Here is a 57671-nt window from a genome sequence, read left to right as displayed (position 1 = left end):
GCGGCTCACAGAGCCTCTGCGGGAACTGGCCGTCCTGTCAGCCAGAATGGCGGACCTTGACTTTGAAGCGAAATACACCAGCGGCGGCGAGGGCGAGATAGGGGTCCTGGGCGAGAATTTCAACAGTATGTCCGAGAAGCTGCAGAGCACCATCTCCGAGCTTAAGAACGCAAATTTCCGCCTGCAGCAGGATATCGAGCAGAAGGAAAAAATGGAGAAGATGCGGACGGATTTTATGGGGAACGTGTCTCATGAGCTGAAGACCCCCATCGCTCTCATCCAGGGATACGCGGAGGGACTCAGGGAGGGAGTCAGCGACGATGCGGAAAGCCGGGAGTTTTACTGTGATGTCATTATGGACGAGGCTGCCAAGATGAACCAGATGGTGAAAAACCTCATGACCCTGAACCAGCTGGAATTCGGGGACGAAAATGTGGAGTTCCAGCGCTTTGACCTGACAGAGCTGATACGGGGCGTTCTCCAGAGTATGGAGATCGTGGCCCAGCAGAAGGAGGCCAGGGTCCAGTTCCGGCAGAAGGAGCCGGTCTATGTGTGGGCAGACGAGTTTAAGGCGGAGCAGGTGGTGAGGAACTATGTGAGCAATGCCTTCAATCACCTGGACGGAGACCGGGTGGTGGACGTGAAGCTCATTCCCACCGGCGAGAAGGTGAAGGTGACGGTGTTCAACACGGGCGCCCCCATCCCGGAGGAGGATGTGCCCCATATCTGGGAAAAGTTCTACAAGGTGGACAAGGCCCACACGAGGGAGTACGGAGGCAACGGGATCGGTCTGTCCATCGTGAAGGCCATCATGGACTCCTTCCACCAGGAATACGGTGTGAAAAACTACGATAACGGCGTTGAATTCTGGTTTGAACTGGATGTGAAATAGAAAATATGGTAGACTAAAACTGTATATACACTGTGAGACATTCAGAAAGGAACCGGGAAAACGGATGATAGCGATTATTGATTATGATGCGGGAAATATAAAAAGTGTGGAGAAGGCCATGCACTACCTGGGCCAGGAGGTGGAGATCACCAGGGACCGGGAGCGCATCCTGGAGGCGGACAAGGTGATCCTGCCCGGGGTGGGAGCTTTCGGCGACGCCATGGGGAAGATACGGCGGTACGGCCTGGAGGAGGTGATACGCCAGGTGGCGGAGCGGGGTACCCCCTTTCTGGGTATCTGCCTGGGCCTGCAGCTCCTCTTTGAGGAGAGCGAGGAGAGTCCGGGTGTGAAGGGACTCGGCATACTGAAAGGGAAGATACGCAGGCTCCCCGGGGGTGAGGGGCTGAAGATCCCCCACATGGGATGGAATACCCTGGAGCTTGCGGGAGAGGGAAGACTGTTTAAGGGAGTCCCGGAGGAGCCCTTTGTGTATTTCGTGCACTCCTATTACCTGGAGGCGCAGGAGGAGGAGATCGTGAAGGCAGTCACCTGGTACGGGACAAAGATACACGCCTCGGTGGAGAAGGGCAATGTGTTTGCCTGTCAGTTCCATCCGGAGAAGAGCAGCTCCACGGGGCTTCTCATGCTGGAGAATTTTGTAGGACTATAGACGGAGGTACAGAGAAGATGCATACAAAACGGATCATTCCCTGTCTGGACGTGAACGGCGGAAGGGTTGTCAAGGGTGTGAATTTTGTGGATCTCAGGGATGCGGGAGATCCGGTGGAGATTGGAAAGGCCTACGACGAGGCCGGGGCGGACGAGCTGGTGTTCCTGGACATCACAGCCTCCTCTGACGCCAGAGCCACGGTAGTGGACATGGTCCGCAAGGTGGCGGAGACTGTGTTTATCCCCTTTACGGTGGGGGGAGGCATCCGCACAGTGGAGGATTTCCGGGCGCTCCTTCGGGAGGGGGCGGACAAGATCTCCATCAACTCCTCGGCCATCCAGACGCCGGAGCTTATTTCCGCGGCGGCGGACAAGTTTGGCAGCCAGTGTGTGGTGGTGGCCATCGATGCCAAGAGACGTCCCGACGGGACAGGCTGGAACATCTATAAAAACGGCGGCCGGGTCGACGTGGGGATCGATGCCCTGGAGTGGGCGGCAAAGGTGGAGAAGCTGGGGGCGGGGGAGATACTCCTCACCAGCATGGACTGCGACGGCACCAAGGCGGGCTACGACCTGGAGCTGACAAGGGCTGTGGCGGACGCGGTCTCCATCCCTGTCATCGCCTCAGGGGGAGCCGGAAGGCTGGAGCATTTCAAGGATGCCCTGACTGTGGGCGGCGCGGACGCGGCCCTGGCGGCTTCTCTTTTCCACTACAAGGAGCTGGAGATACGGGAAGTGAAGGAATACTTAAGAGGTGAGGGGATTTCCGTCCGCCTGTGATGCGTCCAGAAAAGAAAAAGGAGATAAGACAGACCATGGCAGCGATTTCCAATGACTGGCTGGAGGCTCTCCAGGGAGAGTTTAAAAAGCCTTATTATAAGCAACTGTTTGAGACGGTGAAGAAGGAGTATGAGACCCACCTGGTCTTTCCGCCGTCGGATGATATTTTTAACGCGTTCCACCTGACACCTTTAAAGGATGTGAAGGTGGTCATACTGGGGCAGGACCCTTACCACAATGTGGGGCAGGCCCACGGCCTGTGCTTTTCGGTCCGGAAGGGGGTGGCCATCCCGCCCTCTCTTGTCAACATCTACCAGGAGCTCTACGATGACCTGGGCTGTGCCATCCCGGACCACGGATATCTGGAAAAATGGGCCAGGCAGGGCGTGCTGATGCTCAATACCGTGCTGACGGTGCGGGCCCACCAGGCCAACTCCCACAGGGGGATCGGCTGGGAGGAGTTCACGGATGCGGCCATCCGTGCCCTGGACGGACAGGACCGCCCTATCGTGTTCATTCTGTGGGGAGCGCCGGCGCAGAGGAAGAAGGCTATGCTCCACAATCCAAAGCACCTCATACTGGAGGCGCCTCACCCGAGTCCGCTGTCCGCGTTCAGGGGCTTTTTCGGCAGCAGGCCCTTCAGCAAGACGAACGCATTCCTTGAGGAGCACGGTGTGGAGCCTGTTGACTGGCAGATTGATTAGGGAATGATCAGGGGGTGGATTTTATGAGAGATACATATGACCTTGTGATCGTGGGAGCGGGGCCTGGCGGCTATGTGGCTGCCAGGAAGGCGGCCAGAATGGGAATGACGGTGGCCCTCATCGACAGGGGGCCTGTGGGAGGTACCTGTATCAACCGGGGCTGTATCCCGGCCAAGGCCCTGCTCCACGCAGCCACCCTGTACAGGGAGATGGAGGGCTGCGAGAGGTTTGGCCTGCATGCGGATGGTGTGTCCTTTGACCTCCAGAAGATCTACAGGTACAAGGATATGGCGGCGGACCGCATGCGCCGGGAGCTGGAGGAGGAGTTTTGCCGGCTTGGGGTGGACCTCATCCGGGGCAGTGCGGTGATCTGCAGGGACCGGATGGTGCGCGTGACGGACGAGGAGGGAAAGGTTTCCGTGTGCCAGGGGAAGAACATCCTGGTGGCCGCGGGGGCAAAGGCCAACCTGGCGGACATTCCCGGCATGGAGCTGCCCGGTGTCATGACAAGCGAGGAGCTCCTCACCGCGGATGCCCACAGGTATGACCGGATGCTGATCCTGGGAGGCGGCGTCATAGGTCTGGAGCTGGCTACAGTCTTCCAGTCTCTGGGCACGGAGGTGACGGTGGTGGAGATCTCGGACCGCCTTCTGCCGAACATGGACCGGGAATTTTCTGATGCGCTTGAGCGTATCTTAACAGGCAGAGGCATCCGGATCTGCAAGGAGAGCATCCTGGAGCGGATCGAGCGGGAAAAAGAGAGCGGCCGCCTGGCGTGCCGGTTTGTCTGTGACGGCAGGAACAATAAAGAGATCGTGGACGCAGTGCTGGTGTCAGTGGGGCGAAGCTCCGCCACAGAAGGATTGTTTGAGAGCGATGTGCCGGTGAAGCTGGAGAGAGGCCGGATCGTGGTGGACGATTTCTTCCGCACCAACATCCCGGGAGTCTATGCGGTGGGGGACGTGACAGGCGGTATACAGCTGGCCCATGTGGCCTCCGCCCAGGCCGCCTATGTGGTGGAGCGGATGAACGGCAGGCAGCCCTCAGTCATCATCTCCATGGTACCCGGGGGACTTTTTACTCCCGTCTCCATTATCCCCAGCTGTATCTACACGGACCCGGAGATCGCTTCCGTGGGGCTGACAGAAGAGGAGGCCCGCAGGAAGGGCGTGCCGGTGCGGTGCGGAAAGTACGTGATGCAGGGGAACGGACAGTCCATCATCACAGGCGAGGAAGAGGGATTTATCAAGGTGCTGTTTGCCCCGGACAGCGATGAGCTGCTGGGGGCGCAGCTCATGTGTCCCAGGGCCACGGACATGATCGGCGAGCTGGCTACGGCTCTTGCCAATGGCCTTACATCCACCCAGCTCCTCTACGCCATGAGGGCCCATCCCACCTTCAATGAGGCCATCTCCTGCGCGGTGGAGGACAGCCGAAGGGATTTCCCGGTATAGACAGAGCGGCAAAAGAGAGCTTCGGCTCTCTTTTTTCTGTTTTGATAAAATTTTATCGGCTATCCTATTGACAGTGTTGTGGATTTGTGATTATATTAAAGCATGAACATATGAACAATTATTCATATATAACCATGCAGGGAGGAAACGCTATGATTGCTGAAAAAAGAGAACCGGGACAGGGTCACGACCACATACATGAGGCCTGCGGCTACGGCCATGATCATCATCACGGCCACGAGGCCTGCGGCTGCGGCCACGAGCACCATCACGAACACGAGTCCGATGGCCACGAGCATCACCATGAGCATGAGCACGGACACGACCACGGGCACCACCATGAGGAGATACACCACACAGGCCGGGAATTTGACGGCATACCCGCCGGAGTAGAGCAGAAGGTCTACATTCTGGAGGGACTCGGATGCGCCAACTGCGCGGCCAGGATGGAGAGGCAGATCCGGGAGCTGCCGGGGGTGGAGATGGCCACCATTACCTTTGCCACAAAGCAGCTCCGGGTGGCGGCGGACCATCAGGAGGAGCTCCTGCCCAAATTCCGGGAAATCTGCGCCTCCATAGAGGAGCAGGTGACAGTCACCCCCAGGGAGGAGCTGCAGCCTGCCGGAAAGCCGGAGAAGGAGGGGATTTTTCGGGAGAACAAAAAGGAAATCCTCATCATTGCGGCTGGAGCAGTCCTCTTTGCCGCGGGGGAGATCGCGGAGCACATGGGAGCGGCGGTCCTTTGGCCCTCTGCGGGCTATGTCATCGCCTATGTACTGCTGGGCTGGGAGATTGTCTGGACCGCCTTCAGGAACCTGGGGAAGGGCCATGTGTTTGACGAGAACTTCCTCATGAGCGTGGCCACCCTGGCCGCCTTCGCCATCGGCGATTTCGCGGAGGCTGTGGGAGTCATGCTGTTCTACAGAGTGGGTGAGCTCTTTGAGGACGTGGCCGTGGCCAGGAGCCGTTCCCAGATCATGGAGGCCGTGGATATGCGCCCCGAGGTAGTGGGGCGCCTGGAAGGCGGGGAGGTGCATGAAATCCCGGCAAAGGACGCGGCGGTGGGAGATATCCTCCTTGTGCGGCCGGGAGACCGCATCCCGCTGGACGGCATTGTGACTGAGGGGGAGAGCCGCATCGACACCTCCCCTGTGACGGGGGAGCCGGTCCCTGTGACGGTGCGCCAAGGCTCCAGGCTCATGTCCGGCTGTGTCAACGAGCAGGGCGTGCTGCAGATGAAGGTGGAAAAACCCCTCTCGGAGTCCATGGTGACCAAGATACTGGACTCCGTGGAAAACGCCGCTGCCAGCAAGCCGAAGCTGGACCGTTTCATCACAAGATTTGCCAGGATCTACACCCCCATCGTGGTGCTGGCTGCTGTGGCCACGGCCATCATACCCTCCCTCATGACCGGAAACTGGCGGGAGTGGATCTACACGGCCATCACCTTCCTTGTCATCAGCTGTCCCTGCGCCCTCGTGCTGAGCGTGCCCCTGGCCTTCTTCTCCGGCATCGGCGCCGGCTCCAAAAGGGGCATCCTCTTTAAGGGCGGTGTTGCCATTGAAGCCCTGAAAAATGTGAAGGCAGTGGTGATGGATAAGACCGGCACCATCACCAGGGGGGAATTCCAGGTACAGAGTGTCATTCCCTTTGGGAGAGAGAGCATGGACGCGCTCCTTGAGATGGCGGCGCGGTGCGAGCTGGGCTCCACCCACCCCATCGGCACCAGTATCGTGGAGGCTGCCAGGGAGAGGGGCATGACTCTGGAACGTCCGGAAAAGGTGGAGGAAATCTCCGGAAAGGGCATCCACGCAGTCACGGAGAGCGGAGAGATCCTCTGCGGGAACAGGGCTCTCATGGAGATGTTCCATGTCAGTATGGACCGGTACGAGGGCGGCCAGTACGGCACGGAGGTGCTCCTCGCCCTTGACGGGGAGCTGGCCGGCTGCATCGTCATCGCGGACTCCCTGAAAAAAGAGGCGAAGGACGCCATAGCTATGATGAAAAAGCAGGGCCTTGTGACTGCCATGTTCACAGGAGACGGACAGGAGAGCGCCCGGGCGGTGGCCGGCGAGGCAGGCATCGACAGGGTATTTGCCCAGCTCCTGCCCCAGGATAAGCTGACCCGTCTGCAGGAGATGCGCCGGGAGAGCGGAGCGGTCATGTTTGTGGGCGACGGCATCAACGATGCTCCGGTGCTGGCCGGAGCGGATGTGGGGGCGGCTATGGGAAGCGGAGCGGACGCGGCCATTGAGGCGGCGGACGTGGTCTTCATGACCTCCCAGGTGACGGCGGTCCCGGAGTCCGTTGCCATCGCCAGGAAGACCGGGCGGATCGCCATGCAGAACGTGGTCTTTGCCCTGACTGTGAAGGCCCTTGTCATGATCCTCGGCTTTGCGGGCATGGCAAACATGTGGATGGCCGTGTTCGCCGACACGGGCGTAGCCATGCTCTGTGTGCTGAACTCCATCCGCGCCCTGTACGGGAAGGCCGTGTTACAAAAGTATTAAGTTTCCTTGATTTTCTGCGAAAAGGTTGAAATGCAGGGCCTGTTTTGGCATAATTAACAGATGAACTGATATTCATATGAACAGAGTCTGGCGGAAGGCTGGCTTCAGAAAGGGTGACTGACGATGAAAAAGACAGAGGCAGAGTGCTGTGACGTGGTGGCGGCTCATACAGATATCATCCGGGAAGTGCGCGGCAGGATGCCCGGAGAGGTGACGATCCAGGAACTTGCGGACTTCTACAAGGTGTTCGGCGACGCCACCCGCATCCGCATCCTCTGCGCCCTTCTGCAGGCCGAAGTGTGTGTCTGCGACCTGGCGGAACTGCTTGGAATGAGCCAGTCGGCCATCTCTCACCAGCTCCGGGTCCTGAAGCAGATGAAGCTGGTAAAGAACAGGAGAGAGGGAAAGACTGTCTTCTACTCGCTGGCTGACGGCCACATCCAGACCATAATCAGCCAGGGCATGGAGCATATCAGCGAGTAAACTATGAGGAAATAAGAGGGGCAAGGCGATGGCGAAGGAAATCAAGATGCAGGCAGGTATATTGACGGCAGGCGCGGTTCTGTTTATTGCTGCTGTCATTGTGTCAGGACGGGCGATGCTGGAAAACGAGGTGCGCTTTTTCCTGTTTCTCGCTGTGTATCTTGTTGTCTCGTTCCACTCCTTTTACAGTATCAGCAGCAGTCTTGTCCAGAAGAAGCTGGAGAAGGAGCATCTGCTCATGGTGATCGCCACGGTGGGGGCGCTTGCCGTGGGGCACTACATGGAGGCTGTGGCCGCCATGCTCCTGTTCCAGATGGGATGCATCCTTGAGGCTGTGTCTGTGGACAGGACCAGGAGGACGATTGAGAAATTTATAGATATACGCCCTGCCTTTGCCACCAGGAAAGAGGAGAGCGGTGAGGTGCAGGTGGAGCCCTCCCAGCTGGAACCGGGGGACGTGATCATCATCAAGCCGGGCGAGCGCGTGCCGGTGGACGCTGTCATCCTAAACGGAAATACCAGCCTTGACACAAAGGCCCTGACCGGGGAGGCCATGCCTGACAGCGTGGGCCCAGGCAGCCGGATCTACAGCGGCAGCATCAATATGACCGGTGTGGTGGAGGCCCAGGTGAAAAGGCTCTACAAGGACTCCACTGTGTCCCGCATCATGGAGCTGGTGGAGGGAGCCCAGAAGCAGAAGGCGGAGAGCGAAGGGTTTGTGAGAAAATTTACCCGGATCTACACGCCTGTGGCTGTGCTGGCGGCTCTCCTCATCATGGTCTGTCCGCCTCTCTTTATCACGGGGAGCGGATGGGAGACATGGATATACCGGGGCATGATCGTGCTCATCGCGGCCTGTCCCACCGGACTCATCCTGTCCGTGCCCATCGCCTTTCTGGGAGGGATCGCTTCGGCGGCCCGCCAGGGGATCGTTGTGAAGGGCGGAAACTACCTGGAGATGCTGGCAAAGGTGGATACATTTGTCTTTGATAAAACGGGTACACTGACAGAGGGTACCTTTACCGTGACCCGGGTGCGCCCGGAGGGTATCACAAGGGAGGAGCTGCTGGAGATAACGGCCCATGTGGAGAGCTATTCCAACCATCCCATCGCCCAGTCCCTCATGAGCGCCTACGGCGGAGAGTACGACCCGGAGAGGGTGACGGACGTGGAGGAGATGCCGGGCTATGGGATCAGCGCCAGCTACAACGGCAGCAGGGTACATATCGGAAATCTCCGGATGATGGAGGAGCAGGGGCTCGCGGTGGAGCAGGTAAGGACCATCGGGACCGTCATCTACGTGGCCCGGGAGGACCAGTATGCCGGCTATATCGTCATAGAAGACCAGATCCGGGAAAATGCCAGATGGACCATGAAGATGCTGAGGGAGAAATACAATGCAGTCCTTGTCATGCTCACTGGAGACAGCCGGGCGGCAGGAAACGCGGTGGCAAAGGAGCTGCAGCTGGACTATGCCTACACAGAGCTGATGCCGGAGGATAAGCTGGAGCAGATGGAGGAATTCATGCAGTACCAGTACGAGGCGGAGAGAGTAGCCTGCGTGGGAGATGGCATCAACGACGCCCCGGTGCTTGCCAGGGCGGACGTGGGCATCGCCATGGGCGCTCTGGGGTCGGACGCGGCCATAGAGGCGGCGGATATCATCCTCCTTGAGGATGAGCTTCCCAAGGTGGTGGACGCGGTCCGCATCGCAAAGGAGACAGTCCGGGTAGTGAGCCAGAATATCAATTTTGCGCTGATCATGAAATTTGTGGTCCTTCTCCTTGCGGCGGCGGGCTACATCACCATGTGGGAGTCTGTGTTCACGGATGTGGGCGTGATGATCATCTCCATCATCAACGCGGCGGGAGTTGTCAAATATTCTGCGTGATGGCGGGGGAGAGTATAGACGAAGGGAGCTTGAAGATGAAGAGAAAGGCAGGAAAATATGCGGCGGTCCTTCTGGCCGCCCTGATGCTGACAGGCTGCGGTTCCAACCTGCTGGAGGAGGGGACCGCGCTTTTGGAAGAGGGAAATTACGAGGAGGCGGCATCCACATTCCAGGAGGCTGTAGACGAGGACGGCCAGGATCCGGAAGGCTGGAGAGGACTTGGCCTTGCCAAATGGGAGCAGCAGGACTACGAGGGAGCCCTGGAGGCCTTTCAGTCTGTGCTGGACAACGGAGGAGACAAGACCGGGGAGCTCTACAATCTCATGGGCTGCTGCGCCATGCAGCTGGGGAAGCCCACGGAGGCGCTGAACTATTTCCGGCTGGGCATGGAGGCCGAGGATGTCAGCGATGAGATGATGCAGGAGATGCGCTTTAACGAGATCGCGGCCTATGAGCAGTCCGGTGATATGGAGAGCGCAAAGTCCAAGCTTAAGGACTACACAGCCGACTACCCGGATGACGAGAAGGCGGCAAAAGAGGCGGAATTTCTTGAGACCAGATAAGGAGTCCTGTGTATATGTATGAGACAGCGGAGAAAAAAGAGAGGGTCATCCTGGTGGGTGTGAGCCTGGCAGACAGCGATGACGCGGAGCAGTCCCTCAATGAGCTGGAGGAGCTGGCCGACACCGCCGGGGCCCTCTGTGTGGGGCGCATCCTGCAGAAGCGGGAGCAGATGCACCCGGCTACCTATCTTGGGAGGGGAAAGACAGAAGAGCTGAAGGATTTGATATGGGAGACCCGGGCCGACGGCATCATCTGCGACGACGAGCTGTCACCGTCCCAGATAGGCAACCTGAGGGATGGGCTGGACGTGAAGATCATGGACAGGACGCTTCTCATCCTGGATATCTTTGCGGCCAGAGCCTCCACCAGCGAGGGCAAGATACAGGTGGAGCTGGCCCAGCTCAGATACAGACAGTCCAGGCTCACCGGCCTTGGCACATCCCTGTCCAGGCTGGGAGGAGGCATCGGCACGAGAGGGCCCGGGGAGAAGAAGCTGGAGATGGACCGCCGTCTCATCAAGGGGCGGATCTCCCAGCTCGCAAAGGAGCTGAAGGAGGTAAAGAGGCACCGGCAGCTCACAAGGGAGTCCAGGGCGAAGAGCCGCGTTCCGGTGATCGCCATCGTGGGCTACACCAACGCGGGAAAGTCCACTCTCCTAAATCACCTCACCGGAGCCGGCATCCTGGCCGAGGACAAGCTCTTTGCCACGCTGGACCCGACCACCAGGAACCTGAAGCTGCCGGGAGGACAGGAGGTGCTCCTGACAGACACAGTGGGCTTTATCCGCAAGCTGCCCCACCACCTCATCGAGGCTTTTAAGAGTACCCTGGAGGAGGCAAAGTACGCGGATATCCTGCTCCACGTGGTGGACGCGTCCAATCCACGGATGGACCAGCAGATGCACGTGGTCTACGAGACCCTGCGGGAGCTGGAGGCATCGGACAAGCCGGTGATCACGGCCTTCAACAAGAAGGACAGGTTTGAGGGAGAGTATGCGCCCCGGGATTTTCAGGCGGAGAGGACAGCCTTCATCTCGGCAAAGACGGGAGAGGGCGTGGAGGAGCTCCTCTCCTGTGTGGAGGACGTGCTGCGGGAGCAGAAGGTGGAGATCGAGCAGATCTACCCCTACAGCGATGCGGGGAAAATACAGCTTATCCGGAAATACGGGGAGCTGGAAAAAGAGGAGTACACCCAGGAGGGCATCTATGTCAGGGCCTATGTGCCTGTGGATGTCTACGGGAAGCTCACCCATGAGCCGTCGGGAGGAAGATGATATGGCGTTGAAATTTATTTTTGGGGGTTCCGGTTCCGGGAAGTCCCATTATCTATATGAGAGGATCATAGAGGAGGCCGGGGAAAATCCCGGCCTTTCCTATCTGGTCCTTGTGCCGGAGCAGTTTACCATGCAGACCCAGAAGGACCTTGTGATGATGAGCCCCGCGAAGGGGATCATGAACATCGATGTCCTCAGTTTCGTGCGCCTGGCCCACCGGATTTTTGAGGAGACAGGGAAGGGGGGCTTTCCCGTGCTGGACGACGAGGGAAAGAACCTGGTGCTGCGAAAGATTGGCGGGGACCTGGAGGGGGAGCTGACCGTGCTGAAGGGCAACATGCGAAGGCTGGGCTATGTCAGCGAGGTGAAGTCCGTCCTCTCCGAGTTCATGCAGTACGATGTGGGGGAGGAGCAGCTGGACCAGGTCATAGCAGGGGAGCAGGAGGGCTCCTACCTGTCCTTTAAGCTGCAGGACCTAAAGCGCCTGTACAGAAGCTTCCAGGACTACCTGAAGGAGAGATACACCACAAAGGAGGAGCTCCTGGATGTGCTGGCAAAGGTGGCGGGGGAGTCTGCCCTTCTAAAGAAGAGCACAGTGGTGCTGGACGGCTACACCGGGTTCACGCCGGTCCAGAACCGCCTCCTGGGAGAGCTCATGACGATCTGCCGGGACGTGGTGGTCACGGTGACGATCGACGAGAGGGAAAATCCCTACGCCTGCGAGCATCCCTGTCAGCTCTTTGCCATGAGCAAGAAGACGGTCACATCGCTGGTGGAGATCGCGCGGGAGCGCCGGGTGCCGGTGGAGGAGCTGAAATTCCTGCGGCCCCAGGTGCCCCCCAGATTCCAGGAGAGCCCTGCCCTGGCCTTTGTGGAACGCCAGCTTTTCCGGTACGGGAGCAGCTCCTTTGAGGGTGAGCAGGATGGGGTGGAGATCCACGTGGCATCCAGCCCGGACGAGGAGGCGGAGGCAGCCGCCCGGAAGGTGCGGTCCCTTGTGAGAAAGGAGGGGTACCGGTACCGGGAAATCGGCGTGATCGCCAGCGACATGGAGGTGTACGGCAATTATCTCAGGAAGGCCTTTGCCCGCTATGAGATACCGGTCTTTATGGACCAGAAGAGGAGCATCCTCCTCAACTCCTTTGTGGAGTACGTCCGCAGTCTCCTTGCTATGTCCAGGGAGGGCTTTACCTGCGACAGCGTGTTCCGCTTTCTGCGGACCGGCTACACCTCCTTTTCCAGGGGTGAGCTGGACGACCTGGAGAACTACTGCCTGGCTCTGGGTATCCGGGGATGGAAAAAATGGCAGCAGCGCTGGGTGCGCCGGACAGAGGGCATGGACGCCGGGGAGCTGGACCGGCTCAACCACATGCGGGTCCTCTTTGTGGAGAAGATGGAGCCCCTCCTTTTCGTGCTCCGCCAGAGACGGAAGACCGTCCGGGACATCACGGAGGCCCTCTATGATTTCCTGGCAGGGGAGGAGATGCAGCTTGCCCTGAAACGGCAGGAGGAGGCCTTCCAGGAGAGGGGCGAGAACGCTCTGGCCCGGGAGTATGCCCAGATCTACGGCATCGTCATCGGCCTTTTTGACAAATTTGTGGAGCTTCTGGGGGAGGAGCAGGTCTCCCTCCAGGAGTACTGCGACCTGCTGGACGCAGGGCTTGCGGAGGCCAGGGTGGGGGTCATCCCGCCAGGCATCGACCAGGTGGTGGCCGGAGACATGGAGCGGACCCGTCTGAAGGGGGTGAAGGCCCTGCTGTTCGTGGGGGCCAATGACACCTTCCTTCCGGGCTCCCTTGTGCGGACAGGGCTCCTCTCCGAGCGGGACGTGAGGGCCTTTGAGAAGGAGAGGATCGCCCTGACGCCGGGCAGCCGGGAGCAGGCCTATGTGCAGAAGTACTATCTCTATCTGAACCTGACCAAGCCCTCCAGGAAACTCTGCGTCTTCTACAGCAGGGTGTCCGCCGACGGTAAGACGATACGGCCCTCCTACCTTGTGCAGGAGCTGGAGAAGCTCTTCCCGGACCTGGAGGTCACCCACGAGGACGCCCTTCTTTTAAAAGACCGGGAGCTCTCCCCAAGGACCGGGCTCTCCCAGCTCATCGAGGGCCTGCGGATGAAGAGCGAGAAGGCGGGGGGCGCCTGGATGGAGCTCTACACCTGGTATAAGAAAAACCGGGAGTGGGGGGACCGGATCGGCGCCATCCTGGAGGCGGGATTTTACCGGAGACCCCAGGACGCCATCACCCGTGCCGCGGCAGAGAGGCTGTACGGGGACCGGCCTCTGGAGAGCATCTCCCGGATGGAGAGATTTTCCGCCTGCGCCTTTGCCCATTTCCTGGATTACGGGCTGCGGCTGAAGGAGAGGGAGACCTTTGAGTTCCAGGCTGTGGATATGGGCAATGTGTTCCATGGTGCCATTGAGCGGTACTCCCGGAAGGCCTCCGCCAGCCAGGGGGGCTGGACCGGTCTGGACCGGGAGGCCCAGGAGCGGCTCTGCAAGGAGAGCGTGGAGGAGGCGGTGACAGACTACGGCAACTCCGTCCTCTACAGCTCCTCCAGGAACACCTGGCTCATCACCCGCATCGAGCGCATGATGGAGCGGACCGTGTGGGCTCTCACGGAGCAGCTGAAGGCCGGGGACTTCCGGCCTGAAGCCTATGAGCTGAAGTTCGGCGCGGGCAAGATCGACCGGGTGGATACCTGCGTGGAGGAGGACCGGGTCTATGTCAAGATCCTGGACTACAAGACCGGGCAGACTGCCTTTGACCTGTCCCTTGTCTATGGGGGACTGCAGATGCAGCTCCTTGTCTACATGGAGGAGGCGCTGAAGATCACCGGGAAAAGATATCCGGGCAGGGAGCCTGTCCCTGCCGGGGTGTTCTACTACCATATCCAGGACCCCTTCACAGAGCCCGGGGGAGAGGAGAGCCAGATTGAGGAGAGGCTTCTTAAGAAGCTCCGGCCGGACGGCCTGGTGAGCCTGGAGGGGGACGCTCTCTGGCATCTGGAGCACAGGACCCAGGGGGAATCTCTGGCTATCCCTGTCTCCTTCAAAAAGGACGGGGCTCTCTCCGCCAGGTCCAAGGCTCTCTCGGGGGAGCGCTTCCGTACGCTGGGGGCATTTGCCAGGGCAAAGGCAGGGGAGCTGCACAGCCGCATCGCCTCCGGGGAGGCGAAGGCAGAGCCCTACAGGTACGGGGACCGGACTGGCTGCGACTTCTGCGGATACCGGCATATCTGCGGCTTTGACAGCTCCCTGCCGGGCTACGGCTACCGGGATATCACCAGGATGGGGCAGGAGGAGGCGCTGCTGCGCATCCAGGCCTACAGCGGAGGGGCCGGCAGCGCCGGAGCGGAGGAGGATGAAACGGCGGCCGGCCATGATACAGAGGAAGGAAGACAGGAGGGACAGCCATGGGCGTAAAGTGGACAAAAGAACAGCAGAGCGTCATTGACTTAAGGGACCGCAGCATCCTTGTGTCCGCGGCGGCGGGCTCAGGAAAGACGGCTGTGCTGGTGGAGCGCATCATCACCATGCTCACCAGAAAGGAGGACCCTCTCTCCGTGGACGAGCTCCTCATCGTCACCTTCACGGAGGCGGCCGCGGCAGAGATGAAGGAGAGGATACGGACAGCCATCGAAAAGAAGGCCCAGGAGGACCCCTTTAACGAGCACCTGCGGCAGCAGGCCACCCTCATCCACAGCGCTTCCATCACCACTATCCACAGCTTCTGTCTCTCTGTGATCCGGGAGAATTTTCATGTCATTGACCTGGACCCTTCCTTCCGCATCGGTGAGGAAGGAGAGTTGAAGCTGCTGGAAAGAGACGTGCTGCAGGAGCTCCTGGAGGAAAAGTACGGGGAGGGGCAGGAGCGCTTTCTGGACTTCACGGAGAGCTATGCGGCGGGAAAGAGCGACCGGAGGCTGGAGGACATCATCCTGAAGCTGTACGAGTTTTCCAGGAGCTGTCCGGACCCGGAGGGGTGGCTTGCGGACTGCGTCCGGGCCTGCCGGGTACAGACAGGCGAGGAGCTGGGGAAGACGCCCTTCTTTGCCTTTGTCCGGGAGGAGGTGGACCACGCCATGGAGACGGCGGTCCGCCTGAAGGACCAGGCCCTGGCCCTCTGTCTGGAGCTGGACGGCCCCTACATGTACGAGGAGATGCTGGAGAGCGATATGAAGAACGTGGAGCGGTTCCGGCAGGCCGCTACCTACGCCCAGTACCGCCGGGCGTCGGAGCAGATTGCCTGGAAAAAGCTGGCTCCAAACAGGGACAAGGCTGTGTCCAAAGAAAAGGCGGACCGGGTGAAAAAGCTCCGGGATGAGCTGAAAAAGGCGGTGGTTTTTCCGGCAGAGCAGTATTTTTCTCAGACAGAAGAAGAGCTCCTTGCGGGGCTGGCGGTCTGCGCTCCCATGATGGAGGAGCTTAAGGACTTGACTGAGGCCTTTGCCGCCCGGTTTGAGGAGAAGAAGAGGAGCCGCGGCATGATCGACTACTCGGATATGGAGCAGTACGCTCTGCGCATCCTCACGGAGAAGACGGAGGACGGGCTTCGGCCCTCCCCCTGCGTCCGGGTGTACCAGGAGCAGTTCCGGGAGGTGATGATCGACGAGTACCAGGACAGCAACCTGATCCAGGAGGCCATCCTGACAAGTGTGTCCCGCACCTGGCAGGGGAGGAACAACATTTTCATGGTGGGGGATGTGAAGCAGAGCATCTACCGGTTCCGCCTCTCCAGGCCGGAGCTTTTTATGGAGAAATTTGACACCTACCGGATCTACGAGGGGGAGGGGACGGACAGCCGGACCCAGCGGATCGACCTGTTCAAGAATTTCCGGAGCCGCCCGGAGGTCCTTGAAAGCGTCAACGCCCTCTTCCGGCAGATCATGATACCGGAGCTTGGGGGCATCACCTACGGCGACAGGGCCGCCCTCTGGCCCGGCGCCTCCTACCCGGAGAGCCGGGGCAATGACACAGAGCTTCTCCTCATCGACGGCAGCCCGGACGAGGAGCTGGAGGAGGCGGCAGGAGAAAAGCTCTCCGCCAGAAAGCTGGAGGCAAGGGCCGTGGCGGACTGCATCCGCAGGCTCCTAAAGGAGCAGCTGGTGACGGACAAGGAGACAGGAAAGCTGCGGCCGGTGCGCTATGGGGATATCGTCATCCTGACCAGGAGCATCAAGGGCTGGAGCGATGTGTTCATGGAGGTGCTCCTGGAGGAGGGCATCCCCGCCTGCGCAGGGACTAAGGAAGGGTACTTTGAGACGCGGGAGATCGGCGTGCTGCTGGATTACTTCCGGGTGCTGCAGAACGAAAAGCAGGACATCCCCCTGACAGCTGTCCTCTCCTCCTGGTTTGGACAGCTCACCGGCGAGGAGCTGGCCCGGATTCGTATCGCCTGCCCCGACCGGCGCTTCTGCGAGGCGGTGGAGCAGTACAGAAGCCAGGGGGAGGACCCGGCTCTTCGTAAGAAGCTGTCTGCCTGCCTGGACAAGATGGACTATTTCCGTGAGAAGGCCTCCTACACGGCCATCCACGAGCTCCTGTGGGAGATCCTGGACGACACTGGATACGGGGACTATGTGGCGGCTCTTCCCGGCGGCGAGCAGAGGAGAGCCAACGTGGACATGCTGGCCCAGAAGGCCATGGCCTTTGAGAGCACCAGCTACCAGGGGCTTTTCAATTTTATCCGCTATATTGAGCAGCTGCAGAAGTACAACGTGGACTACGGGGAGGCCTCTGTCAGCGACGAGAACGCGGACACAGTGCGCATCATGAGCATCCATAAGAGCAAGGGCCTGGAGTTCCCCGTGGTGATCGCGGCGGGAATGGGGAAAGGCTTCAACACCCAGGACACAAAGGGGAATATCCTCATCCACTCCTCTCTGGGAGTGGGCATGGACGTGGTGGACCTTGAGCGCCGCACAAAGGCGCCGTCCTTCTACAAGCAGGTCATCCAGAGAAAGGAGAAGCTGGAGAACCTGGGGGAGGAGCTGCGCGTCCTCTACGTGGCACTGACCCGGGCCAGGGAGAAGCTGATTCTGGTGGGGACCATGAAGGACCCGGCAGGGAGGCTGGAGGAGCTGCGGGCTCTGAAGAGTACAGCTGGGGAGAGCACAGCCGGGGAAGCGGAAAAAGCCCCGGAGCACCCGGAGATTGTCCGCCCCCTCTCTTTTGGCGAGCTGTCCCGGGCTTCCCGTTATCTGGACTGGATCTTGCCGGCTGTGGCCGCCGCAGACGGGAAGGCCCCTGTCCATGTGGAGCTCCTGAACCTGGAGGAGCTTGTCAAAAGACAGGTGCAGGAGGAGGCAGAGGGCATCTTTACCAAGAAGGCCCTGGAGGACTGGGATACAGAGAAAATCTATGATGAGGAGATGAAGGAGAGACTGGAGGAGCAGTTCTCCTACAGATATCCCCACCCGGACCTGGAGGGGCGGAAGCTGAAATTCACGGTCTCTGAGCTGAAAAAACGGGAGTATCTAAGAGAGCTGTCCCTGGAGGAGCCGGGGAACGCAGGAGAGATGCTCTTTGAGGAGCCGGATGTGGTGCCCCTGATCCCCAGGTTCCGGGCCGGGCAGGAGGAGCTCACCGGCGCCTCCAGGGGAAGCGCCTACCACCGGGTGATGGAGCTTCTGGACTTTACAGAAGAGTACACCCAGGAGAGCCTGTCCCAGGCGGTCCGCTCTATGGAGGAGAGCGGCCGCATCGCCCCGGACATGGCCCGGTGCGTCCGCCCCGGGGATATCCTGAGGTTCACCCGCTGCGAGAGCGGCAGAAGGATGCGGGAGGCGGACAGGAGAGGACAGCTCTTCCGGGAGCAGCCCTTTGTCATCGGGGTGGACATGGCGGAGGTATATCCTGACAGCGCCGGGGAGGAGGAAGACAAAATCCTCGTGCAGGGGATCATCGACGCCTGGTTCCAGGAGGAGGACGGCCTTGTGGTGCTGGACTACAAGACAGACCAGGTGAAGACCGCAGACCAGCTTGTGGAAAAGTACCACGCCCAGCTTGACTACTATGCAAGAGCCCTGGAACAGCTTCTGGGCAGGCCGGTCAGGGAGAAGATCATCTACTCGTTTACTTTGGGGGAAGAAATCATCCTGCCGGGGTAAGGCCCGGCAGAAACAGAGCAGCCCCGCTCTGACAGCAGGACACCTGGTCCCTGTCAGGGCGGGGCTGTGTTTTACATCTGGGAAATAAAGCTCTCTATACCTTCTGCCCTGGCGGCAGCCTTCAGCCATTTCTTTAAAAGCTCCAGGTCAGTGGTCTGGGCAATCTGTTTTTCTATGTCTTCCGGCACAGGGCCCAGATCTCTCAGGAGGTCAAGTATTGCTTCGGCTTTGCCCTCTATCTTGCCTTCGGCCTTGCTGACCCTGCGGGTCTCCTGGACATCGTATGCCTCAAAATGTTCAAACAGCACTGAAAAATCTCTCCTTTCGATGCGGTCGGTGAACTCAGCCACCTCTTCTTTTGGAACATTCAGCTTGAGGAGCAGGACGGATATGACTGTTCTCATCAGCTTCAGCACAGACTCCGGTGAATTCCGGCCCAGATTTTCAAAATATTCGTCAGGGATATCCCTGAGAAATTTGAAGTCCGAGGAGCTACGCAGCTTGTCGATCAGCAGGAGCAGGGAGAGCTCGTTGTTTTTGCCGATCAGATCTTCGGCGGAGTAGCTGGAGAGAGGGACCACGATATATTTGAACGAGGGGATATACTCTCCCAGGATGTCATTGAGATATACCTTGTCCCTGAAATCTGCCGCTGCGGTCCAGTTTCCCGGCCCGTCATAGAAGATCACCGGAAGGACAGGCGGGTAGCGGAAATCCTTCCTGGCCGTGATGTGGGGCTGTCTCTCCTCGGCTTCCGCGGCATAGTCGGTCAGTATGTGGGTGATATACCTTAAAATGCGGAAAGGCATATCGTAGTCTACGGATGACTGATGCTCGATCATGGCGATCAGGAACAGCGCCTCAGGTCCGGCTGCTCCGTTCAGATGGATTTTCTTTACACAGTCTGAGTCCCGGTTCTCCTGCCACATAGACAAAAAGCGCTCGGAGATATCTTCAATGTCCTCCGGCTGAACATCCTTTAAAATGTCTACGTTCAGATAGTCCCTGATGAACTGAGCGCAGAGGACTGGATTGTCAAAGATCAGCTTGGCGCCGCTGTCCTTTGGCCTTGTGTTCCGTATGGTATGTGTTTGTGTGCGGTTGTCTTCTCTGTCTGTCATGCAGTTCTCCTTTCGTGAAGGCGAGAATACATAAAAGACAGTATCTATGCTTATTGTAACAGGCAAATATGTAAAATACAATCGCTCTCATGTATTCTCTTTGTTGTTTTGCTGTGTGGTCCCAAAGGGTATTTTCCGGCCGAAGGGCCAAGAAATATGGATGAGAGCTTCTGAAAAACGAGCTCTCCGGGCAGATAGAAGTATTGTGAAAAAATCTGCCCTGATCATTGTAGCTACAGTGTACATGATTTTGACATAAATTTCAACAGTGGATTGTCATATGATGCTGAGAGTAAAAAACTATGACATTATTATATTTTCATATAATATTTATTGACAAACAATACTATATAACATATAATATAGCCATAAAAACAATATTAAGTTTTTGATAATATCAGCGCCGGACTTTTGAGGGCGCTGTAAGGCAGGGAGAAAAGGAGTGATTGTATGGTATTTAACACCGGAGCTGCCCTTCTTGACGCGATCGTCCTTGCGGTTGTCTCAAGAGAAAAAGAGGGGACATACGGTTATAAGATCACCCAGGATGTAAGAAAGGCCATCGAGGTGTCGGAATCCACCCTGTACCCCGTACTCAGGAGACTGCAGAAGGATGACTGCCTGGAAGTGTACGACAGGCAGTTTGACGGGAGGAACCGACGATATTACAAGATTACACCGAGAGGTGAAGCGCAGCTGGAGCTCTATCGATCCGAATGGAGAAGCTACTCGAAAAAGATCAGCGAAATATTTGAGGGAGGTGCTATCTTATGAACCGTGTACAATTTATGCTTGAGCTGGCGGCGCTCCTGCAGGATATATCTGTTGAAGAGCGCACGGAGGCAATGAAATATTACAATGACTATTTTGACGAGGCGGGAGAGGAGAACGAGGCGGAGATCATCCGGGAGCTGGGAAGCCCCGCCAAGGTGGCGGCTGAGATAAAGGCCGGGCTGGGTGGAAAGGCCGGCGAGGAAGGAGAGTTCCGGGAGACCGGATACACGGACACCAGGTTTGAACGCAGGGAGTCCCCCGCAGGGCCGGGCGGCCCGGCTGGATATGGCCCCGGCGGCAATTCAGGCGGAAACGGAGGAGGTGGCTGCGGAGGCGGCGACAGCTACGGCCAGTCCAGGTCGAGCCGGACCTGGAAGATCATCCTGATCGTGCTGATACTTCTTGTCTGCTCACCTATCGTGGTACCGGTAGGGCTGGCTCTCCTCTGTGCTGTGGTGGGGCTCGCCATCGCCGTGTTTGCCGTGTTTTTTGCCTTTGCCCTGGCGGCTGTCGTGGTGGCCATTGTGGGTATCGTCCTCTTCTTTGCGGGGATGATGGCCCTTGTGCCGGATCTGCCCACAGGGCTGGCTCTCATAGGCAGCGGTATGATACTGGCGGTGATAGGGGCCATCCTGACCGTGGCGGCCGTAAGGCTCTGTATCATCGTGCTGCCGGGTCTGTTCCGGTTTTTTGTAGAACTCTGCAGACGTCCGTTTCACGGGAGAAAGGCGGTGGGCTAAATGAAAAGAGGATGGAAGAATTTTTGGATCACCTGCGGCGTAGTGGCCGGTATCGGGTGCGTGTGCCTGGTCAGCGGAAAGGTGATGGGAGCTACGCTGAGTGTTATGGATAACTATATCCCGGACTGGATCGGGCCGGGAAGAGGAGAGGTGGATGTGGCCTACGATTACGGCGACACTCCGCTGGAGGCGGACACAGACCAGACCTACCATGATGTCCGCTCGCTGAAGCTGGACACGGAGGGGCTTGATGTCCAGATCCTTAGGGGTACCGGGAAGGGCGTCAAAGTGCAGACAGAGGACATTTACTTCGCTCTGAAATTCCAGGTGACAGAAGAGGACGGAGAACTGAAGGTGGAGACCAAGGCCCGCCGTTTTCCCTGGAGGATCAACCAGGGAAATTACGGGAATGTCTGGATCTATATCCCCGAGGACCTGCAGCTTGAGGCGGCGGACCTGCAGATGGGCATAGGCGAGCTCTATGTGGAAAATATCGATGCCGGTGAGCTGAAAATGGAGGTAGGGGCCGGCACCGCTGCCCTGGACTGGTTCACGGCGGATGAGCTGGATGTGGAAGTCGGTGTGGGGACCGTCGAGGCGTCCGGAGATACCAGGCAGCAGGCGGACCTGGAGTGCGGCGTGGGCAGCCTGGTCTACACCGCCGCGGGAAAAGAGGCGGACTTTAACTATAGTCTGGAGTGCGGCGTGGGTGAACTGAATGTGGGAGCAAACAGCTATTCCGGACTGGGCGTGGAGCAGACTGTCGACAACAGAGCGCAGAAGACCATGAACATCGTCTGCGACGTGGGAAGCACGGAAATCTATTTTGAAGAGTAGCAGAAAGAAGAAATAGAAAATAGTAGTAGAAAGGAAGGATCTGTATGGATACAAAGAGACTTTACCGTTCCAGGAAGGAACGCATGATATGCGGTGTGTGCGGCGGCGTGGCCGAGTACTTCGGCATCGACCCGACCCTTGTGAGGCTGGCCTTTGTGCTGTTTATCTTTGCGGGAGGAAGCGGATTCCTGGCCTATCTGATCGCGGCCATCATCATACCGGACGCCCCCAGAGAGTAAAGCGGCTGTATAAAACCCCGGGTTCTGTCAATACTTCCAGATAGCAATCTATTTGGAAAGGGGCAGACATATGGGAAAGAAAAAAGAAAAGCCGGTTGACATGAATGCGCTTACAGAGGAGGAAAAGCTGAAATACGAGATCGCGGAGGAGCTGGGGCTGCTCGACAAGGTCATGGAAAAGGGATGGAAATCCCTTTCCTCTAAGGAGACGGGGCGCATCGGCGGCCTGATCACAAAAAAGAGGCGGCAGAAAAACCAAAAGTGACAAAAATGTTAAAATTATTACGAAGTGTGAATATTTAGTGTCAAAGGTTGAAAAGGACAGGTCATTTTGTTATAATCGACAGCCAGAGGGAATTGCGGGTGATTATCAATGAACGGAAAGATCCAGGTGCTGAATATTGACATAGATGACTGTACCGCCAAGGAGGCCATGAAGCAGACCGTGGCATATATGGGGACGGAAGCCATCAATGTGATCGAGATGGTCACGGTGGACACCCTGATGTATGCTTCCGGGGACTCCTCGCTGCGTGAAAATATAGAAAAGATCGACCTCGTGATCCCGGGAGAAAAGGAAATCCTGGAGGGTGTGGAGGTGCGTGAGAAGAAGCAGCTCCAGGAGATCGAGCAGAGGACATACCTCAAGATGTTTCTCCGCTTTCTCCACAAAAACCATTCCAGAGTCTTTCTCCTTGTGGAGACGGAGGAGGAGGCCGAGGGGTTTTACCGCTTCCTTGAGGAGGACTACAGCGGGATCCAGGTCGCCGGCATGGCGAAGGTGTCACCTGCAGACGAGGCGGACGACCTGGTGGTCAATGCAGTCAACGGGGCGGAGACCGACTGTGTCATCGCGTCCCTGTCTTCCCCGGGGCAGGAGGAGTTTATCACCCGGAACAGGCTCCTGCTGAACGCGCGGGTCTGGCTGGGCGTGGGAAAGAGCGAAAATCCTATCTACCGCAGCAGAGGCAGGATAGAGAGGATCGTCCAGTTTATCAATCACAGGCTTTTCAGGCACGAGGTGGAAAAAAACAGAAAAAAAGAGCTGGAGACAGTGTCAGAGCACTGAGGTTTTTGTGGCAATTTGTATAGGGCCCTGAAATGTGGAAATAAAGAAAATACGGGAAGAAAATTGAGGAAATTAACAAAAATGTGTGATTTCCTCTTTCTTTTTTTGTGGATTTATATTAGTATAGAAAAGAGTAATATGCAAAAAGCGGTGAATGTGCGTAAATACATTGTGGAAAATGCATATTGAAATGAGTGGAGGAGATGGAATATGATATCTAATCAAATACTACAAAATACCATCGATGGCTTGAAAGCGATCACGCGGATCGATCTGTGTGTCATGGATACAGACGGGAAATCCTTAGCAAGCACATTTGCCGAACAGGAGAACTATGAGGCATCTGTACTTTCCTTTGTGGAGTCTCCGGCGGACAGCCAGGTGATCCAGGGGTATCAGTTTTTTAAGATCTTTGATGAGCATCAGCTTGAGTACATCCTCCTGGCCAACGGCGGAAGTGACGATGTCTACATGGTCGGGAAGGTCGCCGCATTCCAGATACAGACGCTCCTGACCGCGTACAAAGAGCGCTTTGACAAAGACAATTTTATCAAGAATCTCCTTCTCGACAATCTGCTGCTGGTAGATATTTATAACCGTGCAAAAAAATTACATATTGACACGGAAGTCAGACGTGTTATCTTTATAGTGGAGACTGCCAGGGAGAAGGACAGCAGCATGCTGGACCATGTGCGCAGCCTTCTGGGCAATAAGACAAAGGATTTTGTCACCGCGGTCGATGAGAAGGATATTATAATCGTAAAGGAGCTGGCGCCTTCAGACGGCCATGCGGAGCTGGAGAAGACGGCAGAGACCATACTGGAGCTCCTGAAGGGGGAGGATGACGGCGATATCCGCATTGCGTATGGAACCGTGATCAGTGACATCAAGGAAGTGTCAAAGTCCTACAAGGAGGCAAAGCTTGCCCTGGATGTGGGAAAGATATTTTTTGATGACCGGAAGGTCATTGCTTACAGCACGCTGGGGATCGGGCGGCTCATCTATCAGCTCCCCATACCGCTCTGTAAGATGTTCATCCGCGAGATTTTTGAGGGGAAATCACCGGATGAGTTCGATGAGGAGACTCTGACGACTATCAATAAATTCTTTGAGAACAGTCTGAATGTGTCCGAGACATCGAGACAGCTCTACATCCACCGCAATACGCTTGTCTACAGGCTGGATAAGCTGCAGAAGAGCACGGGGCTTGACCTCCGTGTGTTTGAGGATGCCATCACGTTCAAGATCGCGCTGATGGTAGTGAAGTACATGAAATACATGGAATCACTGGAGTATTGATAATTAGGAGGAAAATATGATTGAACTGAACGAAGTAACGAAAGAATACTCGAAGGGAGTTGCGGCTCTGAACGGTGTGACTCTGAAGATCGAGCAGGGTGAGTTTGTCTTCATCGTCGGGGACAGCGGATCAGGTAAATCGACTTTGATCCGTCTGATCATGAAGGAACTGGAACCGACTTCCGGTACGATCGTCGTGAACGGGCAGAATCTGGAGAGGCTGAAACACAGGCAGATCCCTATGTACCGCAGGGGTCTTGGTGTCGTGTTCCAGGATTTCCGTCTTCTGAAAGACCGAAATATATATGAGAATATTGCCTTTGCCCAGCGTGTCGTGGAGACATCGCCCAGGATCATCAAGAAGAAAGTGCCTGCGGCTCTTTCTCTGGTAGGTCTTGCCCAGAAATATAAGTCATATCCAAAGGAGCTCTCCGGAGGCGAGCAGCAGAGGGTTGCCATTGCAAGGGCCATCGTGAATGAGCCTTCCATCCTTCTGGCTGACGAGCCTACAGGAAACCTGGATCCGACCAATTCCTGGGAGATCATGAAGCTTCTTGAGGAGGCCAATGAGAGGGGAACGACTGTCCTGGTCGTGACACACAACCAGGAGATCGTAAACGAGATGAGAAAACGAGTGGTGACAATGAAAAAGGGAGTCATTGTCAGCGACGAGCAAAAAGGTGGGTATAATAATGAAGATTAGTACAGTCGGATATTCGACAAGACAGGGGTTTAAGAACATTGCCCGTAACAAACTGTTCTCCATTGCGTCCATTGCGACCATGGCGGCATGTATTTTTGTGTTTGGTCTGTTCTTTGCAATTGTTATGAACTTTAACTATATTGTCCAGAAAGCCGAGGAAGGCGTGGCCATCACCGTGTTCTTCGAGGAGGGGCTGGAGCAGTCCCGGGTCGATGAGATAGGCAACGAGCTGAGAGAATGCGACGGCGTGCTGGATGTGGAGTATGTATCCGCGGACGACGCCTGGGAATCCTTCCAGAGCGAATATTTTGGCGAGGATTCCAGCCTGGCGGAGGGCTTCAAGGATGACAACCCGCTGGCCAATTCAGATAACTATGCGGTGTACATGGAGGATGTATCCAAGCAGGATGATGTGGTAAGCTTTGCGGAGAGCCTGGACGGCGTCAGGAGGGTCAACAAGTCTGACGTGGTGGCTGATACCCTCAGCAGCGTCAACAGGCTGATCACTTACGTTTCCATCGCCATTATCGCCATCCTTCTGGCGGTGTCCATCTTCCTCATCAGCAACACTGTTACTATGGGTATCACGGTCCGGCGTGAGGAGATCGCCATCATGAAATATATAGGGGCGAAGGACGGGTTCGTCCGGGCACCCTTCGTCATAGAGGGTGTGGTCATCGGACTGATCGGCGCCATCATACCGCTTGTACTGTTATATTTTATGTATGGAAAGGCGGTTTCATACATCCTCACACGATTTAATCTGTTAAATAATATCCTGGATTTCCTTCCGGTGACAGAGGTTTACAAGGTCCTGCTCCCGGTTGGGCTTGCCCTCGGTGTGGGCATCGGATTTGTGGGAAGCTTCTTCACGATCCGCAAACACCTGAAAGTGTAGCAAACAGGTGCGCGTGCATCTGTCTGTGATAGATTACGGAACCAAGAAACAGATACAGGGGAAACTAAGGGGTACAAAGTAAGGGAGAAAAGAGCTATGGTTAAGAAAAGGATAGTCAGTGTTTTATTAGCAGGAGCGCTTGTGGCAGGCATGGGCCTGCAGGTGAATGTGACAGTAAAGGCGGACGATCTGCAGGACGCCCAGAACAAGGCCAGCCAGCAGCAGAGTGCTCTGGACGCCGCTCAGGCGGAGAAAGATCAGCTGGTGGCTCAGCTTGACGGCATCGTGAAGGATATGGAGCAGACCCAGGCCGACATCGAGGCAAAGCAGGAGGAGATCGCTAAAAAGGCAGATGAACTCGATGCCGCTAAAATTGACGAGAATAACCAGTATGAGAGCATGAAGCTCCGCATACAGTATATGTATGAGAACGGGAACGGGCAGTTCCTGGAGACACTGCTGGAATCCAAGAGCATTGCGGAGTTCCTGAGCAATGCGGAGTATATCAACCAGATTTCCGAGTATGACAGGAACATGCTGGTGGAGTTCCAGGATATTGTGGATAAAGTGGAGGAGCAGCAGCAGGAGCTGGAGAAGGAGAACGCGGAGCTGGAGGAGATGCAGACAAATCTCCAGACCCAGCAGACAGAGCTCCAGACTCTGGTGGACAGCAAGAGCAGCGAGATTGCCAGCCTTGAGTCCGAGCTGAGCGAGACAAACGCCAAGATTTCCCAGCTTCAGGCGGCTGCGGCGGAGCAGGCGAGACTGCAGGAGGAAGCACAGAATCCCGGCAAATTTACACCAGTGGACGATTATACGCCGTCAGGAGGGACCGGGAGACTGCAGAATCCCTGCCCGGCAGCCTACATCAGCAGTGAGTTCGGCGGACGGCAGTCTCCGGGCGGTATCGGCAGTACCAACCACAAGGGCCGGGATTATGCGGCGGCATCTGGAACGCCTATCTTTGCGGCGGCAGCCGGAACAGTCACGACAGTTGCCAATAACTCTGTCAGGGGAAATTATGTCATTATCAACCACGGTGATATAGCTACACTGTACCAGCATTGTAGTACAATTGGCGTGAGTGTGGGACAGTCAGTGGGGGCTGGTCAGAATATTGCGACGGTTGGTTCCACAGGTGCTTCTACCGGTCCGCATCTTCACTTTGAGGTGCATGTGGGCGGCATGCCGGTAGATCCCAGATTGTATCTGTAAAAACACGGAGAACAGGACTGCATATATGAAAGATCATAGTTTTTTTAAGGGGGCGCTTGCTGGCGCCCTCATTGTATTACTGGCAGGGGGAGTTGTCTCCTGCACCGTTTTTAAAAGTGAAGAGAGTCAGAAGATGGAGCTCCTGAACAGCCTCATCGACCGATTTTATATCGGCGACGTGGATGAGACGGACCTGTCGGAGGGCGTCTACAAAGGGTATATTGAAGGCCTGGGAGATCCCTACTCGGTCTACTACGACGAGGAGGAGACGAAGCAGATGAACGAGAGTCTGTCCGGCGAGTTCGGAGGCGTGGGCGCGCTCATGAGCCAGGACCGGGAGACCGGCGTCATCACGGTCCTCCAGGTGTATGACGGCTCTCCTGCACAGGAGGCCGGCATGCGGGACGGCGACACCCTCTACAAGGTGGAGGGAGAAGAGGTGACAGGGGAGGACCTGTCCGACGTGGTGAGCAAAGTCAAGGGGGAGAAGGGTACCCAGGTGACCCTCACAGTCCTTAGGGCGGACACCGGCGAGGAGGAAGAGCTGACCATCACAAGAGACACCATCGAGGCCCAGACTGTCTCCTGTGAGATGAAAGAGGGGAACGTGGGCTACATCCGCATCACAGAATTCGACACCGTGACCTATGAGCAGTATAAGGAGGCACTGGAGGATTTAGAAAACCAGGGCATGGAGAGACTGATCGTGGATCTCAGGAGTAATCCCGGCGGCAATCTGGATACGGTCTGCGATATCCTGGACCTGATGCTGCCGGAGGGACTCATCGTCTACACGGAGGATAAGAACGGAGAGCGGGAGGAGTACACCTCTGACGAGGAAAATCAGTTCCACAAGCCTCTGGTTGTCATGATGAACGGCTACAGCGCCAGCGCCTCGGAGATCTTCGCGGGAGCTATCCAGGACTACGGCCTGGGGCAGGTCGTGGGGACCCAGTCCTACGGAAAGGGAGTTGTCCAGAGCGTCTTTGACCTGCAGGATGGAACAAGCGTGAAGCTGACCATTGCGGAGTACTTTACCCCCAATGGCCGCAGCATTGACGGGGAGGGGATCACCCCGGACGTGGAAGTGGAGTACCAGTACGATGAAAACAACCCGGACGCGGACAACCAGCTCGAGAAGGCCATGGAAGTAGTGGCGCAGCAGTAAACCGGCAGGATATTGTGAAAAAGTGGATACAGGCAGCGGCCGCTGCCGAAGAAATGGAACGGGAAATTCCCCGTTCCATTTCTTATATGGGTATGATAAAATATAACAGAGTATGTATGTAGAAAGGAATACAGGCTATGACGATTTTGATTAAAAACGGACATGTGCTTGACCCCGGGACAGGGCTGGATGATATATGTGACGTGCTGATCGACGGGGATCGGATCACAGAGGTGGAGAAGAATATTGAGACGGAGAGCGATCGGGTCATCGATGCGGACGGATGCTGGGTGATGCCGGGCTTTATCGACCTGCACGTGCATTTCCGGGATCCCGGACTGGAGTACAAGGAGACCCTGGCCACGGGCGGCCGGGCGGCTGTCCGGGGCGGCGTTACGACCGTGTGCGCCATGCCCAACACAAAGCCGGTCATTGACAACGGCGTGAAAGTGCGGGAGGTCATGGAGAGGGCCAAGAGAGAATCCCTCACAAATGTCATCCAGCTTGGAGCTGTGACAAGAGGCCAGAAGGGAGAAGAGCTGGCGGACATTAACGGGATGGCGGAGAACGGCTGCCGCGCCATCAGCGAGGACGGAAAGTCTGTCATGAATGCCTCTCTCTACCGGAAGGGGATGCAGGCGGCGAAAAAGGAAGGCGTGGCCGTGTTTGCCCACTGTGAGGACATTACCATGGTGGAGGGCGGCGTCATGAACGCGGATGAGAAAGCCAGGGAGCTGGGACTTCCGGGCATCACCAACGCAGTGGAGGACGTCATCGTGGCCAGAGACATCCTGCTGGCAAAAGAGACAGGCGTGCAGCTCCACCTGTGCCACTGCTCCACAGCGGACAGCGCAAAGATGCTGGCGCTGGCGAAGGAGGAGGGACTGCCTGTGACCGGGGAAGTGTGTCCCCATCACTTTATCCTTTCCACGGACGATATCTGTGAGGATGACGGCAACTTTAAGATGAACCCGCCCCTTCGCAGCAGAGCGGATGTGGAGGCTCTGAGGGAGGCGCTGAAAAATGACGTGGTGGACGTCATTGCCACAGACCACGCGCCCCACGCCGAGGCGGAGAAGAACCGCTCCATGAAGCTGGCGGCTTTCGGCATTGTAGGACTGGAGACGTCCGCAGCCCTGACTTACACGGAGCTGGTGGAAAAAGGCGTCCTCACTCCCATGCAGATGGCGGAGAAGATGAGCTATAACCCGGCCCGGATCCTGGGACTTTCAGACAAGGGATCTGTCAGCACGGGCAAGATCGCGGACGTGGTGATCTTTGATCCCCGGAAAGAGTACGTGATCGACAAGAATACATTTTTATCCAAAGGGAAAAACACACCTTTCCACGGCAGGAAGGTAAAAGGAGAAGTGCGCTGCACCATCGTGGGCGGACGGATCGTATACGAAGGAGGAAAAACCATTGATTGATCAGTTAGTAAGCAATATCAAAAAGACAGGAGCCCCCATTGTAGTGGGACTGGACCCCATGCTCAGCTACATTCCGGAGCATGTGCAGAAGAAGGCCTTTGCTGAGTTCGGCGAGACCCTGGAGGGGGCCGCTGAGGCCATCTGGCAGTTTAACAAAGAGATCGTGGACAAGACATACGATCTGATTCCGGCTGTGAAGCCCCAGATCGCCATGTACGAGCAGTTCGGCATCCCGGGACTTGCAGCTTTCAAAAAGACTGTGGACTACTGTAAAGAAAAAGGCCTGGTTGTGATCGGCGATATCAAGAGAGGAGACATCGGCTCCACTTCCGCCGCCTACGCCACAGGACACATCGGAAAAGTGCAGGTGGGAAGCAATACATTTGCTCCTTTTGATGAGGACTTTGTGACCGTGAATCCCTATCTTGGATCCGACGGTGTGAAACCCTTCATCGACGTGTGCAAGAAAGAGCAGAAGGGACTTTTCATCCTTGTGAAGACATCCAATCCTTCCAGCGGGGAGTTCCAGGATCAGCTCATCGACGGACGTCCGCTCTACGAGCTGGTAGGTGAGAAGGTAAATGAGTGGGGACAGGAGTGCATGGGATGCTCCTACAGCTACGTGGGCGCAGTTGTGGGCGCCACATACCCGGAGATGGGGAAAGTGCTGCGCAAGATCATGCCCAAGGCCTACATCCTTGTGCCGGGCTACGGCGCACAGGGTGGCCAGGGAAAAGATCTGGTGCACTTCTTCAATGAGGACGGCCTTGGCGCCATCGTAAACTCATCCAGAGGGATCATCGCTGCCTACAAGCAGGAGAAATATGCTTCCTTCGGAGCAGAGGCCTTTGGAGACGCTTCCAGGGCTGCGGTGGAAGATATGATCGCCGATATTGCCGGAGCACTGGAAAACCGGTAAAGGAGAAGGAAAAGATGACAAAGAAGAAAGAACAGGTACAGATCATCTCCCAGGTGCAGCTTGCGGAGGGGATCTTCAGCATGTGGATATGCACGGAGGCTGCAAAGACAGCAAAGCCGGGGCAGTTCCTGTCCATGTATACAAATGACGGGACAAAGCTGCTGCCCCGCCCCATCAGCATCTGTGAAATAGACAGAGAAGGCGGGGCGCTGCGGGTGGTGTACCGGGTGACAGGAGAGAACACCGGTACAGAGCAGTTTTCCCGGATGAAGGCGGGAGAGAGCCTCTTCATCGTCGGCCCCCTGGGAAATGGCTTCCCCCTGGAGGAGGCAAAAGGGAAAAAAGCATTCCTCATGGGCGGCGGCATCGGCGTGCCTCCCATCCTGGAGCTGGCAAAGGAGATGGACTGCGGGAAAAAGCAGATCATTGCCGGATACAGGGACAGGCAGACATTTCTGCGGGAGGAATTTGAGAAAAACGGAGAGCTCTTTATCTCCACAGAGGACGGAAGCGTGGGCGTAAAAGGAAATGTCCTGGACGCAGTGCGGGAGCTCGGCCTGGAGGCGGATATTATCTTTGCCTGCGGCCCCACACCTATGCTTCGGGCGATCAAACAGTACGCGGAAGAAAAGGGCATTACGTGCTACATTTCCCTGGAAGAGAGGATGGCCTGCGGCATCGGCGCCTGCCTCGGGTGCGTGTGCAAGACAAAGGAGAAGGATGCTCACAGCAATGTAAACAATAAACGGATCTGCAAGGACGGGCCGGTCTTCTTATCGACGGAGGTGGAGATCTGATGGACATGAAAGTAAATATAGCGGGCGTAGAGTGGAAGAACCCGGTGACTGTGGCTTCCGGCACATTTGGATCCGGTGAGGAATTTTCAGATTTTGTGGATCTGAACCGTCTGGGCGCCGTGACCACAAAGGGCGTGGCAAATGTACCCTGGAGCGGCAACCCGACGCCCCGCGTGGCGGAAGTGTACGGCGGCATGATGAATGCCATCGGCCTGCAGAACCCGGGCATTGAGCTGTTCTGCCAGAGGGATATCCCCTATCTGAAGCAGTTTGACACAAAGATCATTGTGAACGTGTGCGGTCATGCGCCGGAAGAATATCTGGCAGTGGTGGAGCGGCTGGCAGATGAGCCCATCGACATGATGGAGATCAACATCTCCTGCCCCAATGTGAACGCGGGCTTTCTGGCTTTCGGGCAGGACGCGGGACATGTGGAGGAGCTGACAGCGCAGATCAAGAAGATCGCAAAGCAGCCGGTGATCATGAAGCTGACCCCCAATGTGACGGATATCACAGAAATCGCAAAGGCGGCGGAGGCAGGCGGCGCGGACGCCATCTCCCTTATCAATACACTGACCGGCATGAAGATCGACATCAACCGCAGGACATTTGCCCTGGCAAATAAGACAGGCGGCGTGTCCGGACCGGCAGTCCACCCCATTGCCGTGCGCATGGTGTACCAGGCGGCGCAGGCAGTAAATATCCCCATTATCGGCATGGGAGGTATTGCCACGGCGGAGGACGCCATTGAGATGATCCTGGCCGGGGCCAGCGCTGTGTCCGTGGGAACGGCCAACTTCCACGATCCGGCCGTGACCCTGAAAGTCATTGATGGCATCGAGAAATATATGGAGAAGCAGGGATTTGAGACTGTGAAAGACATGGTGGGAGCTGTCAGGTAGAAGACGGCTGGCGAAACTGTGGATCCGGTCCCGTAGTTAAAAAACAAGGAGTGAAAAGAATTTGCTGGCAGATGCAGAGCATACAGGAATTAAGCAGGTAGTGCTGGATGAGATCCGGGAACTGGCCCGCCGGTACGGTGTAAAGCGGGTGGTCTTATTTGGTTCCCGGGCCAGAGGAGACTACTGGAGAGCGAGCGATATCGATCTTGCGGCGGAAGGCGGAAAAATTTCAGGATTTGCGCTGGATGTGCAGGATACTACATCTACGCTCCTGGAATTTGATATCGTGGATCTGTCGGAGCTGCCAGAGGGAGAATTTCTGGACACTATCAGGAGAGAAGGGGTCGTGATATATGAAGAAGTTTGAAAACTTTGTGGCAAATCTGGAAGTCCTGAAGCGTGCCAAGGATGAGGACCTGACAAATGAGTTTATCATCAGCGGAATTATTGATAAATTTTTCCTTCAGTTTGAACTTAGCTGGAAGGTCCTGAAGGAGCTGCTGAGCTATGAGGGGAGGAGCGTGGCGAAATCCGGCTCGCCCAGAGAAATCTTAAAAGCGGCCTATGCCACGTACGATTATATTGATGAGGATATCTGGCTTGAAATGCTCAGAGCCAGGAATGACATGACTCATATTTACAATGGCGAGGCAGCCCGGCAAATGGTAAAGGTGATCCTGGAGAAATATATTCCTGTATTTGTTGAGATGCGGGAGAGGATAGAGAAGGATTACGGGAAAATTGTTTCAGACCTTTGAGAATATGTACAGTGCACAGTGAGCACGGTGTAAAAAATAAAAACAGTTCCGTAATATGCGTATGATTGGGAGAGCATATTGCGGAGCTGTTTTATTGCACTAAAAAGAATACGGCATGAAGCTTAGATAAAAATAGGGCTGTAATTCTTAGTAAAGGATGTTAAAATTATTTTATTCATATGCAAAGTATTTTTTTGCATAAATTGGGACAATGCGAAGAGAATACGTATTTAGTAAAATATGGATGGCTGTTTACAGAGGAGAAAGCAGATATTATGGGAAAAAAGGAATATAAACGTAATGCGGAAAATGTCGGAGGATATATATTAAAAGTATTACAGACGCTTGGAGGGAGTGCGTCGCGGCAGTCAATAAAAGAAGGGATTGTTGACGATGATGAAATGAATATATCATATGAGGATGTGTTTGAACCAATAACCTCCAAAAATGGAACGAAATACGTTCCTTTTAATATGGACTTTAATTTTTCGCTTGTAAATTTGCTTAATTGTGGATATATTCAAGCATATGATCGAGGGGGCGATATAGTTTTAACAGAAAAAGGGCGTTCTGTTGAGACAAATTCATACCCCACTGAGGATGATTTGCGGATCCAAAATGAATATTGGGGAAAAAAGCATAGAGAACAGTATTTGCGCAGAAAGGAAAAAAGTAAGGCTGCCAAGGCGGAAAGTGAAGATGTCCAGCTTGAAGATATGGAAGATGAAAGTGATATGGCCGAAAGCTGGAAGATTGATGTGTTGGATCAGATAAAACTTTTTTCTCCGAAAAAGTTTGAGAGCTTTTCAAGGCTTCTGTTTTCGCATATGGGCATAAAATTTGACCGTGAAAAAGGAGTAAAAATGTCAGGTGACCATGGTATTGATGGTTACGGATATTTTGAATCCGATGAGTTTAGGACTGCAAAGGTTGTAGTACAGTGTAAACGCTATACCGATAATCCGGTATCTGAACCTGAAATAGATAAATTTAAGGGTGTTATGATGAGCTTTAATGCGGATTATGGTATTTTTATTACGACCAGTTATTTTACCAAACAGGCACAGGCAAAAGCTGTGCAGGGCGGAAATACAGTAACCCTGATTGATGGTCAGCGATTAGTAGAGCTAATTGAAAAATATCAGCTCCACATAACCCCGGTGCAAACATATATGTTGGATGATCATTATTTTCAGGAGGACTGACAGCGGAATTGATACGCTGCTTTGGATTTGCCCTGAGGGGATAGCTCTGCGGAAACCCAAGACCGATATCCCCTCAACAGACCGATTGAAAATACATCCCACCTATGTTAAAATTGAAAAGAAAAATTCATGTTAAATACTCACAGATCACAGGAGGCTTTATAGATATGGAAGGATACAAGCAGGAATTTATCCGTTTTATGGTGGACAGCGACGTGCTGAAATTTGGAGATTTTACTTTGAAGAGCGGGAGGAAATCTCCATTTTTCATGAACGCCGGCGCCTATGTGACAGGCTCCCAGTTAAAGAAGCTGGGAGAGTACTACGCAAAGGCCATACACGACAGGTACGGGGATGATTTTGACGTGCTCTTCGGGCCTGCCTACAAGGGGATACCCCTGGCAGTGGTGACAGCCATCGCCTACAGCGAGCTCTACGGAAAGGAGATCCGCTACTGCTCAGACCGCAAGGAGGAGAAAGACCACGGAGCTGACAAGGGGAGCTTCCTGGGCAGCAGCCTGAGGGACGGCGACCGGGTCATCATGATCGAGGATGTGACTACCTCCGGCAAATCCATGGAGGAGACCGTGCCCAAGGTGAGGGGCGCGGCGGATGTGACCATCGTGGGCCTCATGGTGTCCCTGGACCGGATGGAGGTCGGAAAGGGCGGCGTGAAGAAGGCCCTGGACGAGGTGAAGGAGCTGTACGGATTTGACACGGCGGCCATCGTCACCATGGAAGAGGTGGTGGAGTGCCTCTGGAACAAAGAATGTGAGGGAAAGGTTGTCATCGACGATACATTAAAGGCGGCCATCGACGCATACTATGAACAGTACGGAGCAAAATAGGAGGATGTTGCTATGAATGAGAAAGCATACAGATCTATGGCGTTTGCAGGGACCGGAAATATAGCCATTGGCATTGTGATGATCGTGGTGGGCACGGCGGCGGGCATCCTGGCCATCATAAGCGGAGCAAGGCTCCTGAAAGAGAAAAACGGCCTGATGTTTTAGAAAGGGCGGTCTGGATGACAGCCTGAATGGAGGAGTAGAAGACAGATCTTGAGTTATAAAAAAGGCAGGGGAATACGTATACTGGGGAAGATACTCTTTATCCTGTATATGGCATTTATCGTGTATTTTCTGCTGTTTTCCGACCTGTACGGGAGGACCGGACCGGCCAGCGAGTACCACTATAACCTGGTCCTGTTCCGGGAAATAAAGAGGTTCTGGACGTACAGGCATCAGCTTGGCACCTACGCCGTGTTTACCAATCTTTTCGGCAATGTGCTGATCTTTATGCCTTTTGGCTTTTTCCTGCCTATGGCGAGCCGGTACAGGAGCTTTGCCGCAGCCGTGCTGTACAGCTTTTCGCTGAGTCTGATGGTGGAGACATTTCAGCTCTTGACGAAGGTGGGCAGCTTTGACGTGGACGACCTGCTCCTGAACACCATAGGAGGGGCGGCAGGATACATCATATTTATCATATGCGCAGCGATAAGGAGACACCATGCTTCTAAGAAGACTAAGAGAAGCCATTGAGGAGATGGCGGAGGGAAGAAGAAAGAAAAAAATTGAAAAAGAGAAGATGAAAAGGCGCAGCCGGAAATACGGACAGGCGCAGCTGAAGCACTCCAGAAGGGGAATAAGAGCCACCTTTCTGGCCGTGTGCTGCCTGTTCCTTCTGGTGCTGGCTTTTTCTGCATCATACATAACCAGAGGAGATGTGGGGCTCCTGATCGGCGTTGTAGGCCTCTTTGCCCTGGTCCTGGCTGTCGTCGGCCTGAAGGACGCTGTCCAGGGCTTTAAGGAGCGGGAGAAGAACTACGTGACCTGCAGGGTGGGTGCGGCGCTGAACGGCCTTCTTCTTCTCGGGCTGATCGCAATATTTTTAAGGGGGCTGTTTTAAATGACAGAGCTGACAGAAGAAAGATATGAACTTGCAATGGAAAGAATTTCGCAGATCCCGGATGAGAGGGCGGCAGGAGAGAGGTTCCGGCCCTGGTTCCGGCGGACTGCGGAATTTATTCTTTTATTGGACAGATTTTACAGATGCGTCCGGTCCGGGGAATACCGGACTTCCTCTCTGGAGGAGCTGAAGGAGTGGAACAGGAGGCTCTACGAGGACATCCTGCCGGAAAATTACGGGACAAGTTTTGGAGATCCGGCCTGGGCAGTGGACCAGCTGGGAGAGGAGTACGGGCAGATATTAAGCTTTCTCTACGCCGAGATAAGGGGCGGCATTCCCTATGCGGCGGAGGGGAGGACGGAGTACCTGGATATCCTGTACGAGCTCTTCATAGAAATCTACAACTGCTTTGAAGAGGAAGAGGAGCCGTCCGTACACACGCTGCGGGACATCATCTACTGGTATGCCAGCGACTACTGCGATGTGTTCGTGGCGGACAGAGTGGGGGACCAGATCGATCCGGGGAAGACGTTTGCCCTGGACATCCTGGAGGGCAGCGACCTGTCGGACCCCAGATACCTCTATTTCTTCGGGGAATATATAAGCGAAAATGAGCTGGGGACGGCCGCCTATCTGTCCTCCCTGCCGGAGGAGACTGTCCGCAGGATGGCGGACGTGTACACGGAGGGCTACCGGGTGGGCTTTGTCAACACGGGAAAGGACCTGTCAAAGAAGAGCGCGGTCAATATCCGCTACACCCTGGGCTTTGAGCGAGTGGTGAGGGAAGCTGTGAAAAATTTCAGGCAGATGGGCCTTGAGCCTGTTATATACCGGGCGGCATCCAGCGCCCTGACAAAGCGGGGAGCCGGGCGGGTGGGCTACCACGGCGGTATCCCCAACATGCAGTACGACTATGACCACAGGAATGACCAGGGCCTTTTCTTCAACAAGCGCTTCATGGAGAGGAAGCTGGAGGTCATGCACACCTTCTATGAGAGAAATAAAAAGCTGGCCCTGGGACTTGCCGGGCCGGCCGTCATGGAGACCTTTGGGGAGAAGCCCTTTGCGCCGGAGCCAAAGCAGGAGGCAGTGGCGCTGACGGCAAAGCAGGAGGAGCTGATGCTCCTCTATGACAGCCGCTCCTCCCAGATGACCAACCAGTACATCCCGGGAGACGAGAGGAGCTTCACCATCATTGCCTGGCCGGTCCCCGAGATAGGGGAGAAGTACCCGGAGATTTTTGACGAGGTGATCCGGATCAACACCCTGGACGCGGAGCTCTACGGAAAGGTCCAGCAGAATCTCATCGACGCCCTGGACCAGGGAGCGTATGTGCGCATCCTCGGCAGAGGCGGCAACAGGACGGACATGACCGTGCAGCTCTTCCGCCTTAAGGACCCTGCGAAGGAGACCATCTTTGAAAACTGCGTGGCGGATGTGAACATCCCTGTAGGGGAGGTCTTCACCTCTCCTGTGCTGGAGGGCACCCGGGGCACGCTCCACGTCAGCCAGGTGTACCTGAACGGCCTGCAGTTCAAGGACCTGGAGCTGACCTTTGAGGATGGCATGGTCACCGGCTACCGGTGCGGGAGCTTTTCGGACGAGGAGGAGGGGAAGAAGTACATCTATGACAACATCCTCTTCCGGCACGAGACCCTGCCCCTGGGAGAGTTCGCCATCGGGACCAACACCACAGCCTATGTGACGGCCAGGAAATACGGCATCGGGGATAAGATGCCCATTCTCATCGCCGAGAAGACAGGCCCCCACTTTGCAGTGGGAGACACCTGCTACAGCTGGGCTGAGGACATCAAAGTGTACAACCCGGACGGGAAGGAGATCGTGGCCAGGGACAATTCGGTGTCTGCCCTGCGCAGGGAGGATATCTCAAGGGCCTACTTCCACTGCCATACAGATATCACCATCCCCTATGAGGAGCTGGGCCGGATCGCGGTAGTCACCGGGGATGGGCAGGAGATCCCTCTCATCGAAAACGGAGAATTTGTGCTGCCCGGCACAGAGATTTTAAATGAACCATTGAAAAGTACAAATAAATAAGCTATGATTTATCTGCAATACTTATAAGTAAGCGATGAGCAGAAATCATACAAGCGGAAAGGATGGAAACTATGCCAAAAGTAGGAATCGTAATGGGCAGTGACTCTGATATGAAGGTCATGAGCAAGGCTGCCGACATGCTGGAAAAACTGGGGATCGAGTATGAGATGACGATCATCTCCGCTCACAGGGAGCCGGATGTGTTCTTTGAGTACGCAAAGAGCGCGGAGGAGAAGGATTTTAAGGTGATTATCGCGGGAGCAGGCATGGCTGCCCATCTGCCGGGTATGTGCGCTGCCATTTTCCCCATGCCGGTCATCGGCGTGCCCATGTCAGGAAAGAACCTGGCCGGAGAGGACGCGCTTTTTTCAATCGTACAGATGCCGCCCGGAATCCCGGTGGCCACAGTGGCCATTGACGGCGGCATGAACGCGGCTATCCTGGCGGCGAAGATCCTGGCCACCTCTGACGCGGCCCTCCTTGACAGGCTGAAGGCCTACACAGAGGAGATGAAGGCGACTGTGCAGGCAAAGGCGGCGAAGCTGGACGAGCTGGGATATAAAGAGTATCTCAAGCAGATGTAGATACGGGAGTATCATAGAAACGATCATAAGGAGAAGAGTATGGATTACAAGAATGCTGGTGTAGATATTGAGGCGGGTTACAGATCCGTGGAACTGATGAAGGAGCATGTAAAGAAGACCATGCGCCCCGAGGTGCTGGGGGGTCTGGGAGGATTTTCCGGCGCCTTCTCACTTAGCAAGATCAAGGAGATGGAGGACCCGGTCCTCCTGTCCGGAACAGACGGCTGCGGCACAAAAGTGAAGCTGGCCATGATCCTGGACAAGCATGACACCATCGGCATCGATGCGGTGGCCATGTGTGTCAACGACATTGCCTGTGCAGGCGGGGAGCCCCTGTTCTTCCTGGACTATATAGCCTGCGGAAAGAACTATCCGGAAAAGATCGCTGACATTGTAAAAGGAGTGGCGGAAGGCTGCATCCAGTCTGAGGCGGCTCTCATCGGCGGCGAGACGGCGGAGCATCCCGGACTTATGCCGGAAGATGATTATGATCTGGCCGGATTTGCAGTGGGCGTCTGTGACAGAAAAGATATGATCACTGGGGAGAACCTGGCAGAGGGAGATGTGCTCATCGGCATGGCTTCTTCCGGCGTGCACAGCAACGGATTTTCCCTGGTGCGCAAGGTGTTTGACATGACAAGGGAGTCTCTGGATACATACTATGACGAGCTTGGGAAGACCCTGGGGGAGGCTCTCCTGGCCCCTACGAGGATTTATGTAAAAGCTCTCAAGAGCGTGAAAAACGCAGGAGTTAAGGTGAAGGCCTGCAGCCACATCACAGGGGGCGGCTTCTACGAGAACGTGCCCCGTATGCTGAAGGAAGGCACCCACGCAGTGATCGAGAAAGACAGCTATCCGGTGCCGCCCATTTTTGACATGCTGGCAAAGCAGGGCCATGTGGAAGAGCAGATGATGTACAACACATTCAACATGGGTATCGGCATGGTCGTGGCAGTGGATCCGAAGGATGTGGACGCAGCCATGGAAGCCATGAAAGCGGCAGGAGATACGCCTTATGTGATCGGCCATATCAAAGCCGGAGATAAAGGAGTCACATTATGCTAAGAGTACTGGTTCTTGTGTCCGGGGGCGGCACTAACCTGCAGGCTATCCTGGATGCGGTGGACGAAGGGAGCATCACCAACACAGAGATCGTGGGCGTGATCAGCAACAATAAAAATGCCTACGCCCTGACAAGAGCCAGGGAGCACGGGGTAGCGGCTCAGTGCATCTCACCGAAGGATTTTGCCACGAGAGAGGAATTTAATGAGAAATTCCTGGAGGCAGTGGATGAGATCGGGCCGGACCTCATCGTGCTGGCCGGATTTCTTGTGGTCATCCCGGCTGAGATGATCGCAAGATACAGGAACAGGATCATCAACATCCATCCATCCCTCATCCCGGCTTTCTGCGGGACAGGCTTCTACGGGCTGAAAGTTCATGAAGCGGCCCTTAAAAGAGGGGTGAAAGTGGTGGGAGCTACCGTGCACTTTGTGGATGAAGGTACGGACACAGGCCCCATCATTTTACAGAAAGCTGTGGAAGTGGAGGAGGGGGATACCCCCGAGATCCTTCAGAGGCGCGTGATGGAGCAGGCAGAGTGGAAGATCCTGCCACAGGCCATTGACCTTATAGCAGGCGGCAGGGTGACAGTGGAAGACGGAAAAGTCAGGATCCGGTAAAGCCGGGAAGACAGGAGGAAGACCAATGAATGTATTGATTGTAGGAAGCGGCGGAAGGGAGCACGCCATCGCGTACTGCGTGGCGAAAAGTCCCAAAGCGGAGAAGATATACTGCACACCGGGCAATGCGGGCATCGCTGAGTACGCACAGTGCGAGCCCATCGGCGCCATGGAGTTTGACAAGATCGTGGCTTTTGCAAAGGAGAAAGCCATTGACCTTGTCATTGTGGGCATGGACGATCCTCTGGTAGGCGGCCTGGTGGATGAGCTGGAGGCGGCAGGCATCCGCACCTTCGGCCCCAGGAAAAATGCAGCCATCCTGGAAGGTTCCAAGGCATTTTCCAAGGATCTGATGAAAAAATACCATATCCCCACAGCGGCCTATGAGAATTTTGATGATCCGGACAAGGCCATCCAGTATCTGAAGACAGAGGCGAAATTCCCCATCGTCCTCAAGGCGGACGGCCTGGCTCTGGGCAAGGGGGTTCTCATCTGCAACACCCTGGAGGAGGCGGAGGAAGGCGTGAAGACCATCATGCTGGACAAGAAATTCGGAGCTTCCGGCAACACCATGGTCATTGAGGAGTTCATGACCGGCAGGGAAGTGTCTGTCCTCTCCTTTGTGGACGGCAATATTGTAAAGACCATGACAAGCGCCCAGGACCACAAGCGGGCCGGGGACGGAGACACTGGCCTTAACACAGGCGGTATGGGTACATTTTCTCCGAGTCCGTTCTACACAGAAGAGGTGGATGCGTTCTGCCAGAAATATATTTTCCAGCCCACGGTTGACGCCATGAAAGCGGAGGGGCGCCCCTTCAAAGGCGTGATCTTCTTCGGCCTGATGCTGACAGAGGAAGGGCCGAAAGTGCTGGAGTACAATGCCCGTTTCGGCGATCCGGAGGCCCAGGTGGTCCTGCCCCGGATGAAGAACGACATCATCGACGTGGCGGAGGCCTGCATCGACGGCACCCTGGATCAGATCGATCTGCAGTTTGAGGACAATGCGGCTGTCTGCGTGGTGCTGGCATCGGAAGGGTATCCTGTCTCCTACGAGAAGGGACTTCCCATCACAGGGCTGGATGAATTTAAGAAACACGAGGGTTACTACTGCTTCCACGCAGGGACAAAAGAGGCGGACGGACAGATCGTCACAAACGGCGGACGGGTGCTGGGCATCACAGCCAAGGGAAAAGATCTGAAGGAGGCCAGGGCCAACGCCTACGCGGCCACAGAGTGGGTGCAGTTTGACAACAAGTACATGCGCCACGACATTGGAAAAGCCATTGACGAAGCATAGAGAAGGGCGCAGTCTGACAAAGAGCAGATGAAAAGCGAAAGAGAAGCTCTCTCTGGAGGGAAATTCCAGGGAGGGCTTTTTGACTTCCGGGACAGACTTTTAAGGAAAGGGGATGGGGGAACATGCAGACAGCGGTTGTGCTTCTTGTGGAGGACGATCCCTCCATCGTGGAACATCTGACGGAATTTCTGGCAGGAGAAGGTTTTGCGGTGAAAAGTGCGCCGGGGCAGGAGGCGGCACTGGATATACTGGATGAGAACAAGGTGGATCTTGTGCTTCTTGATATTACCCTGGCCCAGGGAAACGGGTTTTCGGTCTGCGCCAGGATCAAGGAGGAGTACCAGATCCCGGTGATCTTTCTGACGGCTATGGACGACGAGTATTCGGTGGTGGCCGGCCTGGACATGGGTGCGGACGACTATATCAGCAAGCCTTTCCGGCCCCGGGAGCTTGTGTCCCGCATGAGAAATGTGCTGCGAAGGAGCGGCCGGGCGGAGCGGGCGGCGGTGATCGGGGATCTTACGGTGGACACAGATCGGGGCGTGGTCCTGCGTGAGGGCCGGGAGCTGTACCTGTCTGCGCTGGAATACCGGCTGCTGCTTGTGTTTTTAAATCACCGGGGACAGATTTTAAGCCGGGATGTGCTGATGGAGGAGCTCTGGGATATCTCGGGAGAGTTTGTCAATGACAATACGCTGACGGTCTATATCAAGCGGCTCCGGGAGAAGATAGAGCTGGATCCGGGGAACCCTGTCATCCTGCGGACGGTCCGGGGGCTGGGCTACCGCATGGAGTAACCGGAAGAGAGAAGGAGGAAAGAGATGGAGTTTTTCAGAAACAGGGATGTCCGGCAGCAGTGCCTGCTCTTTGCTGTGGTTCTTCTGGCGGCCACCGGGGCGGCGTTTTCTGTCTCCCGGCAGGCGGCGATTCCGGTCTTTCTGACAGGGGCAGTTTTTGCGGCCATTTCCCTTTTGTTTACATGGAGGAGGACCAGGGATGTGCAGCGCCTGGCAGAGGAGCTGGATAGTTTTCTCCACATGGAGACAAAAGGCTCCTCCTCCGGCAGAGGTGACATGCAGATGCAGCATTTCCGGGAGGGGGATCTGGAAGTGCTGCGGGATGAGATCGAGAAGCTGCTTGTCCGCCTAAGCCAGCAGTCGGCTCTTCTTATGACGGACAAGCGTCAGCTCTCGGAAGCGCTGGCAGATATCTCTCACCAGATCCGCACGCCTCTTACGTCTCTTAATCTGCAGGCGGAGCGGCTCCGCAGTTCCGCCCTTACAGAGGACGAAAGGCGGGCCCTGCTCCGGGAGATGACGGGCATGCTGTCACGCATCGGCTGGCTGGTGGAGACGCTCCTTAAGCTGTCAAAGCTGGAGGCAGGGACAGTGGTGATGAGAAAAGAGGAATTTCCGGCCGGAGAGCTGGCAAGGAAGGCACTTAAGCCCTTTGAGATTTCCATGGAGATCCACGGGCAGGAATGCATCTTCGACCTGTCCGGGGAGCCTGCCATACGGGGAGACTATACCTGGACGCTGGAGGCGGTGCAGAATGTGATCAAAAATGCCCTGGAACACACGCCGGAAGGGGGACGCATCTGGATCAGCCTGCGGGAGACCCCGCTTTTTGCGGAGATTGTCATTACCGACTCCGGGGAGGGGATAGCGGATAAGGACCTGCCCCATGTGTTTGAGCGGTTTTACAGAGGGCAGAACGCGGCTGCCGGGAACTTCGGCATCGGCCTGGCACTGGCCAGGTCCATCCTGGCCGGAGAAAACGGGGTGATCCTGGCCGGGAACAGCAAGGGCCGGGGCGGACAGTTTACCATGCGGTTTTACAGGTGACGGATTTTGCGGATGACGGGTCTGAAAGTGACAGATCCGTCATTTTTCTGTCACGGTCCTGTCATGTGGGCAGGCTATACTGACAGTAAAAGAAAAACCATGCAGGAGGAACAGTGACATGAAAAAGACAGGGGAGATCCTTCGTGTTGAAAATCTGACAAAAATATACGGGGAGGGGGAAAACGCCGTGCGGGCTTTGGACGGCGTGTCCTTCTCTGTGCAGAAAGGAGAGTTTGTGGCGGTGATGGGTGCCTCCGGCTCCGGCAAATCCACCCTGCTCCATCTGCTGGGCGGCGTGGACCGGCCCACGGCGGGGAAAGTCTATGTGGGCGGTGTGGATGTGTACGCCCAGAAGGAGGAGGAGCTGGCCGTGTTCCGCAGAAGAAAGGTGGGGCTCATCTACCAGTTTTACAATCTGATCCCGGTGCTGACAGTGGAGGAGAATATTGCCCTGCCGGTGCTTATGGACGGGAGAAAGGTGAATAAAGAGCGGATGGAAAATCTGCTGAAGATCCTGAAGATGGAAAAGCGGCGTACCCATCTGCCGGGGCAGTTGTCCGGCGGACAGCAGCAGCGGGTGTCCATAGGCAGGGCTCTCATGAACGCCCCGGCGGTGGTGCTGGCGGATGAGCCCACCGGCAATCTGGACTCGGAGAACAGCCGGCAGATTGTGGAGCTTCTGAAATACTCCAACCGAACCTACGACCAGACCATGGTGGTCATTACCCACGACGAGGATATCGCTCTCCAGGCGGACCGGGTCATCGCCCTGGCGGACGGGCGGATCGTGAAAGACGAGGTGATTCGGTAATGAGAAATATTTTTTCAGAGATCACAAGAAGGACCATGGGACAGAACCGGACCCGCACAGTGGTCACCATCATCGGCGTCATCCTCTCCACGGCCATGGTGACGGCGCTGGCGGTATTTGCAGGGAGCATGCAGCATTTTCTTGTGCAGCATACTATTGCCATGGAAGGAGCGTGGCATGTGGATATAAGCGGGATGACCAGGGAGGAGCTGGCTGAGGTCCTGGCGGATGACCGGGTGGAGAAGGCCTCTGTGCTGTATGAGCTGGGGTATGTCCCGGCCCGGGAAGAGGACGGGATCTGTCATCTGGTGGCCAGCCGGGATGAGACGGCCTGGGAGGAGCTGCCGGTGGAACTTGACGCGGGGCGTCTGCCGGAAACGGAAGACGAGATCCTGATCCCCTACGACGGGATCTGGATCGCCGGGCAGGAAGCCCATGTGGGGGATGTGCTTGCCATCCCCATGGGCAGATATGTCTCGGAAACCGGGGAGGCGCAGAAATCCTGGGAACTCGTCCGGGAAACCTCCGAGGAGGCAGGCAGGGCCGGGAAGTATGTGGAAGGGCAGACCCAGAGCTTTACGGTGACAGGCGTTTACAAAGAGATGGCGGAGATGGATTTTGGCAGCGCCAGGTTTGACGCCGGGTACATGCTTCTGACAGGGGGGCGGGATATCCCGGATCAGGACGAAAACGGGCTGTACTGCCGCGCTTTTCTGGAGATGAAAAAGCCGAGCCAGGCAGACGGATTTATCGCGGACTGGGTGGATCCTTCCGACGGCAGAAACAGGCTGGAAGGGGTGTCCTGGTCCCGGCACGACAGTCTCCTCAGATGGCAGGGCGTGTTCCGCAGTGAACGCTATATCCAGTTTATCGTGGGAATGCTGGGGACACTGCTGGCGGTGATCATGGTGGGGTCAGTCTCTTTGATCTACAACTCATTTTCCATTTCCCTGCGGGAGCGGACGGCTCAGTTCGGGCTTCTTGCTTCTGTGGGAGCCACCCGAAAGCAGCTGAGAAAATCCCTGCGATTTGAGGCGTTTCTTGTAAGCGGCGCGGGGATCCCTCTGGGACTTCTGGCCGGGGTGGCCGGGAGCGCGGTCACGCTGCATTTTATCGGAGGCGGGCTGACGGCATTTATGTACGGGTATGAGGGAGAGATACCGGTGCAGATCTATCCGGCTGCGCTTCTTCTGGCGGCGGCTTTTGCCTTTCTTATCGTGCTGGTGTCCGTGTGGATACCCTCCCGGCGGATCCGGAAGATTTCTCCCATGGATGCCATCCGTTCCACAAAGGACATCCGCATCCGTCCCCGGGATGTAAAAAGCGGGAGACTGACAGGGAAAATGCTGGGGCTTCCGGGGATGCTGGCCTCCAAGAATTACAGGAGGGACCGGAAGAAATATAAGAGCACGGTGGTTTCCCTTACGGTCAGCATGGTACTCCTTATGACAGCGGCGCTGTTTACCATTTATCTGACCCGTGCAGGCGGCACGATCCTGGATCCGCCTAAGTATGAACTGAAGTACACGCTGTTCCTGTCCGGCGGCCAGGAAGATGAGCAGACCACCGGGGATGTCCGGAAACTTCTGGAAAATGAGCCGGGTGTGGAAGGGGTGTGGATGTATAAAAGCATCTATCTTTCCATTCCTGTGGAAGAGAACATGCTGAATGAGGAGTACAACCGGGTAAATTCCTGGAGCGGGGATGATCATCCGGACGGGAAAGTGCCCTTTACCTGCCCCGCAATTGTGCTGTCAGATGATGAGTACCAGGAGTTCCTTAAGGAGCGGGGGCTGGAAGAGCCGGATGCGGGTGCTGCAGCAGACGGCGCGGACGGCACAGACGATACAGTTCTCAAGGCGGTTTATTATGACCAGATGCAGGTGTATGATGAAGAAAATGAGACCTACAGTCAGGTCCCGGTTCTGTCAGACGAGGTGAAGAAAAGACCCCTGGCGGCTGGGATATACCGGGCGGAGGAGACGCCGGACGGTGGACAGGAAATGACGTTTGAAGAAAAGCTCCAGGTGGAGTTTGATCAGGAGACGATGCAGCTCCCCGAAAAATATGACGCCCAGGGAAGAGTGGATCCTATCATGATCCTGTCGGAGAGACAGTTTGAACAGTACAGGAGCCTGATGAGTGACGGGACGGAAGGGGAGTCCTATTTTGCAGAGTTCAACATCCGGGCCTCGGATTACCGGACGGTAGGGGCAGACCTGCAAGAGAAACTGGAAGAAAAAGAAGAGTGGGACGGCATTTTCTACACGCCGGCTGCGGATGCAGAGATGAACAGGCAGGCGGTGGCGGCCATCCAGGTTCTGTGCTATGGATTTATCACCCTCATCTCCCTTATTGCACTGGTAAATGTGTTCAACACCATGTCCACAAACCTCATGCTGAGACGGCGGGAGTTTGCCATGCTCCGTTCCGTGGGGATGACAGGCAGGTCCTTCCGGCTTATGCTGGGATACGAGTGCGTCATCTATGGCCTGCGCTCCCTTGTGTACGGCACCATTTTGTCCCTGCTTATCAGCTTTGCCTTCTGGCATTTTACTTCCCGGGCCGGAGGCGGAAATGAATTCATCTTCCCCTGGCCCTGGTTTGCGGCGGCTGTGGCAGGCGTGCTCCTCATCGTAGGCATCACCATGGCGTACAGCATAGGCAAGATCCGCAGGATGAACATCATCGATGAATTGCGCAAAGAGTAGAATACAAAATACACAATAACGCACCAGATATGTTAATTCCGGACGTAATACTTTTTAAAAGTATTACGTCCGGAATTAACTTTTCGCGATCAATAATTACCCAATTCGCCGAGATATCTGTCGATTTTCTTGAGCCTTTTCTCAATCCCTTTGGCCTTATGGCTCAGTGTCTCCAGAATGCCCTCTGCGATGAACTGCGGACCCACCATGCAGTTGAAGAAAGCGTTGCTGTCTACCGGGACTGTGAAGAGGACAGTAGCGTACTCGGCCAGGAGGGCGCTTGGTTTGTCGGTCACAACGATGATCTTTGCGCCGGACTCTTTCGCCATCTGGGCGCAGATCTTATCCTCGGAGGAGTACCGCGGGAAGCTGAACATGATGAGGCAGTCATCCTTTGAAATGTTGCACAGGTGGTCCACCGGACTGATGGCCGAGGAGCTGGTGGTCTCCACGTTGGGGACCATGTGCTTCAGATAGAGGAGAAAATAGTCCCCCAGGGAGGAGTTGCCTCTGGAGGCGGTGATGTACTTGTGCCTGCTGGCGAGGATGATATCGGCGGCCTCCTCGAAGGCGGCCGGATTGTTCGAGGTCAGTGCGCTCTCCAGGTTCTGGGCCGCGTTTTTGAAGTGGCGGTTGAGATAGTCGGAGGTGCTGGTGAGCTGGGCCCGTTTGGCGATCCTCTGAGATGGGATGGTGATGGAACTGGAAATGCTCAGCACCTTATCCTGGTAGTCCTTCCGAAGATTTTTCTGGAAATCCATAAAGCCTTCATAGCCCAGCGACCGGCTGAAGCGGATGACGGAGGATTCGCTGACTCCCAGCTTCAGAGCAATCTCTGTGGATGTCATGAAGCAGGCGTCGGCGAAGTTGTCCAGGATATATTTTGCAATGATCTTCTGAGTCTTTGTGAGTGGAGTCTTACTGATGAGCTCCCTTAAATCTTTCATAGTTTTCCCTCCGGGTGTTGCGATAGAATATTTGCTTGCTTTCTATGATATCAGTTCTATATCTTAGATTTAAGCATGGATTGAGAAAATATTCAAGTCAATTGTAAATACAAATGAAAGAAAAATACGAAAATAAAAAGTTTTGTGAAAAAAATAACTTTTATTGAACATTTAAGATGGGTGTGATAATATGATTTCAGAGACAAATGAATAATATTCTTCAAAAGAAAATCTCTTTGAAAAATATTTTTCATCAAAAAAGCAGAGAGCCGGCACGAAAGAGGCGGCAGACCGAGAATCTGACAGGAGGTAAGAAAGTTGAAAGTAGGATGCGTAAAAGAAATCAAAAACAATGAGTTCCGTGTAGGTATGACACCGGACAACGTAAAGAGCTATGTGGCAGCAGGCCATGAGGTGTATATTGAGAAAGGCGCTGGTGTCGGATCCGGGTTCCAGGATGCTGAGTACGAGGCAGCAGGCGCAAAGATGATCGACACTGCAAAAGAAGTGTGGGATACAGTAGAGATGATGATCAAGGTAAAAGAGCCTCTTCCGGAAGAGTATCCGCTGTTCCACGAAGGACTGATCCTCTATACATATCTTCATCTGGCAGCAGACAAACCGCAGACAGACGCTCTCTTAAATGGAAAAGTTAAAGGTGTTGCCTACGAGACACTGTATGATCCGAAGCAGGGCGGACTTCCCCTTCTTGCTCCTATGAGCCAGATCGCAGGACGCTTAAGTATCCAGGAAGGAGCAAAATACCTGGAGCAGACATTCGGCGGCGAGGGCGTTCTCCTGGCAGGCGTTCCGGGAACACCGAAGGCAAACATCGTAATCCTTGGAGGCGGAAATGTAGGAACAAACGCCTGCAAGATTGCTGTTGGAATGGGCGCAAATGTAACTATCCTGGATATCAGCCTTCCGAGACTTGCTTACCTGGACGACATTTTTGGAGCCCGCATCCAGACACTTGTATCCAATGATGCAAACATTGAGAAAGCTGTAAAAGAAGCAGACCTTGTGATCGGATCTGTCCTGATCCCAGGAAAAGCTGCTCCGAAGATCTTCAAAAAGAAATATCTCAAAGAGATGAAACCAGGCGCTGTATTTGTAGACGTTGCTGTTGACCAGGGCGGCTGCGGCGAGACCACAAAAGTGACATACCACGATGATCCGATCTTCATCGAGGATGGCGTTGTTCACTACTGTGTAGGAAATATGCCGGGTGCTGTTCCGAGAACATCCACCATCGCTCTGACAAACGCAACTCTCTCCTACGGTCTCCAGATCGCAAACAAGGGACTTGAGAAAGCATGCGCAGACAACGAGGTGATCTACTCAGCCATCAACACATACGATGGCAAGCTGACATGCAAGAACGTGGCAGACAGCTTTGACTGCTATGAGTACACAGACATCAGAGAAATCTGCAAATAAATTGGAAAGTCTATAAAAATTCACAGCTTTTATAAACGAAGGCATCCCCGACGGGCAGAGAAAGACAGTCCGGCGGCGGATGCCTCCGTCTTTTTAGTTTGCAGAAACCGGAAGCTGTGGTAATATATCAGATGTAAATACGGAAGAACTTATAAAGTTTTAAAGGATTATTTAAAGGATAAGGAGTGCGGATCATGGTTGAGATCAATAAAGATTTGTGTGTGGGATGCGGCGCCTGCGTCAGGGACTGTCCGGGAGAAGCGCTGCAGATCCAGGATAAAAAGGCGGAGTATGTGCGCAGATGTATCCAGTGCGGACACTGTGTGGCGGTCTGTCCCACGGGAGCTGTGTCCATACCGGAGTACGACATGGACGAGGTGGAGGAGTACGATAAAGACACATTCTGTGTGGATCCGGAACATTTTCTCCACGCGGTGAAATTCAGAAGGAGCATCCGGAACTTCAAGAGCACGCCCATAGAGCGGGAGAAGCTGGAGCGCATCCTGGCGGCAGGCCGGTACACGCCCACGGCGAAAAATACCCAGGGATGCAGGTTTGTCCTGGTGCGGGACGAGATGGAAGCGTTTAAAGATCTTTTCTGGAAGGAGCTGCCCGGCATCCTGGATGTCCTGAAGGAGGAGGCGCCTCTGTATGAGCGCGTTTTCCGCGGGTTCTATGAGAAATATAAAAAAGATCCAAAGGACGATACCTTTTTCTTTAACGCCACATCCTTCCTGGTGATCACCTCCAAAAATCCTCTGGACGGAGGATTGGCGGCGGCCAATATTGAAAACATGGCTGTGGCCGAGGGAGCCGGCGTGCTGTTCAGCGGCTACACCAAAGCGGTGGTGGAGAACAGCGATGTGCTCAGGGAGTGGCTGGGCATCGGAAAGCGCACCGTGGTCTGCTGTATGCTCATGGGGTACCCGGCTGTATCCTATAAAAGGACTGCGCCCCGGAAATCCGGCAATATCGTGATCCGGTAGAGTTGTTTTTCTTGCGGGAATTGTGTAGTATGTGCTAATGTATATATAACAAGAGAAAAGGCTCTTAGTGAGAAGGGGATACTATGTTGATAGAAATTGATTTTAACAGTGACGAAGCGATTTACATGCAGGTGCGCAACCAGATCATCCTGGGGATCGCTACCGCCGAGATCCGGGAGGGAGACCCGCTCCCCTCGGTCCGGCAGATGGCCCAGGCGGTGGGGATCAATATGCACACAGTGAACAAGGCCTACAGCCTGCTTAGGCAGGAAGGATTTATCCAGCTTGACAGGCGCAAGGGCGCTGTGGTGGCACTGGATATCGACAAGATCAAGGCAGTGGAGGAGATGAAGCAGCAGCTTCGGATCGTGCTGGCTCAGGGCCGGTGCAAGGCTATATCCAGGGAAGAAGTGCATGAGCTTGTGGATGAGATTTTCGACGAGTACGCTTAGGAAGAAAGATCCGGCAGAGACGGGAAAATGGAGAAAGGAGCGGGAAGAGGAGCAGATTCTTTTTCCCTGATAGGACATGAACTATACCGAACAGGCAAAGGAAGTATTGAAAATTGCAAAGACTGTGGCAAGAGAGCTCCGGCACCCCTACATCGGGACGGAGCATCTTCTTGTCGGGCTGAAAAAAGTTTACACCGGGGTGGCCGGACAGGTGCTGGCCCTGAACGGTGTCAGCGAGGAGAATATCCGGAAGATCATAGATGAGCTGGTATCCCCCGGGGAGGGGGCGACGGTCACAGGCAGTCCTCAGATGAGCCCCCGGCTTACGTACATCCTGGAGGAGTCCAAGGAGGAGGCGCTGCGCCTGCGCTCCGATGAGGCGGGGACGGAGCATATGCTCCTTGCTATCCTGCGGGATGTGGACTGTGTGGCAGCCAGGATCCTGCTCACGCTGAATGTGAATCTTCAGAAGCTGTGCCAGGATATTCTTGTCAGTGTGGGTGCGGATCCTAAAGAGTATATGGAGGAGATGCAGGAGGACGGGCGAAGGAAAAATTCTGTCCTGGAACAGTACGGCACAGACCTGACACTTCAGGCCGCAGAGGGGAAACTGGACCCGGTCATCGGTCGGGAGAAGGAGATCGAGCGGCTGATGCAGATCCTGAGCCGTCGGACGAAGAACAACCCCTGCCTTGTAGGAGAGCCGGGCGTCGGAAAGACGGCGGTGCTGGAGGGGCTTGCCCAGCGGATCGCCAGAGGCGTGGTGCCGGAGACAATGAAAAACCGGCGCATCGTTACTATGGATCTGGCGGGGATGATCGCCGGGTCCAAGTACAGAGGCGAATTTGAGGAGAGGATGAAGCGGCTGATCCAGGAGGTGAAGGCTGCCGGCAATGTGATCCTCTTCCTGGATGAGGTCCACACCATCATCGGCGCCGGCGGCGCGGAAGGCGCCATGGACGCATCCAATATACTGAAGCCTTCCCTGGCAAGAGGGGAGCTGCAGCTCATCGGAGCCACCACCATTGTGGAGTACAGGAAATATATAGAAAAGGATGCGGCCCTGGAGCGCCGATTCCAGCCGGTGACTGTGGAGGAACCGACCAGGGAGGAGTGTCTGGAGATCCTGAAAGGACTTCAGGAAAAATATGAGGAACATCACCGCGTGTCTGTCCGGGAGGAGGCGCTGGAGGCGGCGGTCTCCCTGTCGGAGCGCTATATCAGCGACCGCTTCCTGCCGGATAAAGCCATAGATGTGCTGGATGAAGCCTGCGCCAAGGTCAGCCTGAAGGGATTTAAAGTTCCGGAAAATATGGAAGAGCTGGAGAAAGTGATCGAACAGCTGGTCCGGGACAAGGAGGATGCCATCCGTGCCGGAGATATGAAGGAGGCCTCCCTTCTCCACCAGGAGCAGCAGGAGGCTCAGAAAAAGCTGGAGCAGCAGAAAAAGCGTTTCCAGAGAAACAATGCCCGCCGCCAGGTGTGCGTCACGGCCGATGACATAGCAGGCGTCGTGTCCGAGTGGACGAAGATCCCTGTGCAGAAACTGGCAGAGTCTGAGAGCGCCAGACTGAAAAGGCTGGAACAGACCCTTCACAAGAGAGTGGTGGGACAGGAGGAGGCTGTCACTGCTGTGGCGAAGGCGGTGCGCCGTGGAAGAGTGGGGCTGAAAGATCCGGCCCGCCCTATCGGCTCGTTTCTCTTTCTCGGTCCTACCGGTGTGGGAAAGACAGAGCTATCAAAGGCGCTGGCAGAGGCTCTCTTTGGCAATGAGGATTCTATGATCCGGGTGGATATGTCTGAGTACATGGAGAAGCACAGCGTCTCCAAGATGATCGGTTCGCCTCCGGGATACGTAGGTCACGAGGATGGAGGACAGCTCAGCGAACAGGTGCGCCGTCACCCTTACTCAGTGGTGCTGTTTGACGAGATCGAGAAGGCGCATCCGGATGTGTTCAACATCCTCCTGCAGGTGCTGGATGACGGCCATATCACAGACTCCCAGGGCAGGAAGGTGGATTTCCGCAACACGGTGATCATTATGACATCCAATGCGGGCGCCCAGGCGATCATAGACCCGAAGCGGCTGGGATTTGTGACAAAAGAAGACGAGGCCGGCGACTACAAGCGGATGAAGTCCAATGTGATGAATGAAGTGAAGTTGCTCTTCCGTCCGGAGTTCCTGAACCGTATTGACGAGATCCTTGTATTCCATGCACTGAATAATGCAGATATGAAGAAGATCGTGAGCATGATGTGCAAAGAGGTGTGTGCGCGGGCAAAGGAGCAGCTTGGCATCACGCTCCATGTCCGGGACTCTGTGAAAAAGCACATTGTGGAGACCGGCACGGATCAGAAGTATGGAGCCCGTCCGCTGCGCCGAGCGGTGCAGAATCTGCTGGAAGATAAGCTGGCTGAGGCGGTGCTGGACGGTACCATAAAGAGGGGCCAGACAGTGGAGGCCGGCATGTCTAAAAAAGAAATAAAATTTATTCCAAAGACTACAAATTGAAATTTTTTTGAGATATAATGTGGATACAAAAGAAGAACCACTAGGAGGACATGTAAAATGGCAGTAGTAAAAGAGCTGTTGCGGGCAGAAAACGATGGAACGCTGAGTTTTGGGGATTACACACTCGGCTCTAAGACAAAGCTGGAGGGCTTTGAGTTCCAGGGAGACATCTACAAGGTAAAGACATTTGCCGAGATCACCAAACTGGAGAAAAACGGCATGTTTGTATACGAGTCTGTTCCGGGGACAGCGGTGGAGAATTTTAAGACAGGAGACGGCATTGTTTCCTTTAAAGTATCTGCACCAAAAGATGCACAGTTTACACTTGAGCTGGAGGCGGACAGTGAGTACGCTGTCTATCTGGATGATATGAATATCGGTGATATGACGACAAACTTAAGCGGCAAGCTGAGCGTCAGTGCAGAGCTGGAAGAAGGAAAGAGCATAGAAGTAAAAATTGTAAAGAAATAATTCCGGGCTGCAGGGATTTCCCCTGCAGCTTGTTTTTTATTTATTGTTAATATCAGATGGATCGTCTACAGGAGCAGTTTTTCGAATGCAATTTTCTCACTGTTGTCAAAACAGATCGTACCGCAGTACACAAACCCCTGTTTTTCCAAAATATGCCGCATGATCAGGTTCTGGCTGTCTGTGTCCACTTTAAAACTGTGCACATCTTTTGAGCGAGCCATTTTTTCGGCGGCCTGGAAGACAGAGGCGGCAAGGCCCCGTCCCCGGAAGGAGGGGGAAAGGGCAAGGCGATGCAGGACTACATAGGGCTGGGAACTGAGCCAGGAGCCGCTTAAAGTATTGTAGGCGGGCTCACCGTTGAAGTCGATACATACATAACCAGCCGGGCGTCCGTCAAGCATACACAGGTATCCGATCTCTTTTTCTATGTCCTTTTCTAAGCAGTCCTTGTCCGGATAGCCGTTCTGCCACTGATCCACGCCCTGAGATCTCAAAAAACATTTTGCGTTGTCAATAAGTTCCATGATCTGCTCCAGATCTTCTCTTTTTGCTTTCCGCAGTTCCATTGTATCTGCTCCTCCCCTTGTGTGTTGACATTTTGTTCTTGTGCGATATAATGTACTAAAAATACATTATATTGTTAAAGAAAGTATATATCTTCAGAGTGAGAAATGTCAATCATATAATGGAAAAAAATCCGATATAACGGAAAGAGAGGCGAGATTTTGGACATATCAAAAACAACAGCCAGAAACATAAAAAGGATACGTGAAAACAAGAAGATGACATTGGATGCAGCGGCCGCCGCCACAGGAGTATCACGCAGCATGCTCTCCCAGATAGAGAGAGGGGATGCCAATCCTACGATCACTGTGCTGTGGAAGATCGCGAATGGATTTAAAGTTTCTTTTACAGCGCTCACAGAGACTTCTCTTGAGGATGCAGCTGTTATTCCCGCAGAGTCGGTGCATCCAGTTACAGAGGCGGATGGTCTGTATATCAACTATCCCGTCTTTCCCTTTGATGAGAAACGCCTTTTTGAGATGTACCGCATTGTCATTAAGCCGGGGGGAAAGCTGGATGCTCAGCCGCATATAGCTGGAACAGAGGAGTACATTACTGTGTTCGAGGGGGAGGCACAGATCATGGCTGACGGGAAAGTGTATCAGCTGAAGGCGGGGGACTCTATCCGTTTCAGGTCGGATGTGATCCACGGGTATAAGAATACAGGCAGTGAGACTGTGCAGATGAGTATGCTGATCTACTACGGAGAGAGTTAAAGGAAAAGGAGGAAAACAGTGGCAAAAGCAAAGAAAAGTATTTTTTTCTGCCAAAATTGCGGGCATGAGGAGAGCAAATGGCTGGGTCAGTGCCCGGTGTGCAGGCAGTGGAATACATTTGTGGAAGAAAAGGTGACTGTAGCAAAGACGGGGGGACAGACAAAAAGTCTGAAAGAGGCTGAGGTGGTCGCCCTGTCCAGCGTGCAGACAGATAGAGAAGAGCGGGTCTGCACCGGTATCGGCGAGCTGGACCGCGTGCTGGGAGGCGGGATCGTGCCTGGCTCACTTGTGCTGGTGGGTGGAGATCCGGGAATCGGGAAATCTACGCTTCTTCTGCAGGTGTGCCAGAGATTGACGGAGCGCAAACAGAAGCTCCTGTATATTTCCGGGGAGGAGTCCTTGAAACAGATCAAGTTGCGGGCAGACCGCATGGGAACCTTTACAGATGATCTGCTGCTTCTGTGTGAGACAAATATAGAGACTATTCGCAGTGTGATTGAAAAGGAGAGACCCTCCCTTGTAGTCATTGACTCGATACAGACCATGTACAGCGAAGAGGTGTCTTCTGCCCCCGGAAGCGTCTCACAGGTCCGGGAGGCCACCAACATATTCATGCAGATTGCCAAGGGTATGGGAATTTCCATCTTTATAGTAGGGCATGTGACAAAGGAGGGGACAGTGGCCGGTCCCAGGGTCCTGGAGCACATGGTGGACACGGTTTTGTATTTTGAGGGGGACCGCCATGCCTCCTACAGGATCCTGCGGGGCGTAAAGAACCGTTTTGGCTCCACCAACGAGATCGGGGTGTTTGAGATGAGACAGGACGGACTCCGGGAGGTGGAAAATCCTTCTGAGTTCATGCTCAACGGAAGACCGGAAAATGCCTCCGGATCCGTGGTGGCCTGTTCTATGGAGGGAACCCGCCCCATCCTTCTGGAGATCCAGGCGCTTGTATGCCGGAGCAATTTCGGCATGCCAAGGAGGACCGCTGCAGGAACAGACTACAATCGTGTGAATCTGCTGATGGCTGTGCTGGAAAAAAGGCTGGGCCTTCCTCTTTCAAACTATGACGCTTACGTCAATATTGCGGGCGGTATCCGCATCAATGAGCCTGCCGTGGATCTGGGGATCGTGCTGGCCCTTGTGTCCAGCTATAAAAACAGACCGGTGTCGGAAGATGTGCTTGTGTTTGGCGAAGTGGGTCTGAGCGGTGAAGTGCGGGCTGTCAACATGCCGGAGCAGAGAGTCTCTGAGGCGAAGAAGCTGGGATTTCAGACCTGTATCCTGCCGGCAGTATCCCTGGATGCGGTGAAAAATATTCAGGGGATCAAGCTGCTGGGAGTGAAATCCATCAATGAGGCGATCGATCTTATATAACTATATAAAATAAGAGAAAACAGATAGTCAATATGCCCTTGAAAAAGAGGTCGGGGGAAACTGAATTGTGTAAATTGTATAAATAAAATAAAAAATAAAAATAACATTGACAATTCGACTTCCCCCGTGCTATTATATCAAAGCTGTCGCGTGAGACAGCAACAACAACGAAACATCTTCTTTCAATCCGGGAGGATACAGAAAGAAAAAAGTCAAAAAAGTTGTTGACAAATCGAAAGCGACATGATAAGATATAGAAGTTGTCGCTGAGATGCGAAAACAAAACAAAGAACCTTGATAACTGAACAATAGACAACGACCCTGAAAATTTCTAAGAGAAATATTCAGAACGGAAATCAGATCGAGCGAAAGCGAAAATCTGATGCCAACAGTAAATAACGGGATAGGAAAGCTAGTAGTTTTCCTGACCGAGATTGAACGAGAGGAAGACGCTCTGACAGCAAGGCAGAGGATGCTCCGACAGCTCTAAGCTCGTGGGGGACCTCGCCAAGAGCTGCGGAGCGCATAAACGCTAAGGTCCGTGAAAGACCGGACCTAAGCTTTTTATGCGAGAGTTTGATCCTGGCTCAGGATGAACGCTGGCGGCGTGCTTAACACATGCAAGTCGAGCGAAGCACTTACTTTTGATTTCTTCGGAATGAGGAAGTCTGTGACTTAGCGGCGGACGGGTGAGTAACGCGTGGGCAACCTGCCTCACACAGGGGGATAACAGTTAGAAATGACTGCTAATACCGCATAAGACCACAGCACCGCATGGTGCGGGGGTAAAAACTCCGGTGGTGTGAGATGGGCCCGCGTCTGATTAGGTAGTTGGTGCGGTAACGGCGCACCAAGCCGACGATCAGTAGCCGACCTGAGAGGGCGACCGGCCACATTGGGA

Annotated in this window: 53 protein-coding genes and 1 rRNA gene (1 of these 54 running past the window's edge); 51 read left to right on the top strand and 3 right to left on the bottom strand. The window is 55.0% G+C overall.

Annotated features, from left to right (window positions below; translation table 11 throughout):
* The 12 genes from B5E62_RS03250 to addA form a co-directional block, all read left to right on the top strand.
* A protein-coding gene (locus B5E62_RS03250) for a sensor histidine kinase (protein ID WP_087173310.1) crosses the window boundary here: on the top strand, window positions 1-892 show its 3' portion. The gene continues 566 nt to the left of window position 1, outside the view; only the last 892 of its 1458 coding nucleotides appear in the window; its start codon lies off the left edge, out of view; its stop codon occupies window positions 890-892.
* Between the two features lie 64 nt (window positions 893-956).
* On the top strand, window positions 957-1562 hold the full coding sequence (hisH, locus tag B5E62_RS03245; RefSeq protein WP_087173309.1) for an imidazole glycerol phosphate synthase subunit HisH: 606 nt from the start codon (window positions 957-959) through the stop codon (window positions 1560-1562).
* A gap of 17 nt (window positions 1563-1579) precedes the next feature.
* Window positions 1580-2341: an imidazole glycerol phosphate synthase subunit HisF gene (hisF, locus tag B5E62_RS03240; RefSeq protein ID WP_087173308.1), complete on the top strand. Its 762-nt coding sequence runs from the start codon at window positions 1580-1582 to the stop codon at window positions 2339-2341.
* A 35-nt stretch (window positions 2342-2376) separates the two neighbouring features.
* Window positions 2377-3045 carry a uracil-DNA glycosylase gene (locus tag B5E62_RS03235; protein ID WP_087173422.1) on the top strand — a complete coding sequence of 223 codons (669 nt, stop codon included), beginning with the start codon at window positions 2377-2379 and terminating at the stop codon, window positions 3043-3045.
* Window positions 3046-3068: 23 nt separating this feature from the next.
* The gene (gene lpdA, locus B5E62_RS03230) at window positions 3069-4499 is read left to right on the top strand and encodes a dihydrolipoyl dehydrogenase (RefSeq protein ID WP_087173307.1); all 1431 of its coding nucleotides are present in this window, start codon (window positions 3069-3071) and stop codon (window positions 4497-4499) included.
* Window positions 4500-4651: 152 nt separating this feature from the next.
* Complete coding sequence (locus tag B5E62_RS03225; RefSeq protein ID WP_087173306.1) at window positions 4652-7009, top strand: heavy metal translocating P-type ATPase; 2358 nt, start codon at window positions 4652-4654, stop codon at window positions 7007-7009.
* A 123-nt stretch (window positions 7010-7132) separates the two neighbouring features.
* On the top strand, window positions 7133-7492 hold the full coding sequence (locus B5E62_RS03220; RefSeq protein WP_087173305.1) for an ArsR/SmtB family transcription factor: 360 nt from the start codon (window positions 7133-7135) through the stop codon (window positions 7490-7492).
* 28 nt (window positions 7493-7520) lie between these two features.
* Entirely contained in the window at window positions 7521-9383 is a 1863-nt protein-coding gene (locus B5E62_RS03215) for a heavy metal translocating P-type ATPase (RefSeq protein WP_087173304.1), read from the top strand.
* Window positions 9384-9418: 35 nt separating this feature from the next.
* Entirely contained in the window at window positions 9419-9946 is a 528-nt protein-coding gene (locus B5E62_RS03210) for a tetratricopeptide repeat protein (protein WP_087173421.1), read from the top strand.
* A gap of 14 nt (window positions 9947-9960) precedes the next feature.
* Window positions 9961-11220 carry a GTPase HflX gene (gene hflX / locus B5E62_RS03205; protein ID WP_087173303.1) on the top strand — a complete coding sequence of 420 codons (1260 nt, stop codon included), beginning with the start codon at window positions 9961-9963 and terminating at the stop codon, window positions 11218-11220.
* A gap of 1 nt (window position 11221) precedes the next feature.
* The gene (locus B5E62_RS03200) at window positions 11222-14647 is read left to right on the top strand and encodes a PD-(D/E)XK nuclease family protein (RefSeq protein WP_087173302.1); all 3426 of its coding nucleotides are present in this window, start codon (window positions 11222-11224) and stop codon (window positions 14645-14647) included.
* The gene (gene addA, locus B5E62_RS03195; RefSeq protein ID WP_087173301.1) at window positions 14638-18333 is read left to right on the top strand and encodes a helicase-exonuclease AddAB subunit AddA; all 3696 of its coding nucleotides are present in this window, start codon (window positions 14638-14640) and stop codon (window positions 18331-18333) included. Before B5E62_RS03200 ends, addA begins: the two co-directional genes overlap by 10 nt.
* Window positions 18334-18404: 71 nt before the next feature.
* Here the strand turns inward: addA and B5E62_RS03190 are convergent, their stop codons facing one another.
* Window positions 18405-19454, bottom strand: coding sequence for an Rpn family recombination-promoting nuclease/putative transposase (locus B5E62_RS03190; RefSeq protein WP_087173300.1), 1050 nt, complete (start codon window positions 19452-19454; stop codon window positions 18405-18407).
* Between the two features lie 450 nt (window positions 19455-19904).
* On the opposite strand from B5E62_RS03190, the gene B5E62_RS03185 reads away from it, so the two are divergent.
* The 31 genes from B5E62_RS03185 to B5E62_RS03040 all read left to right on the top strand — a co-directional run bounded on the left by B5E62_RS03185 (window position 19905) and on the right by B5E62_RS03040 (window position 47305).
* Window positions 19905-20228 (top strand): PadR family transcriptional regulator, encoded by a 324-nt coding sequence (locus tag B5E62_RS03185; RefSeq protein ID WP_087173299.1) that lies wholly within the window; start codon window positions 19905-19907, stop codon window positions 20226-20228.
* Window positions 20225-20968, top strand: a complete 744-nt coding sequence (locus tag B5E62_RS03180; protein WP_087173298.1) for a DUF1700 domain-containing protein — start codon at window positions 20225-20227, stop codon at window positions 20966-20968. Before B5E62_RS03185 ends, B5E62_RS03180 begins: the two co-directional genes overlap by 4 nt.
* The gene (locus B5E62_RS03175) at window positions 20969-21805 is read left to right on the top strand and encodes a DUF4097 family beta strand repeat-containing protein (RefSeq protein ID WP_087173297.1); all 837 of its coding nucleotides are present in this window, start codon (window positions 20969-20971) and stop codon (window positions 21803-21805) included. It begins immediately after the preceding gene.
* 44 nt (window positions 21806-21849) lie between these two features.
* Complete coding sequence (locus tag B5E62_RS03170; RefSeq protein ID WP_087173296.1) at window positions 21850-22044, top strand: PspC domain-containing protein; 195 nt, start codon at window positions 21850-21852, stop codon at window positions 22042-22044.
* A 70-nt stretch (window positions 22045-22114) separates the two neighbouring features.
* Window positions 22115-22309 (top strand): small, acid-soluble spore protein, alpha/beta type, encoded by a 195-nt coding sequence (locus tag B5E62_RS03165; protein WP_087173295.1) that lies wholly within the window; start codon window positions 22115-22117, stop codon window positions 22307-22309.
* Between the two features lie 108 nt (window positions 22310-22417).
* The gene (locus tag B5E62_RS03160) at window positions 22418-23113 is read left to right on the top strand and encodes a WecB/TagA/CpsF family glycosyltransferase (RefSeq protein WP_087173294.1); all 696 of its coding nucleotides are present in this window, start codon (window positions 22418-22420) and stop codon (window positions 23111-23113) included.
* A 210-nt stretch (window positions 23114-23323) separates the two neighbouring features.
* Complete coding sequence (locus tag B5E62_RS03155) at window positions 23324-24412, top strand: PucR family transcriptional regulator (protein WP_087173293.1); 1089 nt, start codon at window positions 23324-23326, stop codon at window positions 24410-24412.
* 16 nt (window positions 24413-24428) lie between these two features.
* Entirely contained in the window at window positions 24429-25115 is a 687-nt protein-coding gene (gene ftsE, locus B5E62_RS03150) for a cell division ATP-binding protein FtsE (RefSeq protein ID WP_087173292.1), read from the top strand.
* Window positions 25105-26013 (top strand): permease-like cell division protein FtsX, encoded by a 909-nt coding sequence (gene ftsX / locus B5E62_RS03145; RefSeq protein ID WP_087173291.1) that lies wholly within the window; start codon window positions 25105-25107, stop codon window positions 26011-26013. The genes ftsE and ftsX overlap by 11 nt, the downstream gene beginning before the upstream one ends.
* Window positions 26014-26109: 96 nt before the next feature.
* Window positions 26110-27228, top strand: coding sequence for a murein hydrolase activator EnvC family protein (locus B5E62_RS03140; RefSeq protein WP_087173290.1), 1119 nt, complete (start codon window positions 26110-26112; stop codon window positions 27226-27228).
* Window positions 27229-27253: 25 nt separating this feature from the next.
* Complete coding sequence (locus tag B5E62_RS03135) at window positions 27254-28396, top strand: S41 family peptidase (RefSeq protein ID WP_087173289.1); 1143 nt, start codon at window positions 27254-27256, stop codon at window positions 28394-28396.
* Between the two features lie 137 nt (window positions 28397-28533).
* Complete coding sequence (locus tag B5E62_RS03130; protein WP_087173288.1) at window positions 28534-29826, top strand: dihydroorotase; 1293 nt, start codon at window positions 28534-28536, stop codon at window positions 29824-29826.
* Window positions 29819-30745 (top strand): orotidine-5'-phosphate decarboxylase, encoded by a 927-nt coding sequence (gene pyrF, locus B5E62_RS03125; protein WP_087173287.1) that lies wholly within the window; start codon window positions 29819-29821, stop codon window positions 30743-30745. Before B5E62_RS03130 ends, pyrF begins: the two co-directional genes overlap by 8 nt.
* Window positions 30746-30759: 14 nt before the next feature.
* The gene (locus B5E62_RS03120) at window positions 30760-31542 is read left to right on the top strand and encodes a dihydroorotate dehydrogenase electron transfer subunit (RefSeq protein ID WP_087173286.1); all 783 of its coding nucleotides are present in this window, start codon (window positions 30760-30762) and stop codon (window positions 31540-31542) included.
* Window positions 31542-32444: a dihydroorotate dehydrogenase gene (locus B5E62_RS03115; RefSeq protein ID WP_087173285.1), complete on the top strand. Its 903-nt coding sequence runs from the start codon at window positions 31542-31544 to the stop codon at window positions 32442-32444. Before B5E62_RS03120 ends, B5E62_RS03115 begins: the two co-directional genes overlap by 1 nt.
* 64 nt (window positions 32445-32508) lie before the next feature.
* A complete protein-coding gene (locus B5E62_RS03110; RefSeq protein WP_087173420.1) occupies window positions 32509-32811 on the top strand; it encodes a nucleotidyltransferase family protein in 303 nt (100 codons plus the stop codon).
* Entirely contained in the window at window positions 32798-33202 is a 405-nt protein-coding gene (locus B5E62_RS03105; RefSeq protein WP_087173284.1) for an HI0074 family nucleotidyltransferase substrate-binding subunit, read from the top strand. The genes B5E62_RS03110 and B5E62_RS03105 overlap by 14 nt, the downstream gene beginning before the upstream one ends.
* A gap of 275 nt (window positions 33203-33477) precedes the next feature.
* Window positions 33478-34407, top strand: a complete 930-nt coding sequence (locus B5E62_RS03100; protein WP_087173283.1) for a restriction endonuclease — start codon at window positions 33478-33480, stop codon at window positions 34405-34407.
* A 167-nt stretch (window positions 34408-34574) separates the two neighbouring features.
* Window positions 34575-35255, top strand: a complete 681-nt coding sequence (pyrE, locus tag B5E62_RS03095; RefSeq protein ID WP_087173282.1) for an orotate phosphoribosyltransferase — start codon at window positions 34575-34577, stop codon at window positions 35253-35255.
* Between the two features lie 12 nt (window positions 35256-35267).
* Window positions 35268-35420: a hypothetical protein gene (locus B5E62_RS17020; protein ID WP_164488598.1), complete on the top strand. Its 153-nt coding sequence runs from the start codon at window positions 35268-35270 to the stop codon at window positions 35418-35420.
* 108 nt (window positions 35421-35528) lie between these two features.
* Window positions 35529-35948, top strand: a complete 420-nt coding sequence (locus B5E62_RS03090; protein WP_206414295.1) for a VanZ family protein — start codon at window positions 35529-35531, stop codon at window positions 35946-35948.
* Window positions 35917-36315 carry a DUF6142 family protein gene (locus B5E62_RS03085; RefSeq protein ID WP_143468793.1) on the top strand — a complete coding sequence of 133 codons (399 nt, stop codon included), beginning with the start codon at window positions 35917-35919 and terminating at the stop codon, window positions 36313-36315. Before B5E62_RS03090 ends, B5E62_RS03085 begins: the two co-directional genes overlap by 32 nt.
* The gene (locus tag B5E62_RS03080) at window positions 36316-38373 is read left to right on the top strand and encodes an aminopeptidase (protein ID WP_206414293.1); all 2058 of its coding nucleotides are present in this window, start codon (window positions 36316-36318) and stop codon (window positions 38371-38373) included. It abuts the gene before it with no gap.
* Between the two features lie 71 nt (window positions 38374-38444).
* The gene (purE, locus tag B5E62_RS03075; RefSeq protein ID WP_087173279.1) at window positions 38445-38957 is read left to right on the top strand and encodes a 5-(carboxyamino)imidazole ribonucleotide mutase; all 513 of its coding nucleotides are present in this window, start codon (window positions 38445-38447) and stop codon (window positions 38955-38957) included.
* 39 nt (window positions 38958-38996) lie between these two features.
* Window positions 38997-40022, top strand: coding sequence for a phosphoribosylformylglycinamidine cyclo-ligase (gene purM / locus B5E62_RS03070; protein WP_087173278.1), 1026 nt, complete (start codon window positions 38997-38999; stop codon window positions 40020-40022).
* Window positions 40016-40639, top strand: a complete 624-nt coding sequence (gene purN, locus B5E62_RS03065) for a phosphoribosylglycinamide formyltransferase (RefSeq protein WP_087173277.1) — start codon at window positions 40016-40018, stop codon at window positions 40637-40639. Before purM ends, purN begins: the two co-directional genes overlap by 7 nt.
* A gap of 25 nt (window positions 40640-40664) precedes the next feature.
* Window positions 40665-41939 carry a phosphoribosylamine--glycine ligase gene (purD, locus tag B5E62_RS03060; protein WP_087173276.1) on the top strand — a complete coding sequence of 425 codons (1275 nt, stop codon included), beginning with the start codon at window positions 40665-40667 and terminating at the stop codon, window positions 41937-41939.
* Window positions 41940-42061: 122 nt separating this feature from the next.
* Window positions 42062-42736 (top strand): response regulator transcription factor, encoded by a 675-nt coding sequence (locus B5E62_RS03055; protein ID WP_087173275.1) that lies wholly within the window; start codon window positions 42062-42064, stop codon window positions 42734-42736.
* Between the two features lie 24 nt (window positions 42737-42760).
* A complete protein-coding gene (locus B5E62_RS03050; protein ID WP_087173274.1) occupies window positions 42761-43783 on the top strand; it encodes a sensor histidine kinase in 1023 nt (340 codons plus the stop codon).
* A gap of 118 nt (window positions 43784-43901) precedes the next feature.
* The gene (locus B5E62_RS03045; protein ID WP_033126868.1) at window positions 43902-44594 is read left to right on the top strand and encodes an ABC transporter ATP-binding protein; all 693 of its coding nucleotides are present in this window, start codon (window positions 43902-43904) and stop codon (window positions 44592-44594) included.
* Complete coding sequence (locus tag B5E62_RS03040; protein WP_087173273.1) at window positions 44594-47305, top strand: ABC transporter permease; 2712 nt, start codon at window positions 44594-44596, stop codon at window positions 47303-47305. The genes B5E62_RS03045 and B5E62_RS03040 overlap by 1 nt, the downstream gene beginning before the upstream one ends.
* Window positions 47306-47394: 89 nt before the next feature.
* Here the strand turns inward: B5E62_RS03040 and B5E62_RS03035 are convergent, their stop codons facing one another.
* On the bottom strand, window positions 47395-48252 hold the full coding sequence (locus B5E62_RS03035; RefSeq protein WP_087173272.1) for a MurR/RpiR family transcriptional regulator: 858 nt from the start codon (window positions 48250-48252) through the stop codon (window positions 47395-47397).
* A 318-nt stretch (window positions 48253-48570) separates the two neighbouring features.
* Between B5E62_RS03035 and ald the strand changes: the two genes are divergently transcribed.
* The 5 genes from ald to B5E62_RS03010 all read left to right on the top strand — a co-directional run bounded on the left by ald (window position 48571) and on the right by B5E62_RS03010 (window position 54113).
* Window positions 48571-49692: an alanine dehydrogenase gene (gene ald, locus B5E62_RS03030; RefSeq protein ID WP_033126871.1), complete on the top strand. Its 1122-nt coding sequence runs from the start codon at window positions 48571-48573 to the stop codon at window positions 49690-49692.
* A 194-nt stretch (window positions 49693-49886) separates the two neighbouring features.
* Window positions 49887-50678 carry a nitroreductase family protein gene (locus tag B5E62_RS03025; protein WP_087173271.1) on the top strand — a complete coding sequence of 264 codons (792 nt, stop codon included), beginning with the start codon at window positions 49887-49889 and terminating at the stop codon, window positions 50676-50678.
* A gap of 83 nt (window positions 50679-50761) precedes the next feature.
* The gene (locus B5E62_RS03020) at window positions 50762-51130 is read left to right on the top strand and encodes a GntR family transcriptional regulator (RefSeq protein WP_033126873.1); all 369 of its coding nucleotides are present in this window, start codon (window positions 50762-50764) and stop codon (window positions 51128-51130) included.
* A 76-nt stretch (window positions 51131-51206) separates the two neighbouring features.
* Window positions 51207-53642 carry an ATP-dependent Clp protease ATP-binding subunit gene (locus B5E62_RS03015; RefSeq protein ID WP_076779015.1) on the top strand — a complete coding sequence of 812 codons (2436 nt, stop codon included), beginning with the start codon at window positions 51207-51209 and terminating at the stop codon, window positions 53640-53642.
* 57 nt (window positions 53643-53699) lie between these two features.
* Window positions 53700-54113, top strand: coding sequence for an endosialidase (locus B5E62_RS03010; protein WP_087173270.1), 414 nt, complete (start codon window positions 53700-53702; stop codon window positions 54111-54113).
* 65 nt (window positions 54114-54178) lie between these two features.
* Here the strand turns inward: B5E62_RS03010 and B5E62_RS03005 are convergent, their stop codons facing one another.
* Window positions 54179-54679: a GNAT family N-acetyltransferase gene (locus B5E62_RS03005; protein ID WP_087173269.1), complete on the bottom strand. Its 501-nt coding sequence runs from the start codon at window positions 54677-54679 to the stop codon at window positions 54179-54181.
* 159 nt (window positions 54680-54838) lie between these two features.
* On the opposite strand from B5E62_RS03005, the gene B5E62_RS03000 reads away from it, so the two are divergent.
* The 3 genes from B5E62_RS03000 to B5E62_RS02990 all read left to right on the top strand — a co-directional run.
* A complete protein-coding gene (locus tag B5E62_RS03000) occupies window positions 54839-55393 on the top strand; it encodes a helix-turn-helix domain-containing protein (protein ID WP_226395608.1) in 555 nt (184 codons plus the stop codon).
* Between the two features lie 18 nt (window positions 55394-55411).
* Complete coding sequence (gene radA / locus B5E62_RS02995; protein WP_087173268.1) at window positions 55412-56770, top strand: DNA repair protein RadA; 1359 nt, start codon at window positions 55412-55414, stop codon at window positions 56768-56770.
* Between the two features lie 564 nt (window positions 56771-57334).
* Window positions 57335-57671 (top strand): 16S ribosomal RNA (locus tag B5E62_RS02990); the annotation flags it as partial.

It is taken from the genome of Lachnoclostridium sp. An118, from assembly GCF_002160985.1.
Classification (GTDB): Bacteria; Bacillota; Clostridia; order Lachnospirales; family Lachnospiraceae; genus Claveliimonas; species Claveliimonas stercoravium.
Note: the sequence above shows the minus strand (reverse complement) of the source record. Positions and strands in the feature narration are given on the sequence as shown.

What these genes read in the sequence shown, in the direction of transcription:
- B5E62_RS03135 (WP_087173289.1), top strand. Translation starts at nt 27,254, where the DNA reads ATGAAAGATCATAGTTTTTTTAAGGGGGCGCTTGCTGGCGCCCTCATT.
- B5E62_RS03130 (WP_087173288.1), top strand. Translation starts at nt 28,534, where the DNA reads ATGACGATTTTGATTAAAAACGGACATGTGCTTGACCCCGGGACAGGG.
- hisF (WP_087173308.1), top strand. Translation starts at nt 1,580, where the DNA reads ATGCATACAAAACGGATCATTCCCTGTCTGGACGTGAACGGCGGAAGG.
- B5E62_RS03210 (WP_087173421.1), top strand. Translation starts at nt 9,419, where the DNA reads ATGAAGAGAAAGGCAGGAAAATATGCGGCGGTCCTTCTGGCCGCCCTG.
- purE (WP_087173279.1), top strand. Translation starts at nt 38,445, where the DNA reads ATGCCAAAAGTAGGAATCGTAATGGGCAGTGACTCTGATATGAAGGTC.
- B5E62_RS03235 (WP_087173422.1), top strand. Translation starts at nt 2,377, where the DNA reads ATGGCAGCGATTTCCAATGACTGGCTGGAGGCTCTCCAGGGAGAGTTT.
- B5E62_RS03170 (WP_087173296.1), top strand. Translation starts at nt 21,850, where the DNA reads ATGGATACAAAGAGACTTTACCGTTCCAGGAAGGAACGCATGATATGC.
- B5E62_RS03080 (WP_206414293.1), top strand. Translation starts at nt 36,316, where the DNA reads ATGACAGAGCTGACAGAAGAAAGATATGAACTTGCAATGGAAAGAATT.
- B5E62_RS03085 (WP_143468793.1), top strand. Translation starts at nt 35,917, where the DNA reads ATGCTTCTAAGAAGACTAAGAGAAGCCATTGAGGAGATGGCGGAGGGA.
- hflX (WP_087173303.1), top strand. Translation starts at nt 9,961, where the DNA reads ATGTATGAGACAGCGGAGAAAAAAGAGAGGGTCATCCTGGTGGGTGTG.
- ftsX (WP_087173291.1), top strand. Translation starts at nt 25,105, where the DNA reads ATGAAGATTAGTACAGTCGGATATTCGACAAGACAGGGGTTTAAGAAC.
- hisH (WP_087173309.1), top strand. Translation starts at nt 957, where the DNA reads ATGATAGCGATTATTGATTATGATGCGGGAAATATAAAAAGTGTGGAG.
- B5E62_RS03055 (WP_087173275.1), top strand. Translation starts at nt 42,062, where the DNA reads ATGCAGACAGCGGTTGTGCTTCTTGTGGAGGACGATCCCTCCATCGTG.
- B5E62_RS03200 (WP_087173302.1), top strand. Translation starts at nt 11,222, where the DNA reads ATGGCGTTGAAATTTATTTTTGGGGGTTCCGGTTCCGGGAAGTCCCAT.
- lpdA (WP_087173307.1), top strand. Translation starts at nt 3,069, where the DNA reads ATGAGAGATACATATGACCTTGTGATCGTGGGAGCGGGGCCTGGCGGC.
- B5E62_RS03175 (WP_087173297.1), top strand. Translation starts at nt 20,969, where the DNA reads ATGAAAAGAGGATGGAAGAATTTTTGGATCACCTGCGGCGTAGTGGCC.
- B5E62_RS03140 (WP_087173290.1), top strand. Translation starts at nt 26,110, where the DNA reads ATGGTTAAGAAAAGGATAGTCAGTGTTTTATTAGCAGGAGCGCTTGTG.
- B5E62_RS03050 (WP_087173274.1), top strand. Translation starts at nt 42,761, where the DNA reads ATGGAGTTTTTCAGAAACAGGGATGTCCGGCAGCAGTGCCTGCTCTTT.
- purM (WP_087173278.1), top strand. Translation starts at nt 38,997, where the DNA reads ATGGATTACAAGAATGCTGGTGTAGATATTGAGGCGGGTTACAGATCC.
- addA (WP_087173301.1), top strand. Translation starts at nt 14,638, where the DNA reads ATGGGCGTAAAGTGGACAAAAGAACAGCAGAGCGTCATTGACTTAAGG.
- ftsE (WP_087173292.1), top strand. Translation starts at nt 24,429, where the DNA reads ATGATTGAACTGAACGAAGTAACGAAAGAATACTCGAAGGGAGTTGCG.
- B5E62_RS03025 (WP_087173271.1), top strand. Translation starts at nt 49,887, where the DNA reads ATGGTTGAGATCAATAAAGATTTGTGTGTGGGATGCGGCGCCTGCGTC.
- B5E62_RS03010 (WP_087173270.1), top strand. Translation starts at nt 53,700, where the DNA reads ATGGCAGTAGTAAAAGAGCTGTTGCGGGCAGAAAACGATGGAACGCTG.
- B5E62_RS03020 (WP_033126873.1), top strand. Translation starts at nt 50,762, where the DNA reads ATGTTGATAGAAATTGATTTTAACAGTGACGAAGCGATTTACATGCAG.
- B5E62_RS03165 (WP_087173295.1), top strand. Translation starts at nt 22,115, where the DNA reads ATGGGAAAGAAAAAAGAAAAGCCGGTTGACATGAATGCGCTTACAGAG.
- B5E62_RS03105 (WP_087173284.1), top strand. Translation starts at nt 32,798, where the DNA reads ATGAAGAAGTTTGAAAACTTTGTGGCAAATCTGGAAGTCCTGAAGCGT.
- B5E62_RS03160 (WP_087173294.1), top strand. Translation starts at nt 22,418, where the DNA reads ATGAACGGAAAGATCCAGGTGCTGAATATTGACATAGATGACTGTACC.
- B5E62_RS03220 (WP_087173305.1), top strand. Translation starts at nt 7,133, where the DNA reads ATGAAAAAGACAGAGGCAGAGTGCTGTGACGTGGTGGCGGCTCATACA.
- B5E62_RS03045 (WP_033126868.1), top strand. Translation starts at nt 43,902, where the DNA reads ATGAAAAAGACAGGGGAGATCCTTCGTGTTGAAAATCTGACAAAAATA.
- B5E62_RS03005 (WP_087173269.1), bottom strand. Translation starts at nt 54,679, where the DNA reads ATGGAACTGCGGAAAGCAAAAAGAGAAGATCTGGAGCAGATCATGGAA.
- B5E62_RS03015 (WP_076779015.1), top strand. Translation starts at nt 51,207, where the DNA reads ATGAACTATACCGAACAGGCAAAGGAAGTATTGAAAATTGCAAAGACT.
- B5E62_RS03090 (WP_206414295.1), top strand. Translation starts at nt 35,529, where the DNA reads ATGGCATTTATCGTGTATTTTCTGCTGTTTTCCGACCTGTACGGGAGG.
- purD (WP_087173276.1), top strand. Translation starts at nt 40,665, where the DNA reads ATGAATGTATTGATTGTAGGAAGCGGCGGAAGGGAGCACGCCATCGCG.
- B5E62_RS03190 (WP_087173300.1), bottom strand. Translation starts at nt 19,454, where the DNA reads ATGACAGACAGAGAAGACAACCGCACACAAACACATACCATACGGAAC.
- B5E62_RS03180 (WP_087173298.1), top strand. Translation starts at nt 20,225, where the DNA reads ATGAACCGTGTACAATTTATGCTTGAGCTGGCGGCGCTCCTGCAGGAT.
- B5E62_RS03040 (WP_087173273.1), top strand. Translation starts at nt 44,594, where the DNA reads ATGAGAAATATTTTTTCAGAGATCACAAGAAGGACCATGGGACAGAAC.
- B5E62_RS03120 (WP_087173286.1), top strand. Translation starts at nt 30,760, where the DNA reads ATGACAAAGAAGAAAGAACAGGTACAGATCATCTCCCAGGTGCAGCTT.
- B5E62_RS03035 (WP_087173272.1), bottom strand. Translation starts at nt 48,252, where the DNA reads ATGAAAGATTTAAGGGAGCTCATCAGTAAGACTCCACTCACAAAGACT.
- B5E62_RS03115 (WP_087173285.1), top strand. Translation starts at nt 31,542, where the DNA reads ATGGACATGAAAGTAAATATAGCGGGCGTAGAGTGGAAGAACCCGGTG.
- pyrE (WP_087173282.1), top strand. Translation starts at nt 34,575, where the DNA reads ATGGAAGGATACAAGCAGGAATTTATCCGTTTTATGGTGGACAGCGAC.
- B5E62_RS03185 (WP_087173299.1), top strand. Translation starts at nt 19,905, where the DNA reads ATGGTATTTAACACCGGAGCTGCCCTTCTTGACGCGATCGTCCTTGCG.
- B5E62_RS03215 (WP_087173304.1), top strand. Translation starts at nt 7,521, where the DNA reads ATGGCGAAGGAAATCAAGATGCAGGCAGGTATATTGACGGCAGGCGCG.
- B5E62_RS03100 (WP_087173283.1), top strand. Translation starts at nt 33,478, where the DNA reads ATGGGAAAAAAGGAATATAAACGTAATGCGGAAAATGTCGGAGGATAT.
- B5E62_RS03155 (WP_087173293.1), top strand. Translation starts at nt 23,324, where the DNA reads ATGATATCTAATCAAATACTACAAAATACCATCGATGGCTTGAAAGCG.
- B5E62_RS03225 (WP_087173306.1), top strand. Translation starts at nt 4,652, where the DNA reads ATGATTGCTGAAAAAAGAGAACCGGGACAGGGTCACGACCACATACAT.
- B5E62_RS17020 (WP_164488598.1), top strand. Translation starts at nt 35,268, where the DNA reads ATGAATGAGAAAGCATACAGATCTATGGCGTTTGCAGGGACCGGAAAT.
- purN (WP_087173277.1), top strand. Translation starts at nt 40,016, where the DNA reads ATGCTAAGAGTACTGGTTCTTGTGTCCGGGGGCGGCACTAACCTGCAG.